This is a genomic window from Actinocorallia aurea (assembly GCF_054783995.1).
Genome location: NZ_BAAGPQ010000015.1, coordinates 277,107 through 333,303 on the forward strand (window position 1 = coordinate 277,107; position 56,197 = coordinate 333,303).

Annotated in this window: 55 protein-coding genes (1 of these 55 running past the window's edge); 13 read left to right on the top strand and 42 right to left on the bottom strand. The window is 70.7% G+C overall.

From position 1 onward, the window contains the following. Positions 1–167: 167 nt before the first annotated feature. The 3 genes from ACYVOM_RS21005 to ACYVOM_RS21015 form a co-directional block, all read right to left on the bottom strand. Positions 168–617 (bottom strand): alpha/beta fold hydrolase, encoded by a 450-nt coding sequence (locus tag ACYVOM_RS21005; RefSeq protein WP_460305132.1) that lies wholly within the window; start codon positions 615–617, stop codon positions 168–170. Positions 618–824: 207 nt separating this feature from the next. Then, positions 825–2,174, bottom strand: a complete 1,350-nt coding sequence (locus ACYVOM_RS21010) for a DUF2252 domain-containing protein (protein WP_460305133.1) — start codon at positions 2,172–2,174, stop codon at positions 825–827. A gap of 74 nt (positions 2,175–2,248) precedes the next feature. Then, complete coding sequence (locus tag ACYVOM_RS21015) at positions 2,249–2,566, bottom strand: MazG-like family protein (protein ID WP_460305134.1); 318 nt, start codon at positions 2,564–2,566, stop codon at positions 2,249–2,251. 95 nt (positions 2,567–2,661) lie between these two features. On the opposite strand from ACYVOM_RS21015, the gene ACYVOM_RS21020 reads away from it, so the two are divergent. Continuing rightward, positions 2,662–3,864, top strand: a complete 1,203-nt coding sequence (locus tag ACYVOM_RS21020) for an acyl-CoA dehydrogenase family protein (RefSeq protein ID WP_460305135.1) — start codon at positions 2,662–2,664, stop codon at positions 3,862–3,864. 55 nt (positions 3,865–3,919) lie between these two features. Continuing rightward, complete coding sequence (locus ACYVOM_RS21025) at positions 3,920–4,465, top strand: FHA domain-containing protein (RefSeq protein ID WP_460305136.1); 546 nt, start codon at positions 3,920–3,922, stop codon at positions 4,463–4,465. Between the two features lie 126 nt (positions 4,466–4,591). Here the strand turns inward: ACYVOM_RS21025 and ACYVOM_RS21030 are convergent, their stop codons facing one another. Further along, positions 4,592–5,449 (bottom strand): SPFH domain-containing protein, encoded by an 858-nt coding sequence (locus ACYVOM_RS21030; protein WP_460305137.1) that lies wholly within the window; start codon positions 5,447–5,449, stop codon positions 4,592–4,594. Positions 5,450–5,675: 226 nt separating this feature from the next. Here ACYVOM_RS21030 and ACYVOM_RS21035 point away from each other — a divergent pair, with 226 nt between their 5' ends. Next, on the top strand, positions 5,676–5,960 hold the full coding sequence (locus tag ACYVOM_RS21035; protein WP_460305138.1) for a hypothetical protein: 285 nt from the start codon (positions 5,676–5,678) through the stop codon (positions 5,958–5,960). Positions 5,961–6,016: 56 nt separating this feature from the next. Here the strand turns inward: ACYVOM_RS21035 and ACYVOM_RS21040 are convergent, their stop codons facing one another. After that, positions 6,017–6,829 carry an ABC transporter permease gene (locus ACYVOM_RS21040; protein WP_460305139.1) on the bottom strand — a complete coding sequence of 271 codons (813 nt, stop codon included), beginning with the start codon at positions 6,827–6,829 and terminating at the stop codon, positions 6,017–6,019. Beyond that, positions 6,826–7,794: an ATP-binding cassette domain-containing protein gene (locus tag ACYVOM_RS21045; RefSeq protein ID WP_460305140.1), complete on the bottom strand. Its 969-nt coding sequence runs from the start codon at positions 7,792–7,794 to the stop codon at positions 6,826–6,828. The genes ACYVOM_RS21040 and ACYVOM_RS21045 overlap by 4 nt, the downstream gene beginning before the upstream one ends. Positions 7,795–7,897: 103 nt before the next feature. On the opposite strand from ACYVOM_RS21045, the gene ACYVOM_RS21050 reads away from it, so the two are divergent. Further along, complete coding sequence (locus ACYVOM_RS21050) at positions 7,898–8,653, top strand: TetR/AcrR family transcriptional regulator (RefSeq protein ID WP_460305141.1); 756 nt, start codon at positions 7,898–7,900, stop codon at positions 8,651–8,653. Positions 8,654–8,669: 16 nt separating this feature from the next. Here the strand turns inward: ACYVOM_RS21050 and ACYVOM_RS21055 are convergent, their stop codons facing one another. Both ACYVOM_RS21055 and ACYVOM_RS21060 read right to left on the bottom strand, forming a co-directional pair. Continuing rightward, on the bottom strand, positions 8,670–8,855 hold the full coding sequence (locus ACYVOM_RS21055) for a DUF397 domain-containing protein (protein WP_460305142.1): 186 nt from the start codon (positions 8,853–8,855) through the stop codon (positions 8,670–8,672). After that, positions 8,852–9,673: a helix-turn-helix domain-containing protein gene (locus ACYVOM_RS21060; RefSeq protein ID WP_460305143.1), complete on the bottom strand. Its 822-nt coding sequence runs from the start codon at positions 9,671–9,673 to the stop codon at positions 8,852–8,854. Before ACYVOM_RS21060 ends, ACYVOM_RS21055 begins: the two co-directional genes overlap by 4 nt. Positions 9,674–9,776: 103 nt before the next feature. Between ACYVOM_RS21060 and ACYVOM_RS21065 the strand changes: the two genes are divergently transcribed. After that, positions 9,777–10,208, top strand: coding sequence for an ATP-binding protein (locus tag ACYVOM_RS21065; protein WP_460305144.1), 432 nt, complete (start codon positions 9,777–9,779; stop codon positions 10,206–10,208). Positions 10,209–10,286: 78 nt separating this feature from the next. Here the strand turns inward: ACYVOM_RS21065 and ACYVOM_RS21070 are convergent, their stop codons facing one another. Genes ACYVOM_RS21070 through ACYVOM_RS21080 form a run of 3 tightly spaced genes read right to left on the bottom strand, consistent with a single transcriptional unit; the run spans position 10,287 to position 11,935 of the window. Then, complete coding sequence (locus ACYVOM_RS21070; protein WP_460305145.1) at positions 10,287–10,427, bottom strand: hypothetical protein; 141 nt, start codon at positions 10,425–10,427, stop codon at positions 10,287–10,289. A 25-nt stretch (positions 10,428–10,452) separates the two neighbouring features. Continuing rightward, the gene (locus tag ACYVOM_RS21075; protein ID WP_460305146.1) at positions 10,453–10,893 is read right to left on the bottom strand and encodes an Lrp/AsnC family transcriptional regulator; all 441 of its coding nucleotides are present in this window, start codon (positions 10,891–10,893) and stop codon (positions 10,453–10,455) included. 10 nt (positions 10,894–10,903) lie between these two features. Beyond that, the gene (locus ACYVOM_RS21080; protein ID WP_460305147.1) at positions 10,904–11,935 is read right to left on the bottom strand and encodes a LacI family DNA-binding transcriptional regulator; all 1,032 of its coding nucleotides are present in this window, start codon (positions 11,933–11,935) and stop codon (positions 10,904–10,906) included. Between the two features lie 200 nt (positions 11,936–12,135). Between ACYVOM_RS21080 and ACYVOM_RS21085 the strand changes: the two genes are divergently transcribed. Then, positions 12,136–13,404 (top strand): ABC transporter ATP-binding protein, encoded by a 1,269-nt coding sequence (locus ACYVOM_RS21085; protein ID WP_460305148.1) that lies wholly within the window; start codon positions 12,136–12,138, stop codon positions 13,402–13,404. Positions 13,405–13,486: 82 nt separating this feature from the next. On the opposite strand, the gene ACYVOM_RS21090 is transcribed toward ACYVOM_RS21085, so the two are convergent. Continuing rightward, positions 13,487–14,620 carry a M24 family metallopeptidase gene (locus ACYVOM_RS21090; protein ID WP_460305149.1) on the bottom strand — a complete coding sequence of 378 codons (1,134 nt, stop codon included), beginning with the start codon at positions 14,618–14,620 and terminating at the stop codon, positions 13,487–13,489. Positions 14,621–14,682: 62 nt separating this feature from the next. Between ACYVOM_RS21090 and ACYVOM_RS21095 the strand changes: the two genes are divergently transcribed. From ACYVOM_RS21095 to ACYVOM_RS21105, 3 genes are all read left to right on the top strand, one after another. Beyond that, positions 14,683–15,591, top strand: coding sequence for a 5'-3' exonuclease (locus tag ACYVOM_RS21095; RefSeq protein WP_460305150.1), 909 nt, complete (start codon positions 14,683–14,685; stop codon positions 15,589–15,591). Positions 15,592–15,720: 129 nt separating this feature from the next. Next, complete coding sequence (locus ACYVOM_RS21100) at positions 15,721–16,134, top strand: hypothetical protein (protein ID WP_460305151.1); 414 nt, start codon at positions 15,721–15,723, stop codon at positions 16,132–16,134. A 131-nt stretch (positions 16,135–16,265) separates the two neighbouring features. Beyond that, complete coding sequence (locus ACYVOM_RS21105; RefSeq protein WP_460305152.1) at positions 16,266–16,952, top strand: Crp/Fnr family transcriptional regulator; 687 nt, start codon at positions 16,266–16,268, stop codon at positions 16,950–16,952. Between the two features lie 143 nt (positions 16,953–17,095). Here the strand turns inward: ACYVOM_RS21105 and ACYVOM_RS21110 are convergent, their stop codons facing one another. The 6 genes from ACYVOM_RS21110 to ACYVOM_RS21135 all read right to left on the bottom strand — a co-directional run bounded on the left by ACYVOM_RS21110 (position 17,096) and on the right by ACYVOM_RS21135 (position 23,484). Beyond that, positions 17,096–19,825, bottom strand: a complete 2,730-nt coding sequence (locus ACYVOM_RS21110; protein WP_460305153.1) for a DEAD/DEAH box helicase — start codon at positions 19,823–19,825, stop codon at positions 17,096–17,098. 65 nt (positions 19,826–19,890) lie between these two features. Beyond that, a complete protein-coding gene (gene tatC / locus ACYVOM_RS21115) occupies positions 19,891–20,745 on the bottom strand; it encodes a twin-arginine translocase subunit TatC (protein WP_460305154.1) in 855 nt (284 codons plus the stop codon). A gap of 44 nt (positions 20,746–20,789) precedes the next feature. Further along, positions 20,790–21,086 carry a Sec-independent protein translocase subunit TatA gene (tatA, locus tag ACYVOM_RS21120; protein WP_460305155.1) on the bottom strand — a complete coding sequence of 99 codons (297 nt, stop codon included), beginning with the start codon at positions 21,084–21,086 and terminating at the stop codon, positions 20,790–20,792. A 197-nt stretch (positions 21,087–21,283) separates the two neighbouring features. Continuing rightward, positions 21,284–21,478 (bottom strand): hypothetical protein, encoded by a 195-nt coding sequence (locus tag ACYVOM_RS21125; RefSeq protein WP_460305156.1) that lies wholly within the window; start codon positions 21,476–21,478, stop codon positions 21,284–21,286. Positions 21,479–21,592: 114 nt separating this feature from the next. Beyond that, on the bottom strand, positions 21,593–22,543 hold the full coding sequence (locus ACYVOM_RS21130) for a helix-turn-helix transcriptional regulator (protein WP_460305157.1): 951 nt from the start codon (positions 22,541–22,543) through the stop codon (positions 21,593–21,595). Further along, positions 22,540–23,484: a helix-turn-helix transcriptional regulator gene (locus tag ACYVOM_RS21135; RefSeq protein ID WP_460305158.1), complete on the bottom strand. Its 945-nt coding sequence runs from the start codon at positions 23,482–23,484 to the stop codon at positions 22,540–22,542. The genes ACYVOM_RS21130 and ACYVOM_RS21135 overlap by 4 nt, the downstream gene beginning before the upstream one ends. Positions 23,485–23,528: 44 nt before the next feature. Between ACYVOM_RS21135 and ACYVOM_RS21140 the strand changes: the two genes are divergently transcribed. Continuing rightward, the gene (locus ACYVOM_RS21140; protein ID WP_460305159.1) at positions 23,529–24,605 is read left to right on the top strand and encodes a DUF3866 family protein; all 1,077 of its coding nucleotides are present in this window, start codon (positions 23,529–23,531) and stop codon (positions 24,603–24,605) included. Between the two features lie 63 nt (positions 24,606–24,668). On the opposite strand, the gene ACYVOM_RS21145 is transcribed toward ACYVOM_RS21140, so the two are convergent. From ACYVOM_RS21145 to ACYVOM_RS21190, 10 genes are all read right to left on the bottom strand, one after another. Further along, a complete protein-coding gene (locus ACYVOM_RS21145) occupies positions 24,669–25,520 on the bottom strand; it encodes an FKBP-type peptidyl-prolyl cis-trans isomerase (protein WP_460305160.1) in 852 nt (283 codons plus the stop codon). 215 nt (positions 25,521–25,735) lie between these two features. Next, positions 25,736–27,094 (bottom strand): Pup--protein ligase, encoded by a 1,359-nt coding sequence (gene pafA, locus ACYVOM_RS21150; protein WP_460305161.1) that lies wholly within the window; start codon positions 27,092–27,094, stop codon positions 25,736–25,738. Between the two features lie 153 nt (positions 27,095–27,247). Then, complete coding sequence (gene prcA, locus ACYVOM_RS21155) at positions 27,248–27,964, bottom strand: proteasome subunit alpha (RefSeq protein WP_460305322.1); 717 nt, start codon at positions 27,962–27,964, stop codon at positions 27,248–27,250. A 42-nt stretch (positions 27,965–28,006) separates the two neighbouring features. Beyond that, positions 28,007–28,849 carry a proteasome subunit beta gene (prcB, locus tag ACYVOM_RS21160; protein WP_460305162.1) on the bottom strand — a complete coding sequence of 281 codons (843 nt, stop codon included), beginning with the start codon at positions 28,847–28,849 and terminating at the stop codon, positions 28,007–28,009. Between the two features lie 360 nt (positions 28,850–29,209). Further along, positions 29,210–30,190 carry an endonuclease domain-containing protein gene (locus tag ACYVOM_RS21165; protein ID WP_460305163.1) on the bottom strand — a complete coding sequence of 327 codons (981 nt, stop codon included), beginning with the start codon at positions 30,188–30,190 and terminating at the stop codon, positions 29,210–29,212. A gap of 111 nt (positions 30,191–30,301) precedes the next feature. Further along, the gene (locus tag ACYVOM_RS21170) at positions 30,302–30,511 is read right to left on the bottom strand and encodes a ubiquitin-like protein Pup (protein ID WP_460305164.1); all 210 of its coding nucleotides are present in this window, start codon (positions 30,509–30,511) and stop codon (positions 30,302–30,304) included. 449 nt (positions 30,512–30,960) lie between these two features. Beyond that, on the bottom strand, positions 30,961–32,478 hold the full coding sequence (gene dop, locus ACYVOM_RS21175; protein ID WP_460305165.1) for a depupylase/deamidase Dop: 1,518 nt from the start codon (positions 32,476–32,478) through the stop codon (positions 30,961–30,963). A 177-nt stretch (positions 32,479–32,655) separates the two neighbouring features. Then, positions 32,656–34,422: a proteasome ATPase gene (gene arc, locus ACYVOM_RS21180; RefSeq protein ID WP_460305166.1), complete on the bottom strand. Its 1,767-nt coding sequence runs from the start codon at positions 34,420–34,422 to the stop codon at positions 32,656–32,658. Between the two features lie 202 nt (positions 34,423–34,624). Next, a complete protein-coding gene (locus tag ACYVOM_RS21185) occupies positions 34,625–35,593 on the bottom strand; it encodes a tRNA (adenine-N1)-methyltransferase (RefSeq protein ID WP_460305167.1) in 969 nt (322 codons plus the stop codon). A gap of 64 nt (positions 35,594–35,657) precedes the next feature. After that, on the bottom strand, positions 35,658–36,827 hold the full coding sequence (locus tag ACYVOM_RS21190; RefSeq protein WP_460305168.1) for a M50 family metallopeptidase: 1,170 nt from the start codon (positions 36,825–36,827) through the stop codon (positions 35,658–35,660). Positions 36,828–36,889: 62 nt separating this feature from the next. Between ACYVOM_RS21190 and ACYVOM_RS21195 the strand changes: the two genes are divergently transcribed. Together ACYVOM_RS21195 and ACYVOM_RS21200 are read left to right on the top strand one after the other, a co-directional pair. Beyond that, positions 36,890–37,759 (top strand): RecB family exonuclease, encoded by an 870-nt coding sequence (locus tag ACYVOM_RS21195; protein ID WP_460305169.1) that lies wholly within the window; start codon positions 36,890–36,892, stop codon positions 37,757–37,759. Positions 37,760–37,877: 118 nt separating this feature from the next. Beyond that, entirely contained in the window at positions 37,878–38,468 is a 591-nt protein-coding gene (locus ACYVOM_RS21200) for a 3'-5' exonuclease family protein (RefSeq protein ID WP_460305170.1), read from the top strand. Between the two features lie 37 nt (positions 38,469–38,505). On the opposite strand, the gene ACYVOM_RS21205 is transcribed toward ACYVOM_RS21200, so the two are convergent. Then, positions 38,506–39,513: a hypothetical protein gene (locus ACYVOM_RS21205; RefSeq protein WP_460305171.1), complete on the bottom strand. Its 1,008-nt coding sequence runs from the start codon at positions 39,511–39,513 to the stop codon at positions 38,506–38,508. 218 nt (positions 39,514–39,731) lie between these two features. Here ACYVOM_RS21205 and ACYVOM_RS21210 point away from each other — a divergent pair, with 218 nt between their 5' ends. Next, the gene (locus ACYVOM_RS21210; protein ID WP_460305172.1) at positions 39,732–40,172 is read left to right on the top strand and encodes a MarR family winged helix-turn-helix transcriptional regulator; all 441 of its coding nucleotides are present in this window, start codon (positions 39,732–39,734) and stop codon (positions 40,170–40,172) included. A gap of 17 nt (positions 40,173–40,189) precedes the next feature. Here ACYVOM_RS21210 and ACYVOM_RS21215 read toward each other — a convergent pair whose 3' ends face one another. The 13 genes from ACYVOM_RS21215 to ACYVOM_RS21275 form a co-directional block, all read right to left on the bottom strand. Beyond that, on the bottom strand, positions 40,190–41,314 hold the full coding sequence (locus tag ACYVOM_RS21215; protein ID WP_460305173.1) for a phosphatase domain-containing protein: 1,125 nt from the start codon (positions 41,312–41,314) through the stop codon (positions 40,190–40,192). Positions 41,315–41,406: 92 nt separating this feature from the next. Then, positions 41,407–41,979, bottom strand: a complete 573-nt coding sequence (locus ACYVOM_RS21220) for an HdeD family acid-resistance protein (RefSeq protein ID WP_460305174.1) — start codon at positions 41,977–41,979, stop codon at positions 41,407–41,409. A gap of 200 nt (positions 41,980–42,179) precedes the next feature. Beyond that, positions 42,180–44,705: an ABC transporter permease gene (locus ACYVOM_RS21225; RefSeq protein ID WP_460305175.1), complete on the bottom strand. Its 2,526-nt coding sequence runs from the start codon at positions 44,703–44,705 to the stop codon at positions 42,180–42,182. Next, positions 44,702–45,481 (bottom strand): ABC transporter ATP-binding protein, encoded by a 780-nt coding sequence (locus tag ACYVOM_RS21230; RefSeq protein WP_460305176.1) that lies wholly within the window; start codon positions 45,479–45,481, stop codon positions 44,702–44,704. Before ACYVOM_RS21230 ends, ACYVOM_RS21225 begins: the two co-directional genes overlap by 4 nt. A 196-nt stretch (positions 45,482–45,677) precedes the next feature. Beyond that, on the bottom strand, positions 45,678–46,364 hold the full coding sequence (locus ACYVOM_RS21235; RefSeq protein WP_460305177.1) for a response regulator: 687 nt from the start codon (positions 46,362–46,364) through the stop codon (positions 45,678–45,680). Position 46,365: 1 nt separating this feature from the next. After that, the gene (locus tag ACYVOM_RS21240) at positions 46,366–47,556 is read right to left on the bottom strand and encodes a sensor histidine kinase (RefSeq protein ID WP_460305178.1); all 1,191 of its coding nucleotides are present in this window, start codon (positions 47,554–47,556) and stop codon (positions 46,366–46,368) included. A gap of 321 nt (positions 47,557–47,877) precedes the next feature. Then, positions 47,878–48,957, bottom strand: coding sequence for an ABC transporter ATP-binding protein (locus tag ACYVOM_RS21245; RefSeq protein WP_460305179.1), 1,080 nt, complete (start codon positions 48,955–48,957; stop codon positions 47,878–47,880). 8 nt (positions 48,958–48,965) lie between these two features. Continuing rightward, the gene (locus tag ACYVOM_RS21250) at positions 48,966–49,991 is read right to left on the bottom strand and encodes an ABC transporter ATP-binding protein (protein ID WP_460305180.1); all 1,026 of its coding nucleotides are present in this window, start codon (positions 49,989–49,991) and stop codon (positions 48,966–48,968) included. Further along, positions 49,988–50,998 carry an ABC transporter permease gene (locus tag ACYVOM_RS21255; RefSeq protein ID WP_460305181.1) on the bottom strand — a complete coding sequence of 337 codons (1,011 nt, stop codon included), beginning with the start codon at positions 50,996–50,998 and terminating at the stop codon, positions 49,988–49,990. Before ACYVOM_RS21255 ends, ACYVOM_RS21250 begins: the two co-directional genes overlap by 4 nt. 89 nt (positions 50,999–51,087) lie before the next feature. Further along, on the bottom strand, positions 51,088–52,833 hold the full coding sequence (locus ACYVOM_RS21260) for an ABC transporter substrate-binding protein (protein ID WP_460305182.1): 1,746 nt from the start codon (positions 52,831–52,833) through the stop codon (positions 51,088–51,090). Positions 52,834–52,900: 67 nt separating this feature from the next. Next, positions 52,901–53,887 (bottom strand): ABC transporter permease, encoded by a 987-nt coding sequence (locus ACYVOM_RS21265; RefSeq protein ID WP_460305183.1) that lies wholly within the window; start codon positions 53,885–53,887, stop codon positions 52,901–52,903. 375 nt (positions 53,888–54,262) lie between these two features. Beyond that, positions 54,263–55,243 carry an ABC transporter ATP-binding protein gene (locus ACYVOM_RS21270; protein WP_460305184.1) on the bottom strand — a complete coding sequence of 327 codons (981 nt, stop codon included), beginning with the start codon at positions 55,241–55,243 and terminating at the stop codon, positions 54,263–54,265. Between the two features lie 14 nt (positions 55,244–55,257). Continuing rightward, on the bottom strand, positions 55,258–56,197 hold the 3' portion of the coding sequence (locus ACYVOM_RS21275) for an ABC transporter ATP-binding protein (RefSeq protein WP_460305185.1). It continues 131 nt past the right edge of the window; the window shows 940 of its 1,071 coding nt (coding positions 132–1,071); its start codon lies beyond the right edge, outside the window; its stop codon occupies positions 55,258–55,260.

Genomic DNA, 56,197 nt, shown 5'->3' on the forward strand with positions numbered 1-56,197 from the left:
GATCGGCGCCGGCGTCGTCCCGCATGCGGGCGCGTCCGGTGACGGCGACGCGGGCGCCTTCGGCGAGGGCGCGTGCGGTCCCGGGTCCTCTGCCCCCTGTGGCCCCGGTGATGAGGAGGGTCTTTCCGGTGGCGCGGATCGTCAGGGGGCTTCGGTGAGGGCCCGGGTCATCCAGTCGGCGAGGTGGGGCAGCCAGTCGGGGCGGGCGTTGCCGAGGAGGTGGTCGCCGTGCGGGACGGACAGGTATCGCCGCGGGGGGCCGCCTCGGCGAGGGGCGCCCCGTTCGTCACGCCGAAGATGACGTCTTCGCCGCCGTCGACGACGAGCAGCGGCACGGTGATGCGGGGGGCGAGTTCCGTGAGGTCGGCCTTTTCGGCGAACCCCCGTGCCGCCTCGGGCCCGCCCGGTGGGCCAGGATCGACCACGACGGTCGCGGGCGCGTCGGCGGGGCCGCGCAGCCAGCCGGTGAAGTCCGCGCCCTCGATCCGCCGCGCCGCCGGCTCCAGCAGCGCGAGGCCCGCCGCCAGCGCCGCGTCCGCCTCGGCCGCCGCCCTCGCGACGTCCTGGGCGGCGGCGGGGTCGAAAGGGCCCTCGGCCTTGGCGGCGCCGTGCGCCACCCGCGCCGCGCCGAGTTCCCGGAGCCGGGCGCCGCGCTCGGGCGTGGCCGACGCCGCCGGAGGCTCCGGTGAGCAGGACCCGCAGTCCGGTCAGGGGGCCCGCCGCGCGCAGCAGCCGCAGGGCGGTGATGTCCCCGTCTCCGTCTGCGTTCTTGTCTGCGTCCTCGCCCTCGGCCGGGACGGGGCGTCCCGGCCGGTCGGGGCGGGTCAGGCCTGCGCGGAGGGCTGGAGGCCCGGGATGAGGCCTTCGCGGAAGGCGTCGACGAACAGGGCGTGGTCGCGGCGGACGGTCTCGGCGTAGCCGTGGCCGAAGGCGACCATGGCGGCGACGAACGCGGACTCGTCCTCGCCGATGGCGGCGTCGATCGCGTCCTCGACCTGGAAGGGCACGAGGGTGTGGTCGGAGTCGCTGTCGGACACGCAGTGGATCTTCGCGGTGGCGCGGCCCAGGTCGTCGAGGAGGGCGGTCATCTCGTCGGGCTCGGTGAGGGAGCCCCAGTCGAGGTCCGCCTCGTACGGCGAGAACTCCTGGACGACGAAGCCCACCCCGCCGATCTCGGTGTAGCCGAGCCACGGGTCGGCGTTGGCCTGCAGCGCCCGGCGCGACAGCGCGGTGCGGTGGCCGTGGTGCTCGAAGTAGGCGGCGATCCGCTCGTCGTGCACGACCCGCGACGGGGCCGCGACGTTGCCCTGCTTCACCGAGAGGATGACGTCGTTCTCCAGGGCCTGGCTCGCGCCCTCGACGAGGATGTTGTAGGCGGCGAGCCCTGCGGAGCCGATGCCGAAGCCGGACGCCCCGACCACGTCCTTGATCCGGTAGGTGAGGCCGCCGAAGCGCTTGTCCTGCGGGATCGTGTCGAGGTAGTGGGCGTAGGCCTCCTCCACCCTTGCGCGCTCGGCGTCGTCGAGGCGGCGGATGTGGGAGCCGTCGCGCATGCGGCGCACGTGCCCGTCGACGACGGTGTGCCGGTTCAGCAGGTCGACGCGGTTGGAGGAGACCGCCTCGACGAGCACGTCGTACACGTGCCCGGTGGCGGTGTCGAGGGTGAGCGCCCACTTCTCGTCGGGGTCGTGCCGGGCGTAGAAGCGGACCTGGTCGACGTAGGCGCGGACGTAGGTCTCGATGAGCCGGGTGATGTCGGCGTCGGAGATGGCCTTGCTCCAGGCCAGGAGGGCGAGGCTCGCGACGAACCGCTTGACGTCCCAGGTGAAGGCGCCGATGTAGGCCTCGTCGAAGTCGTTGACGTCGAAGGTGAAGACGCCGTCGTCGCTCATGTACGTGCCGAAGTTCTGGGCGTGCAGGTCGCCCTGGATCCACACGCGCGAGGTGCGCTCGTCGGCCCACGGGTCGTCGTCGCCGACGATGTCCGCGTAGAAGATCGGGGCGCTGCCCCGGTAGAACGCGAACGGGTCGGAGGCCATCTTGCGGAAGCGGCGGCGGAACTCGGCGGGGCTGCGTTCCATCAGCGGGGCGAACGCCTCGACGAGGACGTCGACGAGCCGCGTGCGGCGCTCCTTGGGCTCGGTCGCGCCGAGCGCGGCCACGAGGTCGGTCATGTTTCGGGGGTTTCCTTTCGCGGGTTCGACCTGATCATCCCGCTATCGCGCGCCCCGTGCCGTGCGATTCGCCCTCAGGCCTCCATGTACCGCGCGTCCACTTTCTCGATCTTGTCCTGGAGGGCCCGGGCGGGGTCGTCGGCGAAGGAGCACAGCGCGACCATCGCGGTGATCACCACGTCGCACAGCTCGGCGGCGACGTCCTCGCGGGTGTGCGTGACGCCTTTGCGGGGGTTCTGGCCAACAAATCCGATATACGCCTGCGAAACCTCGCCGATCTCCTCCGTCAGCTTCACCAGCCGCATCGCCCGTTCGTGGTCGCCGGTGCCGTTCACCTCGTCCAGATGGGCGGCGAAGCGGCGGACGCTCGGCCAGGGGTCGTAGACGCTCATGCCACGACCCTAATGTGAAAGGATGTCAGTAAGCGCTAACTTGCACGCTGTGCGGCGTGAGCTGGCACGACGTGACGCCGGAGGAAGGCACAGACATGATCGAGTGGTCCGCGGACGAACTGATGATCCGCGACGCGGTGCGCGACTGGGTGGCCAAGGAGGTCCGACCCCACCAGGACGGACTGGACTCCGGCGACGTCTCCCCGTACCCCATCATCCGAAGCCTCTACCGGACCTTCGGCATGGCCGACATGGCCGCCTCGTCCTTCGACAAGCGCATCGCCAAGGAGAAGGCCGGAGAGCCCGCCCCCGAGAAGAAGGAGGGCCCCGACGCGGGCGCGTCCTTCACCATGCTGCCCATCATCGAGCTGTGCAAGGTCGCCCCCGGCCTCGTCACCGCCATGGGCGTCTCCCTCGGCCTCGCCGCCGGGACGATCATGAAGCGCGGCACCGTCGAGCAGAAGGAGCGCTGGGGCCGCGACCTGCTCACCTTCGACAAGGTCGGCGCCTGGGCCATCACCGAGCCCGACTCCGGCTCCGACGCGTTCGGCGGCATGAAGGCCTCCGCCCGGGTCGACGGCGACGGCTGGATCCTCAACGGCAACAAGACGTTCATCACCAACGGCCCCGACGCCGACACGATCGTCTTCTACGCCAAGCTCGACGACGGCCGCCCCCTGCGCGACCGCGAGATCCTGTGCTTCGTGCTCGACAAGGGCATGGAAGGCCTCGTCCAGTCCAAGCCGCTGCGCAAGATGGGCTGCCACTCCTCCCCCACGGGCGAGCTGTTCCTCCAGGACGTCAAGGTCGGCCGCGACCGGCTCCTGTCGGGCGGCGGCAGCGGCAAGGAGTCGGCCAAGCAGAACTTCACGACCGAGCGCGCGGGCGTCGCGGCGATGTCCCTCGGCGTCATCGAGGAGTGCCTGCGGCTGTCCATCGACTACGCCAAGTCGCGCGTCGCGTGGGGCAAGCCGATCGGCGACTACCAGCTCATCCAGCTCAAGCTGGCCAAGATGGAGGTCGCCCGCATCAACGTGCAGAACATGGTCTTCCGGCACATCGAGCTGGCCAAGGCGGGGCGCAACCCCACCCTCGCCGAGGCGAGCGCGATGAAGCTGTACTCCGCGCAGGCCGCCTCGGAGGTGGCGATGGAGGCCGTCCAGCTGTTCGGCGGCAACGGCTACATCGCCGAGTACCGGGTCGAGCAGCTCGCCCGCGACGCGAAGGTCTTCCAGATCTACGCGGGCACCGACGAACTCCAGATCACCCACATCGCGCGGGACCTGCTGAGCCGGTGAACCAGGAGCGGGCGGTCGCTGGACATCGCGGGAATTGATCTGGATACTCGCGTTCATGGACGGACCGCCCGCATTCCCGGTACGGGCCTCCGACACCCGCCGGGACAGGGTGATCGAGGAGCTGCGCGACAGGCTCGTCGAAGGGCGCATGTCGCAGGGGACCTACGAGCAGCGGATCGAGCGCGCCCTGCGGGCCCGCAACGAGGCCGAACTCGAGGAGCTGCTGCACGACCTGCCCCCGCGCAGCGGCGTCATCGCCCGCCTGACGGGCCTCGTGTCGTCGCTGTCCTCGGCGACCGCCCGCGTGGAGTCGGCCTGGCGCGCGCCCAGACTGCCCAGATTCATCCTCCCGACCTCCCAGCAGCCCCGGGTCCTCATCGGCCGCGCCCCGGGCTGCCACTTCATCCTCAGCGATCTGACGGTCTCCCGCTTCCACGCCGAGATCCGGGCGAGCGACGGCGGCTGGATTGTCAGCGACCTCGGCTCCATGAACGGCACCCGCCTCAACGGCTGGCGCCTCACCGGCCCCGTCCCCGTCCGCCCCGGCGACCAGCTCGGCTTCGGCGACCTCACCTTCGTCGTCGCCTCCACCGTCGCCTGACGCGATGGGGCGCTCCCGCCGGGCTCCGGCGCGTGTGCGTCGCCCTTCCCGTCCCCGAGGAGCGCTCCGCCGAAGGCACGGCCCCTGGCCGCCCGGCCGGGAAGCGGGGCGGCCAGGGGCCGTGGGTCACTTCGGGGTGATGTTGAGGCTGCCGCCCTGGGGGACGGGGACGACGCTGATGCGGCCGTCCTTGATGGCCTGGTAGAGGACGGCGCCGTTCGGGCCGAGGACCTTCACGAGTTCCTTGAGCGCCTGGATCTCGGTCTTGATCTGCTTGTTGCGGTTCTCCTGGGTGTTGTTGTCCTCGATGGCCTGCTGGGCGGCGGCGAGGGCGTTGCGCACGTTGTCCGGCGGGACGGGCTGCTGGAGGGTGAGCAGGAAGGCGCCGCAGTCGCCGGAGCCGGTGTAGGTGGGGGCGCAGAAGAAGTTGTCGCCGGCCGTCGCGTTGACCTGGGCGGCCACGGCGGTGCCGACCTCGGTCTCCCACTTGCGCTTGGTCTCCGGGTCGGAGTACAGGTCCTGCCACGCGTACTTCTTCGACACCTCGTCCAGGGCGCGGTCGAGGGGCGCGCCGATGTAGGTGCGCAGCATCTCCGACCAGCCCTCCTCCTCGTAGGCCTCGTACTTCAGGCCGATCTCCTCGTGGAACTTGCGCAGCGTGTCGCAGGCGTCGTTGAGGGAGAACGTGGCGACGCCCTCGACGGTCAGTTCCAGATCGTCGCGGGAGACGACCTTCAGGGCGTCGGACTCTCCGTTGCCGCCGAACTTGTAGGTGCGCTGGCCGACGGGGTAGGCGTAGACCTTGTCGGCGGGCCCGTGCCAGATCCGTCCGTTGCCGCAGTTGTCGAACTCGGTCGAGGAGAAGGGCCCGGCGTTGTACTCCAGGCCCTTCTGGTCGGGAGCGATACTGGCCGAGCATCCGCTCAGCACCAGGGCCCCGACGACGAGCGCGACGACCGCGCCGAGCGCCTTCAGATATCTCACTGCCGCTCCATTCTCGGGTGGCGGCGGCCAAGGGGGCAGACCGCCGCGGGGGGTGTGCACCGCACGCTTTTAGACGCGCCGGATCGTCCGCGCGCCCACCCGGCTACCCGACTGTGACCTTGGTGGGCCGCCTCGCGCACCGAGGCGGGTTCACTCGGCCCGCAACCGGAATGTCAGACCCGGCGCGCATCATGAAGTCCCGGGCTCCCTCACCTCTGGAGCAGCCATGGACGACACCCGCGCCGCCCTCGCCCACATCGCCGCCGCCGCCCGCGACTCCTACCGCCCGGGGGACCACATCCGGGTCCGCTCCTCCGGGGTGGTCCACGCCCTCACCCTCACCCGCTGGCTCGCCGGCGAGCTCCTGCCGGGCCCCGCCTGCATGGTCGGCGTCTCCGGCTGGGACCCGTACGCCGCCCACCCCGCCGCCTCCCCCGTCACCTGCCTGCGCTGCCTCCGCCTCACCGACCCCCCACCCCCCGGCGTCACGCAGCTCCCGCTCTTCGAGTGACCGGCGGGGGCCCGCGCGGACGGCGCCGTCCGCGCGGGCCCCGCGATCGGGGCGGGTCAGCGGGAGGCGGCGCGCCAGCGGGCGGCCGCGAGCGGGGCGAACAGCGCCGTCAGCGCCACCGGGCCGGCGACGGCGAGGACCGCGGCGTGCTCGGCGAACCAGGACGTGCCGCCCGCCGCGGACGCGCCGAGCAGGTCGCGCAGGGCCGCCGCGGTCGCCGACAGCGGGTTGGCGTCGGCCACGGCCGCGAGCCAGCCCGGCATGGTCGCGGTGTCGATGAACACTCCGGAGAGGAACAGCACGGGCCATACCGCTACCTGCACCGCCTGGACGGTCTGCGGGTCGCCGGCGCGCAGCCCGAGCCACACGCCGGTGCTGAGCATCGCGATCCGCAGCAGGAGCAGCAGCCCCGCCGCGGCGGCGAGGCCGCCCGCCGAGGCGTCGGGCCGCCACCCGAACGCCAGGCCCGTCGCGGCGACGACGGCGACGGCGATCGCCGAGTCGAGCAGGTCCGCCGCGCAGCGTCCGGCGACGACGGCGAGTCCGCTCACCGGAAGCGACCTCAGCCGGTCGCCGACGCCGCGGGCCGCGTCGGTGCAGACGCCCAGCATCGTGCCCTCCAGGCCGAAGAACACGGTCATCGTGAGCACGCCGGGCATCACGAACTCCAGGTAGGAGCCGCCCGTCGCGCCGCCGACCGCGCCGCCGAGCAGGGCGGTGAACATGCCCATGAGCAGAACGGGGAACAGCCAGCCGAACACCTTGACGCCGGGCCGGTTCCGCCAGTGCAGGAGCTGTCGTCCGGCCAGGGTGCGGCTGTCGGAGAGCAGGGCGCGGGCCTCCACGGCCATGCCGGTCATGACGGTCATCGGACGGCTCCTTCGGCGTCGGCGTCGGCGTCGGCGTCGGCGTCGGCCACGATCCGCAGGAACGCCTCGTCGAGGGTGGGCGTGCGGACGTCGAGGTCGGCCAGGGCGACGTCCGCGGCGTGCAGGGCCGCGGCGATCGCGAGGAGGGCGGGCGCCCGGTCGGCGACGGGGACGCGGACGGCCTCCCCGGAGGCCTCGACCCGCCCTGCGGCGAAGGGCCGCACCACGTCGGCGACGCGGGCGGCGTCGGCCGGGTCGCGGGGCACGAGGCGCACGACGTCGGCGCCGAGCCCCGCCTTGAGCTCGGCGGGCGTGCCCTCGGCGACGATCCGGCCCCGGGCGAGCACCGAGACGCGGTCGGCGAGCGCGTCGGCCTCTTCCAGGTACTGGGTGGTGAGCAGGACCGTCGTGCCGCCTTCGGCGAGCGCGCGCACGGTGTCCCAGACCTCGCGGCGCGCGGCAGGGTCTAGGCCGGTCGTGGGCTCGTCGACGAACAGCACCTCGGGGGCGACGAGGAGGGCAGCGGCCAGGTCGAGCCTGCGCCGCATGCCGCCGGAGTACCCGGCGACGCCGCGGTCGGCCGCCTCGCCGAGGCCGAGCCGCGCCAGCAGTTCGGCGGCCCGGCGCCCGGCCTCACCGCGTCCGAGCCTGGACAGGCGGCCGAACATGGCGAGGTTCTGGCGTCCGGTGAGCTCCTCGTCGACCGCCGCGTCCTGGCCGACGAGCCCGATCCTGGCGCGGACGGCGCGGCCCTCGCGGACGGGGTCGTGCCCGGCGACGCGGACGGTGCCGGAGTCGGGCCGCAGGAGCGTGGCCATGATCCTGACGGCGGTGGTCTTGCCGGCGCCGTTCGGGCCGAGCAGCCCGTGGACGGTGCCCCGGGGCACCGTGAGGTCGAGTCCGGCCAGCGCCGGACCTGACGGGTAGGACTTGCGCACGTTCGCGAGATCTATCGCGGTTTCCATCCACCCCTCCTTGCGTACGCCGTCGGGTACGGCGTACGCAAGGAGGCTAGGGTACGGTGTACGCAAGACGCAAACCGCGAACCGCTCGAAGGGGATCCGCCCGGTGCCCGCACGACCGCCGGTCCAGGACCTGGCCCGCAGCGTCTACCTGCTGTGGGGCCACCACCCCGCGCCCGGACGCTCAGGCCTCAGCGTGCCGAAGATCGTCGCGGCGGCGCTGGAGCTGGCCGACACCGAGGGCCTCGACGCCGTCTCGATGCGCCGGGTCGCCGAGCAGCTGGGCGTCGGCGCGATGTCGCTGTACCGGCACGTCCCCGGCAAGGACGACCTCACCGCCCTCATGGTCGACGCGGTCCACGCCGAGGCCTACGGCGACGACGTCGAGGCCGCCTCCCGCCGGGACGGCTGGCGCGAGGCGCTCCGCCATGTCGCCGCCCGCAACTGGGACCTCTACCTGCGCCACCCGTGGCTGCTCGACGTGCACGCGCCCCGCCCGAACCTCGGCCCCCACACGGCCCGCAAGTACGAGGCCGAACTCCGCGCCCTCGACGGCATCGGCCTGTCCGACGTCGAGATGGACACCGCCCTCACCCTGGTCCTCACCCATGTCGCGGGCTCGGCCCGCGCCCACCGCGCCGCCACCCGCACCGAGGCCGACTCCGGCATGTCCGACGCCGAATGGTGGCAGGCCGTCACCCCGGCCCTCACCCAGGTCATGACCGACCCCGACCTCATCGTCTCCGCCCGCGTCGGCTCCACCGTAGGCGCCGAGTTCAACGCCGCCTCCTCCCCGGAGCACACCTACACCTGGGGCCTGGAAACCCTCCTGGACGGCCTGGCCGCCCGCCTGCCCGGCTGACCGGCCGGGTGCTCCGTCACCCGCGCGGTCCGGCCGCCCGGCGGCACAGCGACGCGAACTGCGCGGGGGCGAGCGTCAGATGCCCGGCGGCGGGGTTCTTCGAGTCCCGGACCGCGATCCCGCCGCCGAGTCCGGCCACCTCGACGCACGCCTCGTCCTGAACGCCTCCGCTGTGCGAGCTCTTCCGCCATTCGACGGTCATGACAGGGCCTCCATCTTCTGCCGGATCAGCTTCCGGGTGTCCTCGTCGGACAAAGCCTTCTGGCTGATGAAGTCCCAATCTAGGGCCACTTCCCGGACTTCGGCAGGGGACTCGATCATGCGTCCCCCGCGCCAGGCGCCCACATAGGCGACGTCCCGCTCGTCCAGGCTGAGGAAGCGGACGGGGCCGTCGGCGCCGATGTGCGATCCGACGGTCTTGGGGATGACGCGCACCCCGATCGTGTTCCGCAGGCTGAGCTCGTGCAGGTGGGCGAGCTGCGCCCGGAGCGCGGCCGGACCGCCCGTCTGCTGCTCCAGGACCGCCTCTTCGAGCAGGGCCCAGATGTAGAGAGGGTCCGCCCGGTCGAGCATCGCCGCCTGCCGCGCCATCCGCGCCGTCACCGCGGCGTCGACGTCGCTCACCGTCCGGGCCGACGACAGCAGCGCCCGGACGGTCTCCTCGGTCTGGAACGGGATCGGGATGAGCTGCCCGTGGTAGATCTTCACGACCCGGGCGCGCAGTTCGTAGTCGGCGACGGCCCGCGCCCAGTCCGGGTCGTGGGCGGTGCAGGCGTAGAAGTGCAGCGTCCGGAACAGCAGCCCGGTGCCGAAGCGCTCGTCGAGCTGGGCCGCGTAGTCGGTGCCGAGCTTGCGCCGACCCGACTCGAAGTTGGAAACAGTGGACCGCGCGACGTCGAGGATCTGCCCGAGCTGTGTCAGCGACAGCCCTTCCCTCTCCCTGAAGTGGCGGATCATGTAAGCGAGGAAGTGCCAGTGAGAGGCCTCGGGGTCCAGCGGATCACGCACGATCACGGGCATGCGAATCTCCTGTTTTCACCTTTACGGGCAACAACAGATCGTAGTCGTCCGATGCGATTCTCGTGAGCGAATCCGGAAAGACCGACTACTGCCGGGAGGCACGGTGCCCGCGAAGACCTCCGACGACCTGCACCTCACGATGCTCGCCGCCCGCCCCTCGGCGGGCCTGGCCCGCACCCTCATCGCCCAGCGCCTCACGAAGTGGGGCCTGGCCCATCGGACCGACGACGCCCTGCTCGTCGCGACCGAACTCATCACGAACGCCGTCGCCGCCGCCCCGGGCGGCCGCCTGCTGGTCCGCGTCTCCCGCGACGCCCGCGGCCTCCTCATCGCCGTCTGGGACCCGAGCCCCGAACTCCCCCGCCCGTCCCCCCGCATGCCCGCCACCCTCGAAGCCCTCGACGCCGCCCCCGACACGTTCGACGAAGGCGGCGGCTGGGGCCTCCCCCTCATCCGCGCCCTCTCCACCTCCACCGGCACCCACCTCGACCGCGCCCGCGGCGGCAAATGGACTTGGTCCCTCCTGTCCCCCTGACCACCGTCCCGTCGGGCGCGCCACCCGGGCGCGTGCCCCGGGCCATGAACCGGCGCCCGCCTCGGACGGGCCGCCGACTCAGTCCGGAGCGGGCAGTTCGCGAAGCCGTCCCAGCGCGTCCCGGTACCAGCGGATCCCCGAGGCGTCACGAAAGGCCACCGCGACGACCCAGGAGTTCACGTCGGCCGTTCCGGCGTCGGCGGCCAGTTCCGGCGGCATCGGCACCTGCCTGCGCCCGCCGCGCTCAGAGCTGGGGTGGGCGGCCTTCGAAGGGGGTGCTGAGGACGATGGTGGTGCGGGTGTTGACGTTGGCGGCGGAGCGGATCTTCTGGAGGAGGTCCTCCAGGTCGCGGGGGGTGCCCACGCGGACCTTCAGGATGTAGTTCTCGTCGCCGGCGACGGAGTGGCAGGCCTCGATCTCGGTGAGGTGGGCCAGGCGTTCGGGGGCGTCGTCGGGGGCCGCGGGGTCGATGGGCTTGATGGAGATGAAGGCCGTGAGGGGCAGGCCGATCTGGTCGGGGTCCAGGCGGGCGGTGAAGCCCTGGATGGCGCCGCGTTTCTCCAGGCGGCGCACGCGCTGGTGGACGGCGGAGACGGACAGGCCGGTCTCCTTGGCCAGGTCGGTGAAGCTCATGCGGCCGTCTCGGGCGAGCAGGAGCAGGATCTGCCGGTCGGTGTCCTCCACGGGGAGAAATCTACCGTGATCGCCCGGGGCGGGCGGAAGGAGTGACCGGACCGCAACTCGCCCTGACCATGAGCTCCGTCGGAAGCACGACGGGGCGGGCCGCGCGGCGTCCGGGCGCGCGCAGCACGAGCTCGCAGGCCCGCTCCCCCATGGCGCGGGCGGGCCGGGCCACGACGGTCAGCGGCGGGTCGCACAGCTCCGCCCACGGCACGTCGTCCACGACGATGATCGACACATCGGCGGGGATGCGGAGGTTCAGCTCGCGGGCGGCGAGGATCGCCGCCTCGCCGAGCCGGTGGCCGCCCGCGACGATCGCGGTGAGGTCGGGCCGGCTCTGGAAGAGGCCCGCGGCGCTGGCGTAGGCGGCGTCGGCGGAGGCGCGGGCGCGCACCAGGAGGCCCTCGTCGGGGGTGATGCGGTGCTCTTCGAGGGTGGCCCGGAACGCCTCGCGGCGTTCGCGGGCGCCGCCGAGCGTCGCGTCGCCGTCCAGGTGGGCGATGCGGCGATGGCCGAGCCCGGTGAGGTAGTCGATCGCGGTGCGGACGCCTTCGGCCTCGTCGGCGAGGACGGCGGGCAGCCCGGTGATCCCGGACGGGACGCGCCCGGCGAAGACGACGGACACGCCGAGCCGGGCGAGGCCCTCCCAGACGGCGGCCTCGCCGAGGACGGGCATCGCGATGATCCCGTCGACGCGCTGCTGGGCGAGCCTGTCGACGATCTCGGCTTCGAGGGCGGGGTCCTCGCCCGCGGCGTCGAGGAGGACGTGGCAGTTCTCGGCGCGGGCGGTCTCCAGGACTCCGGCGATGAAGTCGGCGCAGAACGGGTCGGCGGCGTCGGGGACGATGAGGCCTATCCCGCCGGTCCGCTGGGTCTTCAGGCTGCGTCCGAGCGCGCTGGGGCGGTAGCCGATCGCGTCGGCCGCGGCCTGGACGCGCTCGCGGGTGGCGGCGCTGACCGATCCGGTGCCCGACAGGACGCGGGAGACCGTGGCGACGCCGACGCCCGCGCGCGCCGCCACGTCCTTGATCGTCACTCCGGCCACCGGCCACCTCCTCGGCTCATCCTCCCACGCAACCCTCTTCCCAGAAATTGGAAACGTTTCCAAACGCCGAGAATCCGGACGATGACTTGCATAACCACCTCGTCTGCACGTAGACATAGGGCGACACACCGCCGAAACACCCTTTGGAAACGTTTCCATTCAGGGCCGGCGACCAGGCAGACGGAAAGAAGGGCCGCACGATGGCGCGGATCGTCCTTGACGGCATCGACAAGATCTACTCCGGCGGGGTCAAGGCCGTCGACGGGCTCTCCCTGGACATCGAGGACGGCGAGTTCATGGTGCTCGTCGGCCCGTCCGGATGCGGCAAGTCCACCGCGCTGCGGATGATCGCGGGCCTGGAGGACATCTCCGGCGGCACCCTGAACATCGGCGGCAAGGTCGTCAACGACCTCGCCCCCAAGGACCGCGACATCGCGATGGTCTTCCAGAACTACGCCCTCTACCCGCACATGACGGTCGAGCAGAACATGGCGTTCGGCCTCCAGCTGCGCAAGACCCCGAAGGCGGAGATCAAGAAGCGCGTCGGCGAGGCCGCCAAGATGCTCGGCCTGGAGCCCTACCTGTCCCGCAAGCCCGCCGCCCTGTCCGGCGGCCAGCGCCAGCGCGTCGCGATGGGCCGCGCGATCGTCCGCGAGCCGCAGGCGTTCCTCATGGACGAGCCGCTGTCGAACCTCGACGCCAAGCTCCGCGTCTCGATGCGCGCCTCGCTGTCGCAGCTGCACAAGCGCCTCGGCGTCACCACGATCTACGTCACGCACGACCAGATCGAGGCGATGACCCTCGGCGACCGCGTCGCGGTGCTGCGCGACGGCAAGCTCCAGCAGGTCAACACCCCGCAGTACCTGTTCGAGAACCCGGTGAACCTGTTCGTCGCCGGCTTCATCGGCTCCCCGTCGATGAACTTCGCGACCGCCCGCCTGACCCGCAAGGACGACGGCACCGGCTCGGTGGACTTCGCCGGCTTCTCCCTGCCGGTCCCGGCCGAGGCGTTCGCGGCCCGCCCGGACCTCGCCTCCTACGCCGGCGGCGACATCATCCTCGGCATCCGCCCCTCGGACTTCGAGGACACCTCGCACGCCAAGCCCGAGTGGCCGCGCGTCCAGGTCACCGCGAGCGTCACCGAGGAGCTCGGCTCGGAGATCAACGTGATCTTCCCGATCGACTGCCCGCCCGTCCAGCACAAGGACACCGCCGACCTCGCCAGCGACGCCACCGACGGCGAGGAGGGCGACGGCACGCTGCCGCTGCTGGAGAACAAGACGCTGTGGACCGCCCGCGTCAACGCCCGCTCGCACGCCCGTCCGGGCGACGTCCTGGAGCTGGGCATCGACTGCGAGCGCCTGCACTTCTTCGACCCGGCCACCGGCCTGGCGATCGGGCACCCCGACTCCGCCGCCGCCGCGTCCCGCCTCGGCGTCGCCGCCGCGGGCGCGGTCTCGAAGGGCTGACGCCTCGGCCGACGCCTTCGGCGCACGGCCCGGTCGCCTCGGGGGGCGGCCGGGCCGTTCCGCGTCCAGGGGTCGGCGACGGCTAGGCGTCGACGACGACGAGGTCGCGCGTGGTGAGGTTCATCCGGTCCGCGCCGGTCGCGGTGCACACCACGATGTCCTCGATGCGGGCGCCGTGCGCGCCCGGGTAGATGCCCGGCTCGATGGAGAACGCCATGCCCTCGGCGAGCGGTTCGGTGTTGCCCTCGACGATGTAGGGATGCTCGTGGGTCTCCAGGCCGATCCCGTGCCCGGTGCGGTGCACGAAGTACTCCCCGTACCCGGCCGCGGCGATGACGTCGCGGGCGGCGGCGTCGACGGCCTCGGGCGTGACCCCGGGCCGGACGGCCTCGACCGCGGCCTTCTGGGCGGCGCGCAGGACCGCGTAGTAGTCGAGGAACTCGCGCGGCGGCTCCCCCACGCTGTACACGCGGGTGGAGTCCGAGCAGTAGCCCGAGGGCATGGTGCCGCCGATGTCGACGACGACGGGCTCGCCCGGCCCGATGACCCGGTCCGACAGCTCGTGGTGGGGGCTCGCCCCGTTCGGCCCTGAGGCGACGATGGTGAAGTCGACGCTCACGTGCCCTTCGGCGAGGATCGCCTCGGCGAGGTCCCTGCCGACCTCGGCCTCGGTCCGCCCGGCCCTCAGCACCTGCGGCACCAGCCTGTGCACCCTGTCGATCGCGGCGCCCGCCTCGCGCAGCGCCTCGATCTCGGCGGCGGACTTGCGCATCCGCAGGGTCCGCAGCACCGCTCCGGCGGCACTCAGCGCCGTGCCGGGCAGGGCGTCGCGCAGCCGGAACGCCATCGCGGCCCACATCTGGTCGGCGACCGCCACGCTCGGGATCGGCCCGAGCCGGGAGGCGACCAGCGCGAACGGGTCGTCGGTCTCCTCCCACCCGACGATCTCCACGCCGAGGGAGCCCGCGGGCGACACCCGCACGATCGGCACCTCCAGGCGCGGCGCCACGATGAAGGCCTCGCCCTCGGCGGGCACGACGAGGCACATGAGCCGTTCGGAGAGGTGGCCGGGGTAGCCGGTGACGTACCGCAGATCGAAGCCCGGCGTGAGGACGACCGCGCCGAGCCCCGCCTCCCCCACCGCCTCGCGCAGCCTGGAGATCCGCTCTGGCGGGTACAGCGCCGTCGTCACGACGGCCGCGTCGTCGTTGTCCATCTCCCCACGTTAGCCGAGACGATCAAGCCGCCGGGCCGCCGCGGCCCCGCTACGCTGGGCCCATGTCCCGTCTGATGCTGCTCGACACCCCCTCGCTGTACTTCCGCGCGTTCTACGGGGTGCCCGAGTCGGTGAAGGCCCCCGACGGGACCCCCGTGAACGCCGTCCGCGGTCTGATCGACATGATCGCCCGGCTGGTCACCGACCGGCGGCCCGAGCGGCTGGTGTGCTGCTTCGACGCCGACTGGCGGCCCGCGTTCCGGGTCGCGGCGATCCCCTCGTATAAGGCGCACCGGGTCGCCGAGGAGCGTCCGGCGGGCGACGTCGAGGAGACCCCGGACACGCTGCTGCCCCAGCTCCCGGTGATCGACGCGGTCCTGGACGCGCTCGGCATCGCCCGCGCGTCCGCCGAGGGCTACGAGGCCGACGACGTGATCGGCACGCTGGCACACCGCGACCCGGGCCCGGTCGACATCGTCACCGGCGACCGCGACCTGTTCCAGCTCATCGACGACGCCCGCGAGGTCAAGGTCCTCTACACCGCGCGCGGGATCCGCAACCTCCAGGTGTTCGGCGAGGCCGAGGTGTCGGAGAAGTACGGCATTCCGGGCCGGGGGTACGCGGACTTCGCGACGCTGCGCGGCGACCCGAGCGACGGCCTGCCGGGCGTCCCTGGCATCGGCGAGAAGTCCGCGGCGGCCCTGGTGTCGCGGTTCGGCTCCCTGGCGGGCATCCTGGAGGCGCTGGACGCCGGGACGACCGAGGGGTTCCCCGCGGGCGCCCGCAAGCGGATCGAGGCGGCCCGCGCGTACCTGGGCCCCGCCGAACTGGTGTGCCGGGTCGTCACCGATCTGCCCCTCGACGTCGCCGACGCGGCTCCCAAGGAACCGAAGGATCCCGAGGCCCTCCTGGCACTCAGCGACCGCTGGAACCTCGCGTCACCGGTGAACAGGCTGCTGGCCGCTTTGTGAGGGGACTCGCGGGCGGTCCTGTGTCAACGGGCACACGGCGCGCGCGCGGACAGGCGCACTCTGAGGGCGTGGACCGGAACTCCCCCAGGGGAGCCCCGCCGCCGACCCCTCACCGGAAGGTCCTGCCCCATGGCCCTCATCGACAGCCGCCGCCCGAAAGCCCTGCCCGACCGCTCTTATTCAGACGACGAACTCATGGCCGCGGTTCGCGCCTCCAACCACGACACCTCCTTGGCGTCGTGGACGGTCGCGACGATGGCGGTCGGCGTCCTCATCCAGGTCGGCATGCTGGCCTCGGCCGATCCGTCGTTCGCCCAGCTCGCGCTGACCGTGCTGCTGCTGCCCCTGCTCGCCGCGAGCACCCGGATCGTGCTGCTGCTCGACAGGGCCGCGGGCGCGCTCGGGGCACCGGCGAACGCGAGTCAGATCCTGGCCGGGCTGGAGACCCGCGGAATGTGGACCTTCCAGGCGCGCCTGTGGAGTTACGGCACCGCCGCGCTGTTCTGCTGCTGGACGCTCGCCGTCCAGTTCCTCACCCGGTAGGGCTCCGGCGTCCCGCGGTCCGGCTCCTCCCGGCCCCTCCCCCGCCGCGGGACGCCGGTCCTCGCCCTACCGGCACCTTTCGGTTTCTCCTGGAGGACCGGGAATCTCAAGGCCCCCTCGCAGGAGGCAGCATGCCGCTCGACGCCCCTCGCCGCACGTTCTGGACGAGCCTCGACGACGCGTCCCGCCTGACGCTCCAGCGCTTCGGCCGCCACCGCCGCTTCAAGGCCGGCGAGCACCTGTGCAGGCAGGGCGAGGCGTCCGACCACGTCCTGGTCATCACCGAGGGCTGGGCCAAGGTGTGCGTCGCCGCCGAGGACGGGCACGAGTCCGTCGTCGCGGTGCGCGGGCCCGGCGACCTCATCGGCGAGTCCGGCCTGATCATGGGCGAGCCCCGCGGCGCCACCGTCACCGCCCTGCACGCCCTCCAGGCCCTCACCGTGACGCGGGCGCGCTTCACCGCGTTCCTCGACGACGCCCCGCAAGCGTGGCTGAAGCTCTCCGGGACCGTCGCGCGGCGCCTCGCCCAGTCCGACGGCCGCACCGGCGGCGGCCCCCACCTGGCCGGCCGACTCGCCGCGTTCCTGCTCCAGCAGGCCGCCGACAACGGCCACGCCCTGCCCGGCGGCGGCATCCTCATCCCGCCGCTGTCCCAGACCGAACTGGGCAGCTGCATCGACGCCTCGCGCGAGACCGTCGCCCGCGCGCTGCGCGACTGGCGCGCGCTCGGCCTCGTCGAGACCGGCCGCCGCCGCACCGTCATCCAGAACCCGTCGGCCCTGCGCGCCTACGTGGACGCCCTGCGCGACGCCTTCTGACGCCCGCCCTTCAGGCCGCAGAGGCGGACTCCCGCTCGGCGGCCTCCGCGGGCGCCGAATGTCGCGGCCGAGCCGGCGGAGCGCGGCCGGATCCCGGACGCAGGCCGACGGCCCGTCCGCGGACGGGCCGTCCCGCGCTGCGGCTAGGCGACCGAGGAGTAGGCGACGACGCCGCGGCGCATGGCCTCGGCGGCCTTGCGGGCCGTCGCGCGGACCTCGCCGTCGCCCGCCGCGTCGGCGATCTGGCCGAGGAGGTCCATGAGCTGCTTGACCGAGCGCACGAAGTCGCCCGCGGTCATGCCGGCCTCGCTCAGGACCTCGTCGAGGTCCTCGCCGCCCGCCCAGCGGTAGGCGGCGAACGCGAAACCGAGATCGGGCTCGCGCTGGAACGCCACCTCGTTGTCCTTCTCCACGCCCTCCAGCTCGCGCCACAGCCGGACCATCGCCGTCAGGGCGTCGCGGCTGCCCGGCGGGATCCGCGGCGGCGCGGCGTCCTCCGGCTGGCGCGACTCGTACACCAGGGCCGACACGCACGCCGCGAGCTCCGCAGGCGACAGGCCCTCCCACAGGCCGTCGCGCAGCGACTCGGCGGTCAGCAGGTCGAGTTCGGAGTAGATCCGGCCGAGCCTGCGCCCGGCGTCGGTGACCTTGCCGTCCTTCAGGTACCCGAGCTGCTCCAGCACCCCGCACACCCGGTCGAAGGTCCGCGCGATCACCTGGGAGCGGGACTCGACGCGGCGGCGCAGCCCGGACGTCTCCCGCTCCAGCCGGAAGTACCGCTCGGCCCAGCGGGCGTGGTCCTCGCGCTCGTCGCACCCGTGGCAGGGGTGGGCGCGCAGCGCCGCGCGGATCCGCTGGATCTCGGCGTCGTCGCCGTCGGCGGCGCCGCCCCGGCCGCCGAACCGCTTGACGTCGGCGTGCGGGACCTTGTTGCGCAGCGTCGCCGCCATGTCCTTGCGGTGCTGGGGGTTGCGCGGCGAGAACCACTTGGGGATCTTCACCCGCTCGACCGGCTCGACCGGCGTCAGGAAGTCGGCGAGGGTGAGGCGCTTGACCTGGCGGCTGTCCAGCAGGACGAGCGGCGCGGGACCGTCGGAGCGCTTGGCGAGGCCGGTGTCGAGGATCAGCGCGACGCCGTGGGTCCGCCCCGACGGCACGATCACCACGTCGCCGGGCCGCAGCCGCTCCAGCGACCGGGCGACCTCGAGCCTGCGCGCGCCCGCCCGGCTGCGCGACAGCTGCCCCTCGGCGTCCGACAGGGACCGGCGCAGCTCCGCGTACTCCATGAAGTCGCCCAGGTGGCAGGAGGCCGCCTCGGCGTACCCCTCCATCGCCTCCTCGGACTTGCGCAGCTGCCGGGCCAGCCCGACGACCGCCCGGTCGGCCTGGAACTGCGCGAACGACTCCTCCAGGAGCGTTCCCGCCCGCTCCCGGCCGACCGCGCCGACGAGGTTCACCGCCATGTTGTAGGACGGGCGGAAGGAGGAGTTCAGCGGGTACGTGCGCGTGCCGGCGAGCCCCGCGACCGCGCCCGGGTCGACGCCCGGCTGGTACAGCACGACCGCGTGGCCCTCGACGTCGATGCCGCGCCGCCCCGCCCGGCCGATCAGCTGGGTGTACTCGCCGGGCGTGAGGTCGGCGTGCGTCTCGCCGTTCCACTTGTCGAGCTTCTCGATGACGACCGTGCGGGCCGGCATGTTCACGCCCAGGGCGAGGGTCTCGGTGGCGAAGACCGCGCGGATCAGGTTCTTGGCGAACAGCTCCTCCACGACCTCCTTGAACACCGGCAGCATGCCCGCGTGGTGGGCGGCGATGCCGCGCTCCAGGCCGTTCAGCCAGTCGTGGTAGTTCAGGACCGCCTTGTCGGACTCGGGGATGTCGGCGGTGCGCTCCTCGGCGATCCTGCGGATCAGCTGGGCGTCCTCCCGGGACGTCAGGCGCAGCCCCGAGTACAGGCACTGGGAGACCGCGGCCTCGCAGCCGTTGCGGGAGAAGATGAAGGTGATCGCCGGGAGCAGGCCGGCGCGGTCGAGCCGCTCGATCACGTCGGGCCGCGACGGGGGCCTGAAGCGCACGGGACGGTGGTCGCGGCGCCGCCCGGACCGCCTCCCGTTGTTGATCTTTGCTTTGCGGACGTCGTCCAGGGAGATCCGGCGCAGCTCCGGGTTGACCTTCGCGCGGCCCTCGCGGGAGTCCTCCACGAACAGGTCGTACAGGCGGGTGCCGACCAGCATGTGCTGCCACAGCGGGACCGGCCGATGCTCGTCGACGATCACCGTGGTGTCGCCGCGCACCGCCTTCAGCCAATCGCCGAACTCCTCGGCGTTCGACACCGTCGCCGACAGCGCCACCACCCGCACCGACTCGGCGAGGTGGATGATCACCTCTTCCCAGACGGCGCCGCGGAAGCGGTCGGCCAGGTAGTGGACCTCGTCCATGACGACGTAGCCGAGCCGGTCCAGGGTCTGCGAGCCCGCGTACAGCATGTTGCGCAGGACCTCGGTGGTCATCACCACGATCGGCGCCTCGCCGTTGACGGAGTTGTCGCCCGTCAGCAGGCCGACGTTCTTGGCGCCGTACCGCTTCTGGAGATCACCGTACTTCTGGTTCGACAGCGCCTTGATGGGGGTGGTGTAGAAGCATTTACGGCCCTCCCGCAGCGCGAGGTGGACCGCGAACTCCCCCACGACGGTCTTGCCGGAGCCGGTGGGGGCCGCGACCAGGACGCCGTCTCCGGACTCCAGGGCCCGGCACGCCTCCAACTGGAATCCGTCCAGGTCGAAGTCGTACAGGCCGCGGAACTCCCGCAGCGCGGGCCCGTTCTCCGTGACGTTCTGCTTGTGGGCCGCGTAACGCTCGGCGGGACTGCTCATGCGTCCAGCCTATGGTTTCGCGGGAGCCGATTCCCACCCGGTTTTCACACCCGCCCCGGGAGCGGCTAGCGCAGCGGCTCGGGCTCGCCGATGTCGGACGGCTCGTCCTCGATCACCGAGGCCTCGTCATCTGACAGGCCGTCGTAGAGTTCCTTGCCCGCACCGCGCCGCTTGTCGACCAGATAGGCGATCCCGTCCGACACCCCGAACAGGATGACCACGGGCGCGGCCAGCGACAGCATCGTGAACGGGTCGGCGCTCGGCGTGGCGACGGCCGCGAACAGGAAGATCCCGAAGATGATGCCGCGCCGCCAGCGCTTGATCGTGGCGTGCGGCAGGGCCCCGGCGAAGTTGAGCACCGACACGAACAGCGGCAGCTCGAACGCCAGCCCGAACACCAGGAGCATCGTGATGAGGAAGCTCAGGTACTCGTCGACCGTGATCAGCGGCGCGACGTCGTCGGGGGTGAACCCGAGGAAGAGCGCCAGACCCCGCTCGATGGTGAAGTACGCGAGGGTCATGCCGACCATGAACAGCGGCAGCGCCAGGGCGATGAAGAGCATCGTCCAGCGCTTCTCCTTGCGGTGCAGCCCCGGCGCGACGAACGCCCAGAGCTGGTAGAGCCACACCGGCGAGGACAGGATGGCGCCGACGATGAACGCGATCTTCACGTTCAGGAAGAACGACGAGAAGATCCCGTTGACCACCAGCGAGCACGAGTCGTCGCCGCGCAGGGCGTTCGACTGCGGGACATCACAGAACGGCTCCCGCAGGAAGTCCCAGACCTCTTCCTTGACCAGCCAGCCGACGATCATGCCGATCAGCAGGGCAAGCAGCGCCTTGACCACCCGGTTGCGCAGCTCGCGCAGGTGGTCCAGGAGCGGCATGCGGCCTTCGGGGTTCTCCGAGCGCCCGCTCATGTGCTCATCCTCGGGGTGTTGTCAGGGACGGGGCAAAACGGGGCTCAGGAGGCGCGGTTCACCTGGTCGGGCGCGATCGGGACGCCGCTGACCGTGGTGCCGTCGTTCTGGGGCGCGGCGATCGGCTGCGCGGGAGCGGCCTGCGGCTGCGGCTGCGGCTGCGCAGGCGCGGCGGGGGCGCTCTTGTCGGAGTCGTCGCCGACCAGGCCCTTGGTCTCGGACTTGAAGATCCGCAGCGAACGGCCCAGCGAGCGCGCCGCGTCGGGCATCTTCTTCGTCCCGAACAGGACCATGATCACGACGGCGATGAGCAGGAGCTCGGGCCAACCCAGACCAGCCATGGGCACTTCCTCACTTCAAGTCGGTCACTTGCCCCCAGATCGTACGCCCCACACAGAGCGGAACGTAAGCATCACCGAGGCGGATCCCTAAGGTTTCTTACCTATTCACCGGTGGTGAACCCGGAACTCACCTTACTCTCCCCGACCCACCCACGTCCCCCGACAACGAACACGAAACAGGCACTTAACGGACATTCTTAGCGGTCTTTGATCCGCTCCCAGAGCCTGTCGATCTTCTTCTGGAGGCGCGAACGCTTCGGATCCATCCGCCGCCGCGTCCGCTCCACCGCCCACGCCAGCTCCCGCACTGCCAGGAACAACCGGAACGCCGCGAACGCCACCACGCACATGCCGACCGTCGTCAGCACCACCCACGTCATCGCCCACTCCACGCCCGCCAACCTACACCGGACGGCCGACACCGGCCGAAATCACGGGCACCGAGCCCACCGGTCGCGAGATCACCCGTAGCGAGATCACCAGCACCGAGATCACCAGCACCGAGATCACGTGTACAGCGCGAGCGCCCGCTCGGCGTCGCCCCGCACCTCCTCGGCCAGCTCCCGCGGAGCCACCAGCCGCGCCTGATCGCCCAACCGCAGCGCCAGCGACCGCACCCACCGCGGATCCGACGCGCGCAGCACGATCCGCATCCTGCCCTCGCCGATCTCCTCGGCGCTCTCGCACGGATAGTGGTCGGCCACCCAGCGGCCCTGCGCCGCGAGCTCGAAGACGGCCCGCACATCCTGCGCCGACCCCTGGTACAGGCCGCCGTCCAGATCGCGGCCCCGCACCCCGTCCGGCACCGACGCCGCCGCCTCCAGCACCCGCACCACGGTGATCTGGTCCATCCGGAACAGCCGCACCGCCTCGGCCCGCCGGCAGAAGCCCTCCAGATACGTGCGGCCGTCCACCACCAGCACCCGCATCGGATCGACCTCGCGCTCGGTGTGCTCGTCGCGGCCCGCCACGTAGTAGCTCAGGAACAGGCGGCGGCCCGTGTGCAGCGCCTCCTGCACCTGGCCGAACGCGCCGGCCCTGCCGTCGACCTCCACCGACACCTGCCGGGCCGCCTCCGCCGCGCTGCCCGCCGCGTCCTCCAGCTTCGCCACCACCCGGCTCAGCGCGTCCCGCTCCGCCGCGCCCGGCAGCTCCGCCAGCATCCGCAGCGCCACCAGCAGCGCAGCCGCCTCGTCCGCGCCCAGCCGCAGCGGCCGGCTGATCGACTCCGCCTCCGCCACCGTGATGTCGCCGCCCTCATAGCTGAGGTCGATCGGGCAGTACGGATCGGGAGAGCGCAGCTCCAGGCACCACAGCAGGTTCAGGTCATCGCGCAGCTCCCGCTCCGACACCCCGAACGCCTCCGCCGCCTCCGCCATGCTCACGGTGTCGCGCGACACCACGTAAGGCACCAGCGCCAACAGCCTCGACAACCTGTCCGACGACGTCGTCGTCACGACAGCACCCCCTTCAGATGCCGGATCACCGCATCACGCAGATCCGGCGGATCCAGCACCACGAGATCATCGGCGAACCGGGCCAGGCTCGCGGCCGTCCACTCCGCGTCCCAGACGCTCAAGTCGGCCTCCTCCCAGCCCTCGTCCACCGGCACCACGTCCGACGCCCACCGGCGCACCCCCTGCGCGCCGCCCTTGCGCAGCCGCACACGGGCCGTCCGCCGCTCCGCCGGACGCTCCCCGAAATCGAACGCCAGCGCCCGGATGTCCGTCCCCTCCGGGACCTTCACCGAGCCGTCCGGCCCCGCCGAAACCACCTCGCCGACCACCCGCGACAGCCGGAACACCCGCTGCGCGCCCCGCATCCGATCGAATCCGACCAGGTACCAGCGGCCCCGCCGCGAGGTCAGCCCCCACGGCTCCACCAGCCGCCGCTGCGGCTCCGACCTGCCCATCTTCACATAGTCGAACGCCACCGGACGCCCGTCGCGCACCGCCTCGTACAGCGCCGGGAACGCGGGATCATCGGCCGCGAGCCGCGACTCCAGCACCGGCGAGCCCGCCGGATCGGCGTCGATCCCCGCCGCGCGCAGCTTGAACAGCGCGCCCGAGGCCGCCTCGGCCATCGACGTCTGCTGCCACACCCGCGCCGCCAGACCCAGCACCGCCACCTCGTCCGGCGTCAGATGGATGTCCGGCAGCTCATAGGCGTGCGGCGGGATCCGGTAGCCGATCTCGTCGCCCTCGTCCGCGCCCAGCTCCAGCGGAATGCCCAGCTCGCGCAGCTCGTCCTTGTCCCGCTCGAACATGCGTTTGAACGCATCCGGCGACTCCGGATAGCCCGGAACCGCCTGCCTGATCTGCTCCGCCGACAGATACCTCCTGGTCGCCAGCAGGCAGACCACCAGATGCAGCAGCCGGTCGGTCTTACGCCGCGACATCTCCAGCGCCACCTCCCTCGCAGTGAAACGCTACCGTCTTCCCCGTGATCCGATGGCGTAAAGGAACAGTCCAGGGCGTCCGCCGCGAATGGCCGGGCGCGGTCGAACTCGACGTGACCGTCGACGGGCAGGGCGCGCGCGCCCTCGCCTACCCCGCCCTCGTCGGCAGACCCGAGCCCGGCGACACCGTCCTGCTCAACACCAACGCGCTCGCCCTCGGCCTCGGCACCGGCGGCTACGCGATGGTCGTCGCCGTCCCCGACCGGCTCCCGCCCGACCCGACCGGGCCCGGCCACCTCGTCAAGGCCCGCTACACCCCGCTCCAGGCCACCGTCCTCGGCGCCGACGAGCAGGACTCCCCCCACCACGAGACCCTCGCCGAAGCCGACGACCTCGACGGCATGCCCGTCCTGATCGCCGACCTCCACTCCGCCCTGCCCGCCCTGCTGTCCGGGCTCCTCCTCGACCGGCCCGGCACCCGCGCCGTCTACGTCATGCCCGACGGCGGCGCCCTCCCCGCCTGGTTCTCCCTGTCCATCGCCCAGCTCAAGGCAGCCGGAGTCCTCGCCGGGACCATCACCACCGGGCAGTCCTTCGGCGGCGACCTGGAGACCGTCACCGTCCACACCGGACTGCTGGCCGCCCGCCACGTCCTCGACGCCGACGTCGCCATCGTCGCCCAAGGCCCCGGCAACCTCGGCACCGGCACCCGCTGGGGCTTCTCCGGCGTCACCGCGGGCGAGGCCGTCAACGCCGCCGCCGCCCTGAACGGCAGGCCCGTCGCCTCCCTGCGCGTCAGCTCGGGCGATGCCCGGCCGCGCCACCAGGGGATCTCCCACCACAGCCTCACCGCCTACGGCCGCGTCGCCCTCGCCCCCGCCGACATCCCCGTCCCCACCCTGCCCGGCCCCTTCGGCGCCCGCGTCGCCGAGCAGGCCGCCTCCCTGCCCGACCGGCACCGGCGCGTCCCCATCGCCCTCGACGGCCTGGAAGAGGCCCTCAGAGCCGACGAGCGGTCCTGGGGCGTCCGCATGTCCACCATGGGCCGCCGCATCGACGGCGACCTCGAATACTTCCTCACCTGCGCCGCCGCAGGCCGCCACACCGCCGCCCTGCTCTGACGGCGCCCTGACCGCCCTTTTCGACCAACGCCGCGCGGGTCCCCACCGGGCCCCGCGCGGCGGTCAGTAGGCGCCGAGGATGTCGATCACGTACACGAGGGTGTCCGAGGCCTTGATGCCGTACTTCGGCAGGCCCTTCACCTCCATGTCCTTCGCCCCGTAAGCCATCTCCGGAGGGGCCACCACCAGAAGGCGGCTGCCCACCTTCCGGCCCACCAGCGCCTCGTCCCAGCCCTTGATCACCTGCTGCTGGCCGATCACCGCCGCGTAGACCTTCCCGTCCGACCACGACGAGGAGAACACCTTCCCGTCCCGCCACAACGCGCCCACATACTGGATCGCCAGCAGATCGCCCGCCTTCACCACGTCCCCGGGACCCGTCTTCACCGTCTCGACCGTCAGCTTCGCCGGAGCCGCCGCCTTCGGCACCTTGATCCCCGGCACGGCCCCCGCCGTCACCTCCGGAAGACCCCCGCCCTTGGCGAAGGCCGGCGCGTCCTGCACCGAAGCGCCCTTCGGGAACGCCGCCTTCACATCGAGCACGTAAACCAGCGAATCGTCCGCCGAGATCCCCAGCCGGTCCGAACCCTTCTGGCCGTAGCCGTCCCCCGGCGGGATCACCGCCACCACCCTGCTGCCCGCCTTCGCCCCCACCAGCGCCCGCTTCAGCCCCGGCACCAGATTCCACGACGGGAACGCCGCCGGAACACCGCCCTGGAAACTGTTCCCGATCAGCTTCGACGACCCGCCCGACGCCCACGTGTACCCCACGTAATCCGCCACCACGAGATCCCCGTCGGCCACCGCCCTGCCCTCACCGTCGACCAGGGTCTCCGAAGCGAACTCCTCCCCCGGCGCCTCCCCCTTCGGGAACTCCACCGACGGCACCGAGCCGAAATCCCCCGACACCTCCACCTTCGGCTCCTCCGGCCCATCCCCTCCGCACCCCGCGAGGGACGAGGCCAGCAGCACAGAAGCGGAGACAACCGCGAGAAGACGACGCATCAAAACAACCTTCTGGCGACGAACGAAAAGGACGGGCGCCCACCTTACCGATCAGTAAGACCCCGCAAAAGGGGCTACCAACCGATAAGGGACACCCGCCCTTCCCTCACCTCACATCCCGGAAGTCACATCCCCGCGATGAGCTTGTCGACCCGCTCGTCCACCGAACGGAACGGATCCTTGCACAGCACCGTCCGCTGCGCCTGGTCGTTCAACTTCAGATGCACCCAGTCCACCGTGAAATCACGGCGCTTCTCCTGCGCCTTCTTGATGAACTCACCCCGCAGCCGCGCCCGCGTCGTCTGCGGCGGCACCGACTTCGCCTCGAAGATCGCCAGATCCTGCGCGACCCGCTCCACCGCCCCCTTCTTCTCCAGGAGGTAGTACAGGCCCCGGTTGCGGTGCACATCGTGGTACGCCAGATCCAACTGCGCCACCCGCGGCGACGACAGCGGCAGATCGTACTTGTGCCGGTAGCGCTCGATCAGCTGGTACTTCGTCACCCAGTCGATCTCCCGCGCCACCATGTCCAGATCCCCGGTCTCGACCGCCGTCAGCGTCCGATCCCACAGATCCAGCACCCGCTGCACCAGCGGATCGGCACCACGCCGATCCATGAAGTCCTTCGCCTTCGAGAAGTACTCCCGCTGGATCTCCAGCGACGACGCCTCACGGCCGTTCGCCAGCCGCACCTTCCTGCGGCCCGTCATGTCATGCGACACCTCGCGGATCGCCCGGATCGGGTTCTCCAACGTCAGGTCCCGCATCACCACCCCGGCCTCGATCATGCGCAGCACGAGATCGGTCGCCCCGACCTTCAGCAGCATCGTCGTCTCCGACATGTTGCTGTCGCCCACGATCACATGCAGCCGCCGGAACCGCTCGGCATCGGCATGCGGCTCATCACGCGTGTTGATGATCGGACGCGAACGCGTCGTCGCCGACGACACACCCTCCCAGATGTGCTCCGCCCGCTGCGACACGCAGTACACCGCACCACGCGGCGTCTGCAGCACCTTGCCCGCACCGCAGATGATCTGCCGCGTCACCAGATACGGGATCAGCACATCGGCCAGCCGGCCGAACTCCCCATGCCGCCCCACGAGATAGTTCTCATGGCACCCGTAGGAGTTCCCCGCCGAATCCGTGTTGTTCTTGAACAGATAGATGTCACCGGCGATCCCCTCCTCCCGCAGCCGCCGCTCGGCGTCCACGAGAAGACCCTCCAGGATCCGTTCCCCCGCCTTGTCGTGCGTGACCAGATCGACCACGCTGTCGCACTCAGGCGTCGCATACTCAGGATGACTGCCGACGTCCAGGTAGAGCCGTGCCCCGTTACGCAAGAACACGTTGCTGCTCCGGCCCCACGACACCACTCGGCGGAACAGATAACGCGCCACCTCATCAGGTGACAACCGCCGCTGTCCGCGGAAGGTGCAGGTGACCCCGTACTCGTTCTCGAGCCCGAAAATGCGCCTGTCCACACCTCGACCCTATGCGGGAAAGACCCAGATCAACAGTGTCCGCACCCCACGATTCTCACGATTCGTGGGCGACCCATCGCACAAATCACATAACACGCACAACAGGGCCACTCCAGGCGCTTTCCGCCTGAAGTGACCCTGCTACGGCCCGCGTCAGCCCTCCGAAGAAGCCTCCGACGACGCCGAAGGCGACTCCCCCAGCAGCTCATCGATCCGCGTGGGCGTCAACCGCCTGAACAACCGCCGATCACGGTTGCGATCCAGCACCGCCACCTCCAGCTTCTCCGCCTCCAGCACCCTGTCGGCATCCTGCTGCTGCAACGCGTGCACCGCCACCTTCAACGCCTCAGAAAGGCTCTCGCCATCGCGGTAGCCCTCCTTCAACGCCGTCGCCACCGCGTCCGCCGCACCGCCCATCGCCACGAAACCGTGCTCATCGGCGACCGACCCGTCGAACGTCAACCGGTAGATCTGGTCGCTCGACGAGTCATCACCGACCTCCGCCACGACCAACTCCACCTCGTAAGGCTTCGTCTGCTCCGTGAAGATCGCACCCAGGCTCTGCGCGTACGCGTTCGCCAGACCCCGCGCCGTCACATCCGACCGGTCGTACATGAACCCGTTCACATCCGCGTACCGGACACCCGCCAGCCGCAGCTGCTCGAACTCGTTGTACTTCCCGACCGCCGCGAACGCGATCCGGTCATAGATCTCCGAGATCTTGTGCAGCGCCCGCGACGGGTTGTCCGCCACGAACAGGATCCCGTCGTCATACTGCAGCACCACCACCGAGCGACCCCGGGCGATGCCCTTGCGCGCGTAATCCGCGCGGTCCTTCATCTGCTGTTCGGGAGCCACATAGAACGGCATCGACATCGCTTCTGACCCTTCTCCAGCCTGACCGGGGGACGATTACCGCAAGGGGGCGTTCGGACCGCCCGGCGAGGAGTAACGCGCCTCCACCACGGCCCGCGCCACCTCACCGACCTCCTCGTCCGGCACCCGCCGGAACCCGTCGTCGGTGATCGCCGCCACCACCGGGAAGATCCCGCGCGTCAGATCCGGCCCACCCGTCGCCGAGTCGTCGTCGGCCGCGTCGTACAGCGCCTGCACGCACACCACGCGCGCGTCGGCCTCCGACAGGTCCGGACGCCACAACTTCTTCAGCGCGCCCCGCGCGAACACCGACCCCGACCCGATCGAGTGGTAGTCGTGCTCCTCGTAGCGGCCACCCGCCGCGTCATAGGAGAAGATCCGGCCGATCCCCTTCTCCAGGTCGTAGCCCGCGAACAGCGGCACGACCACCAGGCCCTGCATCGCCATCCCCAGGTTCCCGCGGATCAGCGTCGCCAGCCGGTTCGCCTTCCCCTCCAGGGACAGCAGCCGGCCTTCCATCTTCTCGTAGTGCTCGAGCTCCAACTGGAACAGCCGCGTCATCTCCAGGCCGATCCCCGCGGTACCGGCGATCGCCACCGCCGAGTACTCGTCCGCCGGGAACACCTTCTCGATGTCGCGCTGCGCGATCACATTGCCCGCGGTCGCCCGGCGGTCGCCCGCCATGATCACACCACCCGGGAACGTCACCGCCACGATCGTCGTCGCGTGCGGGATGTTCAGATGCTCCGCACTGCCCGACACCATCCGGCTCCCCGGAAGCAGCTCGGGCCGGTAGGCCCCCAGAAAGTCCACGAACGACGACGTCCCCGAGTTCATGAAGACCCCCGGAAGACCCCCGCCCATCGGCACAGACGCCATGTGACTCCTTCCCCAGCACGCCGGTAGAACTGTCTCGACCCTACTGACATTCGACCGTGTTCCGCATGCCGCGAGATCTTCCCTCGCTCCGCCCTCGGCGAACCCCCGCATGCCCCCCACTTCCCCTGAACCCCAAATCGTGACCAAGAACCCCCCACCAAACCGGCCCCAACCACCGCACCAGCCCCATCGGCTCCCTGCTCTGGACCACCCTCGACCACCAGCACCCCGCGCCCACACCAACCCACGCCCAAGCCCGAAACCACCCGCACCGCCCGAACGAAGCCACCTTGTCTCCGCCGCCATCGGCGGCTTCCGTCTCCACTACGGCTTCACTTCGGTCCGTTGCGCCAGGCCGTCCTAACCGGTGATCTCGCACCACATGCCGCGCTCGTCCAAGCTCGCCCACGGCCGCGGGAACTCCGCCGTGGCGTAGTGCGCCGCCGACCTCAGAACCGCGGGGTCGTCACCGAGCATCCCCATGCCGGAGTTACAGCCGGTGCACAGCAGGCCCCGGAACTCCCCCGTCGCGTGGTCGTGGTCCACGTGCGTGATAGGGGCGTCGAGGCAGATGGCGCACCGGCCGTGCTGCAGCTTCGCCAGCCCGTCGACCCAGGGCTCGCTCACGCCGTACTTCAGCCGGAGCTTGTACTCACGGGCGCTCTTGCCGCCCTGGCCGTGCGCGTTGCGCGGGAGCAGGCGCGGAACTCCGGACTCCTGCAGCTCCCTGGCCGCCTGGTGGATCCACTCCACCTTCCCCTCGAGGTACAGGGCCGCCTGGGCGAGGCGCCACGGGTCGTCGTCGAACTGCCCGAGCGCGCCGTTACAGGTGAAGCACAGGACGCCCCGGACCATGGACGTCCAGTGGCAGTGGTCGACGTGGTCGGGGTCGGGGCGCCGACAGATCGCACAGACGCCGCCCTGCTGGGCGACGATCGAGCGCACGCCCGCCGACGTCACGCCGTAGCGGCGCTTGAGGTGGTAGTCGCGGGTGCTGCCGTGGTTCTTGACCCTGTTCTCCTTCATGATCCGGTTGTGGCAGGGCAGACAGTAGGTCGTCAGTCCCGACTTCGCTGAGCGGTTCTTTCCGAAGTTGGCCGTCGGCTGGATCTCCTGGCACGCGGAGCAGTACTTCTGCCCTTCCTGCGCCACCGGCCGACGGCGGAAAGGCTTGGCCTCCTTCCCGTCCTCGGCTCGGCGCTTGCGATATCGAGCGGCGTTCCGGACGCTCATGCAGTCCTTGCAGTAGAGGTGAACACCGTCCGGGGACTGCCGGTACCTGCCGAACGCGGTCGTGGATTTCGTCTCGCCGCAGTCGCGGCAGCGCTTCACACTTTCCATGAAGCGCAACTTAACGGCACAGAAAAGGGTTCGCACGGACTATTCGAAAACCCGTGCGAACCCTCCACTGTTGTCCGATTCGTGAAGCCTCAAATCGGACATATCATACTATTACTCCCCGCCTTTTTGTACGTAAGAACGGACAAATTCCTCAGAATTCTCTTCTAGGACATTGTCGATTTCGTCCAAGATTGCGTCGACATCGTCCGAAAGCTTTTCGTTGCGCTCCTGGACGTCGGAGGAGGCTTCGGTGGTGGTCTCCTCGACCTCTTCGGTCTGGCGGGTGGTCTGCTTCTGTCCGCCGGTGTCCTTGGTGGCCATTAGGGGCTCCTCCCGTATGTGCCGCGTGTACGGCGACCTTACCCGGGGCTGCTACGGGCTGGCGTAGGTGGCGTTCCGCCCTGAGCAGAGCGACCGGAGGGGTCCCTACGGTTATCGCCCTTACGGGGGTTGCCGAAACGGGGTAAAGGGCACATCGCCGTGCGGCGTGCCTGGTGGCGGGGGTGGCCTCGGAGCCCGTAGAAGGGGTTCAGGTGGAGATCAGGACTCGCGACCCCGGGCAGCGGGGCCGCGGAGCCGAAAAGCCGAGGGCCCCGTACACGTCCGTGTACGGGGCCCTCGGCGATGGTGCGTCGCCCGGGTGGCCGGTCCTGAGCTGGGATCTGGGCAGGCGGTACGGAGGCCTCAGAGGCCGTCAGGGGGCTCGCCGGGCCCCCTGACGGGCGAAGCGGCACGAGCCCCCGGCGGCCGGGTGGTCGCCGGGGCGCTGGTCAGCTCTGGCCGCCCAGGACGGCGAGGAGGTCGGCGGCGGTGCGGCAGCGGTCCAGGAGGGCGCCCACGTGGGTCTTGGTGCCTCGCAGGGGCTCCAGGGTGGGGACGCGCTGGAGGGACTCGCGGCCGGGGACGTCGAAGATGACGCTGTCCCAGCTCGCGGCGGCGACGTTGTCGGCGTACTGGGCGAGGCAGCGGCCGCGGAAGTAGGCGCGGGTGTCTTCCGGCGGGGCCTCGATGGCGCGGGTGACGTCGTCCTCGGTGAGGAGGCGGTCGATGCGGCCGAGCGCGACGAGTTTGTTGTAGAGGCCGCGGTCGGGGCGGATGTCGGAGTACTGGAGGTCGACGAGTTCGAGGCGGCTGTGGCCCCAGTCGAGGTTGTCGCGGGTGCGGTAGCCCTCGAGGAGTTCGAGTTTGGCGACCCAGTCGAGTTCGCGGGACAGTTGCATGGGGTCGTCGCCGAGTCGGGTGAGGACCGATTCCCAGCGGGCGAGGATGTCGACGGTCATCTCGTCGGTGTCGGTGCCGTATTTGTCTTCGACGTATTTGCGGGCCTGCTCCAGGTATTCCATCTGGAGTTGGACGGCCGTCATCTTGCGTCCGTCCTTGAGGGTGATGAGGTGTTTGCAGGTGGGGTCGTGGGAAATGGCGCGCAGGGAGGCGACGGGGGATTCGATGCCGCGGTCGGCGGTGAGGAATCCGTCTTCGATCATGGCGAGGACGAGTGCGGTGGTGCCGGTCTTGAGGTAGGTGGAGATCTCGCTCATGTTGGCGTCGCCGATGATGACGTGCAGGCGCCGGTATTTCTCGGGGTCGGCGTGGGGTTCGTCGCGGGTGTTGATGATGGGTCGCTTGAGGGTGGTCTCGAGGCCCACTTCGACTTCGAAGAAGTCGGCGCGCTGGCTGATCTGGAAGCCGTCGCCGCGGCCGTCGACGCCGATGCCGACGCGGCCGGCGCCGCAGAAGACCTGGCGGGTGACGAAGAAGGGGGTGAGGTGCCGGACGATGTCGGAGAACGGGGTCTCGCGCTTCATCAGGTAGTTCTCGTGGCAGCCGTAGCTGGCGCCCTTGTTGTCGGTGTTGTTCTTGTACAGCTGGATGGGGTGGGTGCCGGGGACGAGTGCGGCGCGTTTGGCGGCGTCGGCCATGACGCGTTCGCCCGCCTTGTCCCACAGGACGAGGTCGAGGGGGTTGGTGACCTCGGGGGTGGAGTACTCGGGGTGGGCGTGGTCGACGTAGAGCCGGGCGCCGTTGGTGAGGATGACGTTGGCGAGGCCGAGGTCCTCGTCGGTGAGCTGGGTGGGGTCGGCGACTTCGCGGGCGAGGTCGAAGCCGCGCGCGTCGCGCAGGGGGTTCTCCTCTTCGAAGTCCCAGCGGGCTTTGCGGGCCCGTGCCGCTGATGCCGCGAGGTACGCGTTGACGACCTGGCTGGAGGTCACCATCGCGTTGGCCCCGGGTTGTCCCGGTACGGAGATGCCGTATTCGGTTTCTGTTCCCATGACCCGCCGAACGCTCATGTGTCCGAGCCTAGTGTGCTTCTCGCGGATCTCGGTGGGCGGAGGGCGGTTCGGCGCGTTTTTGCTTTGCGGGTGTGTGAACCGGGGTTGCGGGTGTGTGAACATGCGAAACGGCGGGCACACTGTGTGCCCGCCGTTTCGTGTTCCTGCCCTTGCGGGTGCCGTGTGGCGCTGGTCTTACAGGTATTGGCCGGTGTTGGCGACGGTGTCGATGCTGCGGCCGGATTCTGCGCCCTTGGTGCCGGAGACGAGGGTGCGGATGTAGACGATCCGTTCGCCCTTCTTTCCGGAGATGCGGGCCCAGTCGTCGGGGTTGGTGGTGTTGGGCAGGTCCTCGTTCTCGGAGAACTCGTCGACGCAGGCGTCGAGGAGGTGCTGGACCCGGAGGCCCTTCTGGCCGGTGTCGAGGAACTGCTTGATGGCCATCTTCTTGGCGCGGTCGACGATGTTCTGGATCATCGCGCCGCTGTTGAAGTCCTTGAAGTAGAGGACTTCCTTGTCACCGTTGGCGTAGGTGACCTCCAGGAAGCGGTTCTCCTCGGTCTCGGTGTACATGCGCTCGACGGTCGCCTGGATCATGGCGTCGACGGTGTGCTGGTTCTCGCCGCCGTGTTCCTTGAGGTCGTCGGGGTGCAGGGGCAGTTCCGGGATGAGGTACTTGGAGAAGATGTCCTTGGCGGCTTCTGCGTCCGGGCGCTCGATCTTGATCTTGACGTCGAGGCGTCCGGGCCGCAGGATCGCGGGGTCGATCATGTCCTCGCGGTTGGAGGCGCCGATGACGATGACGTTCTCCAGTCCCTCGACGCCGTCGATCTCCGACAGGAGCTGGGGCACGATCGTGTTCTCGACGTCTGAGGAGACGCCGGATCCGCGGGTGCGGAAGATCGAGTCCATCTCGTCGAAGAAGACGATGACGGGGGTGCCGGCGGAGGCCTTCTCGCGGGCTCGTTGGAAGACGAGGCGGATGTGGCGCTCGGTTTCGCCGACGTACTTGTTGAGGAGTTCGGGGCCCTTGATGTTGAGGAAGAAGGACTTGCCTTCCTGGCCTGTCTTCTCGGCGACCTGCTTGGCGAGGCTGTTGGCGACGGCCTTGGCGATGAGGGTCTTGCCGCAGCCTGGTGGGCCGTACAGCAGGACGCCCTTCGGGGGCCGGAGCTTGTGCTCGCGGAACAGTTCGGCGTGCAGGTAGGGAAGTTCGACGGCGTCGCGGATCATCTCGATCTGCGGGCCGAGGCCGCCGATCTCCTCGTACGCGATGTCGGGGACTTCCTCCAGGACGAGTTCTTCGACCTCGGCCTTGTGGATCTTCTCGTAGACGTACCCGGAGCGGGTGTCGAGCATCAGCGAGTCTCCGGCGCGCAGAACGATGCCTTCGGCGCGCAGGGGTTCGGCGAGCTTGACGATCCGTTCCTCGTCGGCGTGCGCGACCACCAGGGCGCGTTCGCCGTCGGCGAACACCTCCTTGAGAGCGACGACTTCGCCTTGCTGCTCGAATTCGAGGGCCTCGACGACGTTGAGTGCCTCGTTGAGCATGACCTCTTGACCGACTTGGAGGTCTTCGACCTCCACCGCCGGAGAGACGTTCACCCGGAGCTTGCGGCCCCCGGTGAAGATGTCGACGGTGCCGTCCTCACGTGCGTTGAGGAAGATGCCGTATCCGGAGGGCGGCTGCGCCAACCGGTCGACTTCCTCCTTGAGAGCGATGATCTGCTCTCGCGCCTCTCTGAGTGTGGACACCAGTCGCTCGTTCTGGCCGGTCATTGCGGCCAGATTCGCCTGTGCCTCGTGCAGGCGCTCCTCGAGCACCCGCGTCTGGCGGGGGGATTCCGCGAGCTTCCGACGCAGAACGGAGATCTCTTCCTCCAGGAAAGAGAGCTGCGTCTGGAGGTCACGAACCTCCCTGTCGTGCGCCTTTCGCCCTGCGGCGTCATCACGAGCGGCCACGCCCCGTCACCTCCTACCGAAGAGCCGACGACCTACTCTGACCCTACCTATCTGGCGGGGATCCGTAACCTGACTATTGCATTTCCTTACCGTGGCGGTCCAGTTACGGCGCGCGGTTCGGCCAGGTCGGAGCGGCCTCGACCGCTAAAGAAACGTCGGTGAAACAGAAAAATCACGGCGTGTCGGGGCAGGCGGGGGTCGATTACGCCTGAGGCGAACCGATTTCTGTTTCTCCGTCCGTAACGTTCACGCGATCGGCGGGGAAGGTATTCCCGTTACCGCGGGTGAGTTCGTTTTCGGCCGGTTCGGGGTAGGCGCCCTTGGCGGGGCGGCGGCGCCGGAGCGGCGGGGTGACGCCGTCGGCGAGGCGGCGGGCGGTGATGAGGAAGCCGGTGTGGCCGATCATGCGGTGGTCGGGGCGGACGGCGAGGCCCTCGACGTGCCAGGAGCGGACCATGGTCTCGAAGGCGTAGGGCTCGGCGAAGGAGCCGTGTTCGCGCAGGCCTTCGACGACGCGGGACATCTGCGTGGTCGTGGCGACGTAGGCGCAGACGAGTCCGCCGGGGACGAGGGCCTTGCCCACGGCGTCGAGGCATTCCCAGGGGGCGAGCATGTCGAGGACGACGCGGTCGACGTCGGTCTCGGTGATGGCGTCTTCCAGGGAGCCGACGGTGAGCTTCCAGGAGGGGTGGGGGCCGCCGAAGAACTTCTCGACGTTCTTGCGGGCGACCTCGGCGAAGTCCTCGCGGCGCTCGTAGGACGACAGGGTGCCGTGTTCGCCGACGGCCCGCAGGAGGAAGCAGGACAGGGCGCCCGATCCGGCGCCCGCCTCGACGACGCGGGCGCCGGGGAAGATGTCGGCCATGGCGATGATCTGGCCGGCGTCCTTGGGGTAGACGACGGCCGCGCCGCGCGGCATGCGGACGGCGAAGTCCTGGAGGAGGGGGCGGAAGACGAGGTAGTCGACGCCGCCGGTGGAGCGCACCACGATGCCTTCGGGGCGGCCGATGATCTCGTCGAACTGGAGGTAGCCCTTGTGGCCGTGCCACTGCTTTCCGGCGGCGAGGGTGACGGTGTTGATGCGGCCCTTGGGGTCGGTGAGCTGCACCTGGTCCCCGTCGCGGAGAATGCCGTGGGGTGTGCGGGGGCCGGGTTCGTGGGTGGCGCTCATCAGTTCAGATTATCGGTCCCCGAGGGGTCTTCGAGCCGGTCAGGCCGGGGGTCCGGGGGCGCGGTCAGGTGGTGGTGAGGGTGCGGTGGAGGTCGGCGGTGGACAGGACGCCGAAGATGTCGCCCGCGGGGTCGAGGAGGAGGTGTTCGGTGGCGCCGGAGAGCTGGACGGCTTGGAGGAGGTCCTGGCCGGTGAGGTCGGCGGCGAGGGTGGTGGAGGCGTCGAGGCCTCGGGAGACTTCTCCGGCGGTGGTCCAGGGGCGGCGCTGGAGGGGGACGGCTTCGACGGCGTGTTCGCTGACGAGTCCGGTGGGGCGGCCGTGGCCGTCGACGATGACGAGGGCTCCGGCGCCGTGGCTGCGGGCGTGGTCGAGGGCGAGGGCGAGGGGGGTGTCGGCGGTGACGGTGGCGGCGCGGCGGGCGAGGCGGCGGGCGGTGAGGAGGGGGAGGCGGTCGCGGAGGCGTTCGGCGCGCAGGGACTGGGTGGCGGCGATCCACATGAAGGAGGCGAGGAAGGCCGACCACAGGACGGTGATCCAGTCGGTGCCGCCGGCGGGAGTGCGGGTGGCGAGCCAGGTGCCGCCGAGGAGGACGAGGACGGCGAGGCCGCGGCCGGTGTGGGCGGCGACGACGGTGCCGGTGCGGTCGCGGCCGGTGATCTTCCAGACCGTGGCGCGGACGAGGAATCCGCCGTCGAGGGGGAGGCCGGGCAGGAGGTTGAAGACGCCGACGATGAGGTTGGTGAGGGTGAGGGCCTGGAGCAGGAGCGCGGGGACGGGTCCGGGGTCGGTGAGGGTGAGGAGGGCGGCTCCGGCGCCGCCGAGGGCGAGGGAGAGGACGGGTCCTGCGGCGGCGATGAGGAAGGAGGCGCCGGGCCGGGTGGCTTCGCGTTCCAGTTGGGTGACGCCGCCGAGGAGGTGGAGGACGATGGCGCGGACGGGGAGGCCGAAGGCGCGGGCGGTGGCGGCGTGGCCGAGTTCGTGGAGGAAGACCGAGAGGTAGAGCAGGACGGCGAAGGAGGCGGCGAGCGCGGTGGCGGCGGGTTGGGCGGTGACGCGTTCGGCGGCGGGCAGGAAGCCGAGGGTGATCAGGACGGCGATGGGGAACCAGCTGAGGGAGACGTACACGGGGACGCCCATGATGGTCCCGAGGGACATGCCGGGCGGTCGTTCGCCGCGGGTCCGGGCGTCGCCGTGGTCCTTCCGGGCGTCGCCGTGGTCCTGGTCTCTGCGCACGTTGTCGATGCTAGCCAGCGGGTGGGGCGGTTCCGTCATACCTGTCCCCTAGTCTCTTCGGCATGACCTCCACGACCGGTTCTGGGCCCTTGGTGATCGGTTCGCTGTCGCCGTCGCGGGCGGGTGATTTCATGACCTGTCCGCTGCTGTACCGGTTCCGGGTGATCGATCGGATCGAGGAGCGGCCGTCGCCGGCGGCGGTGCGGGGCACGCTGGTGCACGCGGTGCTGGAGCGGTTGTTCGATCTTCCGGCGGCGGAGCGGACGGCGGCGGCGGCGCGGGCGATGCTGGAGCCGCAGTGGGCGGATCTCGTGGCGCGGGAGCCGGAGTTGGAGTCGCTGTTCGAGGGTGCGGCCGAGGGTGAGCACGAGGAGTGGCTGGCGCGGGCGCATGAGCTGGTGGAGAGCTATTTCCGGTTGGAGGATCCGCGCCGTCTGGAGCCCGCTGATCGTGAGCTGTTCGTGGAGACGGTGCTGGAGTCGGGGTTGAAGCTGCGGGGGTACATCGATCGGGTGGATGTGGCGCCGTCGGGTGAGGTGCGGATCGTCGACTACAAGACGGGGTCGGCGCCGCGGGCGGATTTCGAGGCGCGGGCGCTGTTCCAGATGCGGTTCTACGCGCTGGTGCTGTGGCGGTTGCAGGGGCGGGTTCCGGCGTTGCTGCAGTTGATGTATCTGGGGAACGGCGAGGTGCTGCGGTATGCGCCGGATGAGGCGGATCTGCGGGCGACGGAGCGGAAGCTCGAGGCGTTGTGGCGGGCGATCGCGCGGGCGTCGGAGACGGGTGAGTGGCGGCCTCGGCCGGGGCGGTTGTGCGATTGGTGTGATCACAAGGAGCGGTGTCCGGAGTTCGGGGGTGTGCTGCCTCCGCTGCCGGAGGGCGCGGGTCCTGCGGTGGTGCCGCGGCAGCGGGATTTCTCCGACGATCTGTGAGGTGGGGCGGGGCGCCCGCCCGCCCGGCAGGGTGTTTCGCCGGGGTCGTCCGTTTTTGTAGGTGTCTGGTCGCCGATTGTGGGCGCATGGGTGCCGTGTGCCGCCTACGCTGCGGGGTATGGGTGCGCCGGATCTCTATTTCTCGTGCGATGTCGAGGCCGACGGTCCGGTGCCGGGCCCGTACTCGATGTCGAGTTTCGGGCTGTCAGTGGCCGGGGTGTTCGACGGGCGGTCGTTCACCGCGTATCCGCCGACGAAGCACACGTTCTACGCGGAGCTGAAGCCGATCAGCGCGGATTTCGTGCCGGAGGCGGCGGCGGTGAGCGGGTTGGACCGTGCCCGGCTGGCGGCCGAGGGGCAGGATCCGCGGGCGGCGATGACGGCGGCGGGCGCGTGGGTGCGGGCGCGGGCCAGGGAGGCCAAGGCGGTGCCGGTGTTCGCGGCTTATCCGCTGGGTTTCGACTGGTTGTTCATGTACTGGTACTTCATGCAGTTCGCCGAGGCGGGGTCGCCGTTCGGGCATTCGCGGGCGCTGGACATCAAGACGCTGTACGCGGCGCGGGCCGGGGCGCAGATCCGGGATTCGGTGAAGAGCTCGATGCCGCGGCGGCTGCTGTCGGACCGGCCGCACACCCATCACGCGCTGGACGACGCGATCGAGCAGGCGGAGCTGCTGCAGAACCTGATGGTGTGGGACGGCTCCCGCTGACCGGGCGGCCGGGCGGGGTGGTGCCCGGCCGGGGGGTTCAGGCGGCGACGGTCTCGATCTCCTCTTCGGTGACGGGATCGGGTTCGGGCGCGGGGGCGGGGCGGCGGCGCCGCTCGGCCAGCGCGGCGAGGCCGCACAGGAGGGCGCCCGCGGCGAGCCAGGCGAAGAGGGTGAGGATGTGCCCGGCGCGGCCTGCCTCGGGGAAGTAGAGGGTGGAGCGGACGGTTTCCAGGAGGGCGGCGCCGTTCCAGAAGGTGTGCAGGGCGCCGAAGAAGCCGTTCTGGAGGTCGGGCGTGAAGATGCCGCCTGAGCTGGTGAAGTTCAGCATGACGAACAGGACGGTGACGGCGAGGGTGGTCCAGCGCTTGAGGAACGGGAAGAGGCCGACGCCGATGAGGATGATCCCGCCGGAGTAGAGCCAGGCCAGGGGCCAGAACGTCCAGAGGTCGTGGGTGAGGACGTGGAAGACGGGGGCGCCGAGGACGGTTCCCGCGGTGGCGACGACGGCGGACATGGCGGCGGCGAACAGGAGGCGGATCCGCATGGGCAGGGCGCCGGCGGTGGCGCCGATGAGCCCGGCGGAGGCGTAGGAGCCGATGCTGAGGGCGACGAGGAGGAAGAACAGGCCCTGGCCGGTGGGGTCGTCGTCGACGGTGGGGGCGAGGTCGGTGACGGACAGGGGCGCGCCCTGCTGCGCGGCGACCTTGGTGAAGGCCTTCTCGGCGGCGCTCGCGGCGGTCTCGGAGGCCGCCTTGGCGACGATCAGTTCGTGGGTGGCGGGGACGTAGGCGGCGGTGATGTCGCGGTCGGCGACGAGGTCGGCGGCGGCGGCCCGGTTGGGGACCGTGGTCACGTCGAGGGCGTCGCCCGCGGTGTCCTTGAGGGTCTGGGCGAAGGCCTTGGTCTTGGCGTTGTCGGCGACGACGGAGACGGCCATGTGGTGGGGGGCGGGTGAGGCGAGGGCGCTCATGTAGGCGAGGCCCATGCCGAGGCAGAGCACGAGAGGGGTGATCAGGTGGGCGAGCAGGTGGAGCGCCGTGCTCATGGTCGCGGGCTCCGCCCGCTCCGGGATCGGGCGCTTGTGGACCTCATGCCGCCCCGCCCGCGCTAGGGCGCGGTCGGGGCGGCATGAGGGCGCCCGATCCGTTTCGTGGATCTCCACGTCCTGGGCCGAGCCCTGCGGCTGAGGTGGAAGCATCCCGTTCTTCACCCTTCCAATTGGTTGCAGAATACAACTGACAGAACTGGTTGTACTCTACAACCATGACCGGACCTGAAACGACCGAGGACGAGGCCGTGGAGACCATCGAGCGCGAGATGACCGCGTTCGCGCGGCGCGCGCGGGCCTCGGCCGCCTGGCTGCACCCCGAGCTGTCGCTGGTGTCCTTCACGCTGCTGGCCCGCCTGGAGGACGAGGAGGGGTGCAGGGTGGTGGACCTCGCCGCGCACTACCGGCTGGACAAGTCCACGGTGAGCCGCCAGGTCGCGGGCCTGGAGCGCGAAGGGCTGCTGGAGCGGCGCCCCGACCCCGCCGATCACCGGGCGCAGGTGCTGCATCTCACCGACGAGGGCCGCCGGATGCTGGCCGGGGCCTCCGCGCGGCGGCACGCGCTGATCGCCGAGCGGCTGGAGGGCTGGCCGCGGGAGGACCTGGTGAGGTTCGCGGCCTACATCACCGCGTTCAACGCCAGGTCGCGGGTTTAGGCGCGGAGGACGCGGGGCTAGAAGTCTCCGTCGGCGGCCTGCAGGACGGTCAGGCCGAGGCCGCGCCACATGGCGACGACCTTGTTCCGGTCGTCGATGACGCCCGCGGCGGGCCCGTGGGCGGGCAGGACGTGCCGGTGGTAGAGCTCGTGCTTGACGGCCTCGTCGGGCCGGTGGTCGCCATCGGCGCGCATGAGGAGGTCCTCGCCCGGGACGCCGATGTGGTGGGCGATCCAGGCGGAGGTGGCGGCGCGGGCGCGCTCGCTCCGGCCGGACAGGTAGACGACGGGGTGGCCGGCGGCGGCGAGGGCGCGGACGACGGCGATGACGGGCAGGTGGGGCAGGTCGGTGCCGACGAGGGTCATGTCGTAGGGCGAGCGGGGCCGCTCCATGGCGGGGTCGCGCAGCGCGACGGTGCCGTCGAGGTCGACGAGCCAGGGGGCCGCTCCGGCGGCGGGCGGCCGGTGGTAGTGGGCGGCGCGGACGCCGTGCAGCCAGGCTTCGACGGCCGCGGTGTCGGGGGCGTCGGGCAGGGGCGTGCGGGCGGTGGCGAAGGCCTCCTCGGTGGCGGCGATGAGGGCGCGGGCCTCGGTGGCGTCGCCTGCGGCGAACCGCTCGCCGAACGCCCGGATGCCTTCGGGATCGGCGAGGGCGACGGTGAGGCGGCCGGTCCGGTACAGGTCGAGGCCCTGGTGCAGGAGGCGGGCGAGGTGGCGGGCGGCTTTGGGGGTGCGCGCGTCCGCCCGGGTCTCGGCGCGGCGCAGCTGCTGTGCGGCGTAGCCGAGGTAGGCGTCGCGGACGCGGCCGGCCGACAGGAACGAGCCGCGCAGGGCGAGGAGTTCGTCGCCGAGGGGGGTGCGGGTCTCGTAGAGGTGGTCGGGCAGCCACAGCAGTTCGGTGGCCGTGGGGTTGGCGTCGAGGGCGAGCGCGGCGTACTTGGCGGCCTCGTGGAGGGTGATGTCGTCGTTCCCGGGGCCTCCGGTGACGCGGGAGGCGTGCCGTCCGGCGGGCGGGGTGAGGCCGTGGAAGGCCGCGGTGGGGGCGGCGTAGACGCCGAGCCGGTCGGTGTCGGAGGCCGTGGTGGCCAGGCCGTAGGCGGTGGAGCCGACGATGCCGGACAGCAGGGTCGTGCCGGGGTTCAACGGGCTGCTCCAGCGCGCTCGGGGACGGGGTCCCGTCACCCTGCCAGAGCGTCACTTTCCCCGGCAAATCGTTTCCGTCGCAGGTCGGCGCGTCAGAAGGCGGCGGCGGGCGGCGGGCCGGAGGGCAGGTCGGGACCGCGCAGGCCGCGCAGCCGGAACGAGGTGACGATCAGGGCGATGCCGAAGAGGATCGAGAACAGGCCGATGATCCAGATGAGGGCGAGGCCGCCCGCGCCGGGCCAGATGAGCAGCAGCAGCCCGAACAGGACGGAGATGATCCCGCCGACGATGAACCACCATTCGCCTTCGATCTGGCGGCGCAGCCAGATCCCGGTGATGATCTCGAAGACGCCGGTGATGATGGCCCAGCAGGCGATGACGAGCAGCAGGACGAACACGGTGATGCCGGGCCAGAACAGGGCGATCAGGCCGGCGGCGACGCTGAGGACGCCGGTGAAGGCGAGCCAGCCGCGTGACTGGCCGGGCAGGCCCCTGATGGCGTGGTAGAGGGCCGCGATGCCGTCGACGAGGGCATAGGCGCCGAACAGGATGGCCAGGGCGAGCACGGTGATGCCGGGCCACACCCAGGCGATGATGCCGAACAGGACGGCGAGGATGCCGCGCAGGAGTACGAGCCACCAGTGGCGGGCCACTTCCTCGATCATCGCGGGCCTCCCGATCTTGGGCGTTTCTCCTGGGATGCCCGCGCCCGCCCCCAAGACAACCGGACAGGACGGGCAAGCCACGGCAAACAGCCCGCGAAACGGCCCGGGGGACGGCCCGGAAAGCAGGGCGGGCCCCCGGCGCCGTCGCCGGGGGCCCGCTGTCCGAGCGGCCGTATCAAGCGGCCGTCAGTGGTCGGCCGTCACTGGGTGGCGATGGCCTTGAGGACGTCCATCCGCCCGGCCCGCCAGGCGGGCACGAGGGAGGCGAGGATGCCGATGAGCGCCGAGAACAGCGCGCAGACGACCAGGAACCAGATCGGGATCGACAGCACCGTCATGAAGTCGGGGGTGCTGCGCTGGATGGCGATGCCGAACACCAGGCCGAGGGCGATGCCGAGGAATCCGCCGAAGACCGCGATGGCGACGGATTCGAGGCGGATCATCCGGCGGGTCTGGCGGCGGCTGAGGCCGACGGCCCGCAGGAGGCCGATCTCGCGGGTCCGTTCGGTGACCGACAGGGTGATGGTGTTGACGACGCCGAACACCGCGATGATCACCGAGAGGGCGAGCATGAGCGTGAAGATGCCGAGGACGACGTTGAGGGACTCCACCTGCATCTTCTTCAGGTCGGCCTGGTCCATCACCATGATCCCCGGGTAGGGATCGGTGGCCTTGTCGAGGGCGTCGTGCAGGGCCTTGCCGGGGCTGGCGGCCTCAAGCGCGAGGAGGTCGGGGATCGGCTTGGCGACGTGGGCGCGCCAGGCGGTGGGCGACAGGATCAGCGATCCGACCATCTCGTTGTCGGTGTAGACGCCCGCGACCCGCACCGTGAGCTTCTCGCCGTCGGGGAAGGTGGCGGTGAGGGTGTCGCCGACGGCCAGGCCGTCGTCCTTGGCGCGGGTCTCGCCCACGAGGATCCCGTCGGCGCCGGTGTCGGCGGTGCCGGACAGGACGTCGGCGTTGGAGGCGGCGAGGAGCGCCGCGGCGTCGCCGCTGGCGTAGCCGGTGCGCTCGCCGTCGAGGGCGAAGGCGCCGGTGCCGACCTCGGCGACCCCGGTCACGCCGGGCACGGCCCGCACCGCGGCGATGGCGGCGGGCTCCAGCCCGCCGGGGCTCACCGTCTGGACGATGTAGTCGGCGCCGAACTGCTGGTCGACGAGGTCGGTCAGGGACGCCTTGGCGGAGGCGGCGATGACGTTGACGGTGGTGACGAGCGACAGCCCGATCATGAGGGCGACCGCGGTGACGGCGGTGCGGCGCGGGTTGCGGTGCGGGTTCTCGCGCGCCATCCGCCCTGCGGTGCCGAACACCCGCGGGTACCAGCCGGCGAGGACCCTGACGACGGGGCCGCCGATGACGGCGGCGAGGACCGCGGCCGACAGCCACACGATGAGGACGCCGACGCCGATGAGCGACAGGGTCGTCTCGGTGCCGCCGGTCCCGGCGAGGCCCGCGGCGAGGGCGCCCGCGCCGAGGGCGGCCAGGACGGTGCCGATGATCGCGCGGGCCCGCAGGCTGCGCTGCGGGAGGGACACGTCGTCGCGCATGGCGGCGACCGGCGGGATCTTGGCGGCGCGGCGGGCCGGGAAGTAGGCGGCGGCGCAGGTGACGAGCACGCCGACGGCGTAGGACCAGGCGACGGCGGCGGGGGTGACCGACAGGGCGCCGCCGAGTTCCAGGCCCATGCTGGAGAACAGGGTCTTCAGCACGACCGCGAGCCCGATGCCGAGGAACAGGCCGAGGGTGGAGCCGACGATGCCGACGACGAGCGCCTCGCCGAGGACGGCGCGGGTGACCTGGCGGCGGGAGGCGCCGACGGCGCGCAGCAGCGCGAGTTCGCGGGTGCGCTGGCCGATGAGCATGGAGAAGGTGTTGAAGATGTTGAACGAGCCGACGACGATCGAGACGATCGCGAAGGCGAGCAGGAAATTGCGCAGGAACCCGAGGAACTGGTCGATGTCGCTGCGGTTCTCCTCCTGCATCTGCGTGGCGGTGACCGCTTCGAGTTCGGCGGGCAGCAGTGGCGCGATCTTGGCGGCGAGGGCGGTCTGGGTGATGCCGTCCTCGGCCTTGACCGAGACGCTGGAGTACCGGCCGGGCTCCAGCAGGAGCTTCTGGGCGGTGGCCTCGTCGAAGAACACGAAGGTGACGCCGAGGTCGTCGCCGGAGGCCAGGCCCGAGACCGTGGCCTCCTGCTGGCCGCCCTGGTAGGCGAAGCGGACCTTGCTTCCGACCTTCGCCTTCGCGAGTTCGGCGGTGCGCTCGCCGAGCACGACCTGGCCGGGCCCGGTGGGTGCGGTGCCCTCGATCAGCGGGGTGGACGGGTCGCTGTTCCACGCCATGCCGAGCTGCGGGGGTCCGCCGCCGCCGATGAGGTCGCCCTCGGCGTCGATGAGGGCGGCGAAGCCGGAGACCTCGCCGCGGGCCTCCGCGACGCCCGGGACCTTCGCGATCTCGTCCTTGAGCGTGGCGGGGATGGAGATGGCGGTGCGGGCGGACTCGTCCTCGGCGGTGCCCTCGATCGCGGGCTTGGCCCGGACGCCGACGCTCGTGTTCGCGTACAGGTCGGTGAACAGCGAGTCGAAGGACTTGTTGGCGGTGTCGGTGAAGATCAGGGTGCCGGAGACGAACGCGACGCCGAGGATCACCGACAGGGCGGTGAGGACGGCGCGGACCTTGTGCGCGGCGAGGTTGCGCAGGGAGACGCGGGTGACGGCGGAGCTCATCGGGCCGCGACCTCCGGCAGGTCGAAGCCCTTCATGCGCTCCAGGACGGCGTCGGCGGTCGGGTCGGGCATCGTCCCGACGATCCGGCCGTCCTGCAGGAAGAGGACCTCGTCGGCGTACGCGGCGGCGGCGGGGTCGTGGGTGACCATGACGATGGTCTGTCCCATCTCGCGGACCGAGGAGCGCAGGAACGACAGGACCTCGGCGCCGGAGCGGGAGTCGAGGTTGCCGGTCGGCTCGTCGGCGAAGATGATCTCGGGCCGGGAGGCGAGGGCGCGGGCGCAGGCGACGCGCTGCTGCTGGCCGCCCGACAGCTCCGACGGGCGGTGCTTGAGGCGCGGGCGCAGCCCGACGGTGTCGATGACGGTGTCGAGCCACGCCTGGTCGGGCTTGCGGCCGGCGATGTCGAGGGGGAGGGTGATGTTCTCCAGCGCGGTCAGGGTCGGCACCAGGTTGAACGCCTGGAACACGAAGCCGACCTTGTCGCGGCGCAGCCGGGTGAGGGCCTTGTCGTTCATGCCGGTGAGGTCGGCGGCGCCGATGAACACCTGGCCGGAGGTGACGGAGTCGAGGCCGGCCATACAGTGCATCAGCGTGGACTTGCCCGAGCCGGACGGGCCCATGACGGCGGTGAACCTGCCGCGCGCGATGCCCGTGGTGACGTCGTCGAGCGCCCGGACCTCGGCGTCTCCGGTGCCGTAGGACTTGGTGACGTGCAGGACGCGCGCGGCCAGGTCGCCGGAGGGCGCGGGCGGCTCGGCGGGGGTGTGCGACACGGGGCTCTCTCCCAGGCGGTGCGGTTTGTTTGACGCACCCAACGCTAGGGAAGGCCGGGCCCGCGCGGATCGGCCCTGGGAACCTATTTGCCGCTCCCCCGGCCGCAGGAGGACCGCTCCCCCGTTCCTCCCCCTGGAGGAGGGGGTCCCCCGAGACGTCGCCCTTTCGGTCTCAGGGTGATCCTCCGATCGGGGTTCAGCTCCCGCCCGGCCGGATCATCCCGGTCTCGTAGGCGTAGACGACGGCCTGGACGCGGTCGCGCAGGCCCAGTTTCGCCAGGACGTTGCCGACGTGGGTCTTGATGGTGGTCTCCGAGACGACGAGTTCCCGGGCGATCTCGGCGTTGGACAGGCCGCGCGCGACCTGGCCGAGCACTTCGCGTTCGCGTTCGGTGAGGTGGTCGAGGCCGGGCGGCGGCGCCTCCTCGCGGACGGCGGGCAGCCGGGCGGCGTACCGGTCCATGAGGCGGCGGGTGACGCTCGGCGCGATGAGCGCGTCGCCGTCGGCGACGATCCGGATGGCCGCGACGAGGTCCTCGGGCGGCGCGTCCTTCAGCAGGAAGCCGCTCGCCCCGGCCCGGACGGCCTCGATGACGTACTCGTCCAGGTCGAAGGTGGTGAGGATGAGGACGCGGGGGTCGTGGGCCGCCGCCCTGTCGCGGATGATCCGGCGGGTCGCCTCGATCCCGTCGACGCCCGGCATGCGGATGTCCATGAGGACCACGTCGGGCAGGAGGGTGCGGGTCGCCTCGACCGCGGCGGCGCCGTCGGCGGCTTCGCCGACGATGGTGAAATCGGGTTCTGCCTGGAGGATCAGCCGGAAACCGGCCCGCAGCAGCGGCTGGTCGTCCACCAGCAGGATCCGGGTCGCGGCCGTGCTCAAGTCATGCCTCCAAGGGGAAGGTCGCGCGGACCTGGAAGCCGCCGCCGGTGCGGGGGCCTATCCGCAGTTCGCCACCATAGAGGGCGACGCGTTCTCTCATGCCGACGAGTCCGTGGCCGGATCCGCCCGCGGCCGAGTCGATGACGCCGCGGCCGTCGTCGCTGATCTCCACGAGGAGGTCGCGGTCGCGGTATCTGAGGTTCACCCAGGCGCGGGCGTGGGGCCCCGCGTGCTTGAGGCTGTTGGTGAGGGCCTCCTGGATGAGCCGGTAGGCGGCGAGGTCGACGCCCGCCGACAGGCGGCGGGCGTCGCCGGTGACGTCGAGGTCGACGTTCAGGCCGGTTTCGCGGACCTGCTCGATGAGGCCCGACAGGTCCTCCACGCCGGGCTGCGGCGACAGTTCGGAGCCCGGTGGGGCCGCGTCGCGTTCGGTGCGCAGCACTCCGACGATCCTGCGCATCTCCGACAGGGCGGTCCGGCCGACCTGCTCGATCGTGGCGATGGACTCGCGGGCGAGGTCGGGGTCGCGGTCGATGATGCGGCGGGCCGCGCCCGCCTGCACCGTCATGACGCTGACGTGGTGGGCGACGACGTCGTGGAGTTCCCGCGCGATGCGCGAGCGCTCCTCGACGCGGGCGGCGCGGGCGTCGGCGAAGCGGGCCTTCTCCAGGCGGGCCGCCCGGTCCTCCAGTTCGGCGAGGTAGGAGCGGCGCAGCCGGGTGCTGCGGCCCGCCCACCACACGGCCGAGAGGAGGGCGAGGAACAGGGCGAGGGAGATCGCGTTGGGGCTCGGGTCGGCGGTCACCGTCAGCACGGCCGAGATGGCGAGCGCGGCGCCTCCGGCGAGGGCGCTGCGGGCCAGGGGCCGGTGCGCGGCGACGGTGTAGACGGCCAGGAGCAGCGCCACGATGTCGCCGGACGGCTTCTGGTCGGCGGTGTGCAGCAGGATGCCGCCGGCGAGGGTCACGGCGAGGACGCCGATGGGGAACCGCTGCCGGAACGCCACGGCGCCGGTGAGCGTCACGAACACCGCGTAGGCGAAGATGCCGGGTTCGGCGTAGACGACGTTGTGGAAGGTGCCGCCCGACACGTCGATGAGGGTGAGCGCCGTCAGCGAGAGCGCGACGAGCCCGTCGAGGGCTTCGGGGTAGCGGGCGGCCCAGGCTCTGAGATCGCTGATCGGGGAGGTCACCCACTCAAAGTAGGGGTCATTACAGAGTGCCCGCCCCCTCCGGTATGCCGATCCGCACCCCCTCCTTCCGGAGGAGGGCCCTCACCTGCCCCGGTTTCCAGGAAGCACCGCCAGGCGCGGTCTCTCACGTGATCGGGCGCCCCTGGGCTGCCCCGTAGGCCCCCAGGGCCGGAGGGGCAGCCCAGGGCGCGAAAGCGCCCGATCACAGCCGTCACGCAGGCCCCCAGGGCCGGAGGGACGGCCAAGGACACAGCCCGATCACAGCCGTCCCGCAGGCCCCCAGGGCCGGAGGGACGGCCAAGGACACAGCCCGGTCACCGCCTACCGCAGGCCCCCAGGGCCGGAGGTCGGGTCGGCAACAGGGAAGTGGCAGGCGACGGCGTGGCCGGGGACGGTGTCGGCGAGGGGTGGGACCTCGGTGCGGCAGATGTCCTGGGCCTTCCAGCAGCGGGGGTGGAAGGGGCAGCCGGGGGGCGGGTCGAGCGGCGAGGGGACGTCGCCGGTGAGGCGGATCCGCTCGCGGCCTTCGCGGGCCGACGGGTCGGGCACGGGCACGGCCGACAGGAGCGCCGTCGTGTACGGGTGCTTGGGCCTGGTGTAGAGGTCGGCCTGGTCGGCGACCTCGACGATCCGGCCCAGGTACATGACGGCGACCCGGTCGGAGATGTGCCGGACGACCGACAGGTCGTGCGCGATCACCACGTAGGTGAGGCCGAGTTCGTTCTGCAGGTCCTCCAGCAGGTTCACGACCTGCGCCTGGATCGACACGTCCAGGGCGGAGACGGGCTCGTCAGCCACGATCAGCTTCGGTTTCAGCGCGAGCGTGCGGGCGATGCCGATGCGCTGGCGCTGGCCGCCGGAGAACTCGTGCGGGTAGCGGTTGTAGTGCTCGGGGTTCAGCCCGACCAGTTCCAGCAGCTCCTGCACGGCCCGCTTCACGCCCTGCGGGGTCTCGACGTTCTGAAGGTGGAACGGTGCTCCGACGATTGAACCGACGGTCTTCCGTGGATTCAGCGACGAATACGGGTCCTGGAAGATCATCTGGATGTCACGCCGGAGCGGGCGCATCCGGCTCTGCGAGAGCCGTGAGATCTCCCGCCCCTCGAACCTGATCGAGCCGGAGGTCGGATCCTCCAGGCGCATGATCATCCGGCCGGTGGTCGTCTTGCCGCAGCCCGACTCCCCCACCAGGCCGAGCGTCTCACCCTTGTTGACGGAGAACGACACCCCGTCCACGGCCTTGACCGTCGCGACCTGGCGGCGCAGCAGGCCCGCGTTCACCGGGAAGTGCTTGCGCAGGTCGCTCACCTCCAGCAGCGGGCTCTCGCCTCGCGGGGCGGGCACGGCGGCGTCCGCCCCGGCGGTGTCGGCAGCGCCGGTGTCGGCAGCGTCGGTGGACATGCTCTCCCTCACAGCTTCGGACCGATCTCGGCGTCCCAGATCCGGCGGCGCTCGACGGCGTCCAGGTGGCAGGCCGCCCGGTGCGTCTCCTCCAGCTCGACCCGCAGCTCGGGCACCTCGCTCTGGCTGAGCCCGCCCGTCCGGTCGGCGTAGGCGCAGCGCGGATGGAACGCGCAGCCCGACGGCAGGTTGATCAGCGACGGCGGCGCGCCCTTCACCGGCATGAGCCGGTCGGTCCGCGCCCGGTCCAGCCGCGGCATCGACCCGAGCAGACCCCACGTGTAGGGGTGCAGCGGCCGGTGGAACATGTCGTCCACGCCCCCCTGCTCCACGCATCTGCCGCCGTACATGACCAGGACGTCGTCGGCGATCTCGGCGACCACGCCGAGATCGTGGGTGATCATGATGATCGCGGAGTTGAACTCCTGCTGGAGGTCGCGCAGCAGGTCGAGGATCTGCGCCTGCACGGTGACGTCCAGGGCCGTCGTCGGCTCGTCGGCGATCAGCAGTTCCGGGTCGCACGAGAGCGCCATCGCGATCATCGCGCGCTGGCGCATGCCGCCGGAGAACTGGTGCGGGTAGTCGTCCACGCGCTTCTCCGGCGTCGGGATGCCCACCCTGCCGAGCATGTCGATCGCGTGCTTGCGCGCCGCCTTCTTCGACACGTCGTTGTGGATCCGGTACGCCTCGATGATCTGGGCGCCGACGGTGAAGAACGGGTGCATCGACGACAGCGGATCCTGGAAGATCATCGCCATGTCGCGGCCGCGCAGCTTGCGGACGTCGTCGGGATCGGCGCCGACCAGCTCGCGGCCGTTCAGCCAGATCTCGCCCGACACCCGCGCGTTCTTGCGGTTGTGCAGGCCGAGGATGCCGAGGCTCGTCACCGACTTGCCCGACCCCGACTCCCCCACGATCCCGAGCGTGCTGCCCCGCTCGACCGAGAACGACAGCCCGTCGACGGACTTCACCAGTCCGTCGTCGGTCGGGAAGTGGATGCGCAGGTCCCGCACATCGAGGAACGGACCGCTCACGAGAGCCTCACCCTCGGGTCGACGACCGCGTACAGGACGTCCACCAGGAAGTTCAGGAACACCACGAAGAACGTGGAGACGAGGACGACGCCGATCACCATCGGCAGGTCCCCGGTGAAGATCGACTGAATGGACAGAGCGCCGAGCCCGGGGAACCCGAAGGTGCTCTCGGTGAGCACCGCGCCGCCCAGCAGCAGCCCCAGGTCGAGGCCGAAGACGGTGAGGACGGGCGTGAGCGAGGCGCGCAGCGCGTGCTTGCCGATGACGGTCTGCTCTTTCAGGCCCTTGGCGCGCGCGGTGCGGATGTAGTCCTCGCCGAACGTCTCCAGCATGCCCGCCCTGGTCAGCCGCGCGTACGTGGCCGCGTACAGGAAGGACAGGGTGACCCACGGCAGGATCAGGTTGGACGCCCATTCGACGGGGCTCTCGGTGAGCGGGACGTACCGGACCTCCTCCCAGAACTCGAACCCGTAGACGAAGATCGCCTTGGCGAGCATGCCGGTGAAGTAGATCGGCAGGGACACCCCCGCCAACGCGATGATCATCGCGACCCGGTCGAAGACGCTGCCGCGCCGCAGCGCCGACAGGATCCCGATGCCGACGCCGGAGACCATCCACAGGATCGCCGCGCCGAACGACAGCGAGAGGGTGACGGGCGCCCGGTCGATGATGGTCGGCAGCACGGGCTGGGAGGTGCGGAAGGAGTAGCCGAGGCAGGGCGGCGGGCACCAGATCTCACTCGGCCCGTTGTCGAAGTTCTGCCCGGCGACGATGCCCTGGGCGAACCGCGCGTACTGGACGATGATCGGGTCGTCGAGGTGCAGGCGGGCCTTGACGTCGGCGATGACCTTGTCGTTCGGGGCGCGGCCCGCGTAGGTGACGGCGATCTGGTCCGTGGTCTGCCCGGCGAGCTTCGGCAGGACGAAGAAGATCCCGAAGGTGACCATGCTGCTGACGACCAGCATGGCGATCGCCCCGAAGAGGCGGCGGATGAGGAATGAGAACACGGGCGGCGGCCGGACCGGGCCCGTCCTCGCGGACGGGCCCGGGTGCGAGGCCTTTCACCTACCTTCTGATGCGGCGTGCGGCAGGCGGACTAGCGGACGCCGATGTTCAGGTAGTCGTACATGCCGCCGTAGCCCTCGCTGACCGTCAGGTTGGTGACGTTCGGGGGCCGGTAGAGCAGGATCTTGGCGTAGACCAGCGGGAGGATCGTCGCGTCCTCCATCACCAGCTCGTCGATCTGGGTGTAGATCGCCTCGCGCGCGGTGATGTCGGTGTTCTTCGCGGCGTCGTCCAGGAGCTTGTCGACCTCGGGGAGCTTGGTCTCCTGGATGTTGGTGTTGCCGGACTCGCGGATGATGCGGCTGTCGACGATCTGGGAGAGGAAGCCGTAGCCGGAGGGCCAGTCGGGCGCCCACGCCATGGACAGCAGGCCGACGTTGTTGTCGCGGATCCACTTCTGGGCGCCGGCGTACTTGCCGAAGTAGTCGCCCGCCGGGACGCTCTGGATCTCGGCCTCGACGCCGATGCGGGCCAGCGCCTCCTGGACCGCGGTGCCGGCGGCCACTTCCTTGTCACGGTCGGAGCGGACCGAGAGGCTGGTCTTGAAGCCGTTCGGCTGGCCGCACTCGGCGAGCTCGGCCTTGGCCTTGGCGACGTCGCCGTGGTTGTCGGCGCCGGACGGGTAGACGTTGGCCTCCTTGTAGCCGGAGACGCTCGGCGGAAGGACGGTGGAGGCGATGGCGCCGCCGCCCTCGGGACCGCCGTGCGCGGTCTGCGTGGCGACCTTGTCGACCGCGTACTGGACGGCGCGGCGGCAGTGGATGTTGTCGAACGGCTTCACGTTCGGGTTGACGCCGAGGTAGCGCAGGTAGCCCGCGACGGGGTTGTCGGAGTTGCCGCGGTTCTCGTCGTCGCCGAGGATCTTCGGCTGGGCGGCCTGCTGGACGCCGACGCCGGCGAGGTCGACGCCGAGCGTGCCGGCGAGGAGCTGGTTGTCCAGGTCGTCGGCCTCGATCTTGAGGGTGACCTCGATCTTCTCGGGCAGCGCGTGGGTGGCGCGGACCGGGTCGGTCGCGGGGTCCCAGTTGGGGTTGCGCGACAGCTTCATGACCTTGCCGCGCTCATAGGTGTCGACCTTGTACGGGCCGGTGGCCAGCATCGCGTTCTGGTAGGTCAGACCGGTGTCCTTGGCCTGCGGGACCGGCTGCGTCTGCATGGAGACGAGGTAGTCGAACTCCGCGAACGGCTGGTTCAGGTGGAAGACGATCGTGGTGTCGTCGGGGGTCTCGATGGACTCCAGGCCCTTCTCGGACTTGTCCTCGTAGGGGCCCTTGTAGGGCTCCTTGTTGTCCTTGAGGTAGGTCTGGAAGTAGTGCGGGCCCTGGTTGAGCTCTTCGGTGTAGTTCGAGCGCTCGACCGCGTACTTGACGTCCTTGGACGTGACGGGGGTGCCGTCGTCGTACTTGATGCCCGGGCGGAGCTTGTACGTCCAGGTCAGGCCGTCTTCGCTGACCTCGCCGAGGTTCTCGGCCAGGTCGGGGACCAGGTCGCCGGTCTTGCCCGGCTCGGAGCTGAACGTCGTGAGGGACCGGCTGTAGAGGCGGCCGAAGTTCATCGAGTAGGCGTAATACGTATTGCCCATGTCCGGCGAGTCCCAGTCGTCGGAGTGGCCGAACTTCAGGGTTCCGCCCTTCGCGTCCGAAGGGTTGGCCATGCCGGTGAGGGCGGTGTCAGCCGGGGAGGTGTCGAACTCTGGCTCGTCGCTTCCGCCGCACGCGGAAAGCCCCGCGGACAGCATCAGCGCCGCCGCGGCGACCGCTGTGAACCTGGTCTTCAACCGGGTTACCTCTTCCTGATCTGGATGGTGGGGGGGCGGGGGGTAGGGGTGCCTCCGGCCGGGGCCGTCAGCGTGAGCGGGGGTCGAGCGCGTCGCGCAGGCCGTCGCCGAGGAGGTTGAAGGCGAGCACCGCGAGGAAGATCGTGAGGCCGGGGAACACCATGAACAGCGGGGTGTTCTCGTATCCCTTGGCGGCCTCGCTGAGCATCCCGCCGAGCGACGGCAGCGGCGGCTTGACCCCGACGCCGAGGAACGACAGCGACGCCTCGAACAGGATGTTCGTCGGGATCAGCAGCGTCGCGTAGACGATGATCGGCGCGAAGAGGTTCGGCAGGATCTCCTTGAAGTACACGTGCGTGTGGCTGGCGCCGAGCGCGCGGGCGGCGTCGACGAACTCGCGCTCGCGCAGCGACAGGACCTGGCCGCGAACGATCCGGCCGATGTAGGGGCAGTAGAACAGGCCGATGATGACGATCAGCAGGCCGATCTTGAGCCCGTTGCCCTCGATGCCGAACATGCTGCGCGGCAGGATGCCGACGAGGGCGATCGCGAACAGCAGCAGCGGGAACGCAAGGAGCGCGTCCATGGCCCGGCTGACGACGGTGTCGACCCAGCCGCCGAAGTAGCCCGCGATGCCGCCGATCACGACGCCGACCACCACCGACAGCAGCGTGGAGATGATCGCGACGAGCAGGGACACGCGGGTGCCGATGAGGATGCGGGCGAGGACGTCGCGGCCGGTGGTCGGCTCGACGCCGAGCAGGTGCTCCCAGCTCATCCCCGAGTGCAGGAAGCCTTCCTTGGGCCGCAGCATCGAGGTGTCGATGAGGTCCTGGTTGGAGACGTTCGGGTTCGGCAGGAACCACGGCCCGAAGATCGCCGCGAGGGTTAGCAGGACGATCGCCACGGCACCGGCGATGGCCACCTTGTCGCGTTTCAGCCGCGACCAGGCGATCTGCCACGGGGATCTGCCGTGGATCACCCGGCCCACGCCTTCGGCCTCTTGCGGACGTGCCTGGGGGTCAGACCCCGACACCTCGATCGGCGCGGTCACGCTCCACAACCTCCACGCAGCACGGATGCCTCGAACACTGTCGTGAAGCACAGTCGCCGTGCGGCGGACGGGACGCCAGACCCCGTGTCCGGATCGTGATCCCGCTGAGATCGAAAACGCATGGGGCCATGACAAAGAACGGACATAAGGGGTGTTCAACCCCTTATGTCCGTTCTCTCGTTGCGGCACCTCGAAGGTGCGCGCCGTAACAGTTGTTTTACAGACGAGATCTTGACGCAGCCCGTCCGGCCCCGACGGTAATGATCGGGACATTCTCCTGTAACGGCAACCCGTTCTCGGGAGATGTCATGGGGCGGCCACCCGCCCCGACCGACCCCCGTGCGGCCCCGGTCGGCGCTCCGGCCGGCTCCCCGGTCAGCTCTCCGGGAAGTGGCAGGCCACGCTGCGGCCCTCGCCCCGGTCGGTCAGCTGCGGCACCTCGGTGGCGCACTTCGGCTGGGCCTTCCAGCACCGCGGGTGGAACGGGCAGCCGGACGGCGGGTTGAGCGGCGACGGCACGTCGCCGGTCAGCCGGATCCGCTCCCGGTCCTTGCGGGCCGCCGGGTCGGGCACCGGCACCGCCGACAGCAGCGCCTTGGTGTAGGGGTGCTGCGGCCGGGTGTACAGGTCGGCCTGGTCGGCGATCTCGACCATCCGGCCCAGGTACATGACGCCGACGCGGTCGGAGATGTGCCGGACCACCGACAGGTCGTGCGCGATCACCACATAGGTGAGGCCGAGCTCGTTCTGCAGGTCCTCCAGCAGGTTCACCACCTGCGCCTGGATCGACACGTCGAGCGCGGAGACCGGCTCGTCGGCGATGATCAGCTTCGGCTTGAGCGCGAGGGTCCTGGCGATGCCGATGCGCTGGCGCTGGCCGCCGGAGAACTCGTGCGGGTAGCGGTTGTAGTGCTCGGGGCTGAGACCGACCAGCTCCAGCAGCTCCTGCACTGCCTTCTTCACGCCCTGCGGCGTGTCGATGTTCTGGAGCCGGAACGGCGCGCCGACGATCGACCCGACGGTCTTGCGCGGATTCAGCGACGAGTACGGGTCCTGGAAGATCATCTGGATGTCGCGGCGCAGCGGGCGCATCTTGCCCGGCGCGAGATCCGCGATCTCCCGGCCCTCGAACTTGATGCTCCCGGCCGTCGGGTCGAGCAGCCGCATGATCATCCGGCCGGTCGTCGTCTTGCCGCAGCCCGACTCGCCCACCAGGCCGAGCGTCTCACCCTTGTTGACGGAGAAGGACACCCCGTCCACGGCCTTGACGGCCGCGACCTGGCGGCGCAGCAGGCCTGCGTGCACCGGGAAGTGCTTCTGGAGACCGGTGACCTCCAGCAGGGGCGTGGAACCCAAAGCGCTCACCTTCTTCAGAGGTTCGGCCGGATCTGGTTCTCCCAGATGTCCAGTCGCTGGTCGGGGGTCAGATGGCAGGCGACCCGGTGGCTCGCGTGCGCGGCGGTCGTCACCAGCTCGGGGCGGACCGTGGTGCAGGGGCTGCCGTCGCCCAGCATGTGCGCGCAGCGCGGGTTGAACGCGCAGCCCGACGGCAGGTTGATCAGCGACGGCGGTGAGCCCTTCACCGGCATGAGCCGGTCGGTCCGCGCCCGGTCCAGCCGCGGCATCGACCCGAGCAGTCCCCACGTGTAGGGGTGCTGCGGGGCGTGGAAGAGCTCCTCGACGGTGCCCTGCTCGATCGAGCGGCCGCCGTACATCACCATGATCCGGTCCGACAGCTCGGCGACGACGCCGAGGTCGTGGGTGATCATGACGATGGCCGAGTTGAACTCCTGCTGGAGGTCGCGCAGCAGGTCGAGGATCTGCGCCTGGACGGTCACGTCGAGGGCCGTGGTGGGCTCGTCGGCGATGAGCAGCTCGGGGTCGCAGGCCAGCGCCATGGCGATCATCGCGCGCTGGCGCATGCCGCCGGAGAACTGGTGCGGGTAGTCGTCCACGCGCTTGTCGGGCGTGGGGATGCCGACCCTGCCGAGCATGTCGATGGCGTGCTTGCGGGCCGCCTTCTTCGACACGTCGTGGTGGATCCGGTACGCCTCGATGATCTGCGCGCCGACCGTGTAGAAGGGGTGCATCGCCGACAGCGGATCCTGGAAGATCATCGCCATCGTCTTGCCGCGCATCCGGCGGACCTCCTGCGGGTCCGCGCCGACGAGCTCCTTGCCGTCCAGCCAGATCTCACCCGACATGCGGGAGTTGCGCCGGTTGTGCAGGCCGAGGATGCCGAGGCTCGTCACCGACTTGCCCGAGCCGGATTCGCCCACGATGCCGAGGGTCTGCCCCCGCTCCAGGGTG

Excerpts from the sequence above, each read along its gene's own strand:
- ACYVOM_RS21010 (WP_460305133.1), bottom strand. The coding sequence starts at position 2,174 with ATGACCGACCTCGTGGCCGCGCTCGGCGCGACCGAGCCCAAGGAGCGC.
- ACYVOM_RS21015 (WP_460305134.1), bottom strand. The coding sequence starts at position 2,566 with ATGAGCGTCTACGACCCCTGGCCGAGCGTCCGCCGCTTCGCCGCCCAT.
- ACYVOM_RS21020 (WP_460305135.1), top strand. The coding sequence starts at position 2,662 with ATGATCGAGTGGTCCGCGGACGAACTGATGATCCGCGACGCGGTGCGC.
- ACYVOM_RS21025 (WP_460305136.1), top strand. The coding sequence starts at position 3,920 with ATGGACGGACCGCCCGCATTCCCGGTACGGGCCTCCGACACCCGCCGG.
- ACYVOM_RS21035 (WP_460305138.1), top strand. The coding sequence starts at position 5,676 with ATGGACGACACCCGCGCCGCCCTCGCCCACATCGCCGCCGCCGCCCGC.
- ACYVOM_RS21040 (WP_460305139.1), bottom strand. The coding sequence starts at position 6,829 with ATGACCGTCATGACCGGCATGGCCGTGGAGGCCCGCGCCCTGCTCTCC.
- ACYVOM_RS21045 (WP_460305140.1), bottom strand. The coding sequence starts at position 7,794 with ATGGAAACCGCGATAGATCTCGCGAACGTGCGCAAGTCCTACCCGTCA.
- ACYVOM_RS21055 (WP_460305142.1), bottom strand. The coding sequence starts at position 8,855 with ATGACCGTCGAATGGCGGAAGAGCTCGCACAGCGGAGGCGTTCAGGAC.
- ACYVOM_RS21060 (WP_460305143.1), bottom strand. The coding sequence starts at position 9,673 with ATGCCCGTGATCGTGCGTGATCCGCTGGACCCCGAGGCCTCTCACTGG.
- ACYVOM_RS21070 (WP_460305145.1), bottom strand. The coding sequence starts at position 10,427 with ATGCCGCCGGAACTGGCCGCCGACGCCGGAACGGCCGACGTGAACTCC.
- ACYVOM_RS21085 (WP_460305148.1), top strand. The coding sequence starts at position 12,136 with ATGGCGCGGATCGTCCTTGACGGCATCGACAAGATCTACTCCGGCGGG.
- ACYVOM_RS21090 (WP_460305149.1), bottom strand. The coding sequence starts at position 14,620 with ATGGACAACGACGACGCGGCCGTCGTGACGACGGCGCTGTACCCGCCA.
- ACYVOM_RS21095 (WP_460305150.1), top strand. The coding sequence starts at position 14,683 with ATGTCCCGTCTGATGCTGCTCGACACCCCCTCGCTGTACTTCCGCGCG.
- ACYVOM_RS21100 (WP_460305151.1), top strand. The coding sequence starts at position 15,721 with ATGGCCCTCATCGACAGCCGCCGCCCGAAAGCCCTGCCCGACCGCTCT.
- ACYVOM_RS21105 (WP_460305152.1), top strand. The coding sequence starts at position 16,266 with ATGCCGCTCGACGCCCCTCGCCGCACGTTCTGGACGAGCCTCGACGAC.
- ACYVOM_RS21110 (WP_460305153.1), bottom strand. The coding sequence starts at position 19,825 with ATGAGCAGTCCCGCCGAGCGTTACGCGGCCCACAAGCAGAACGTCACG.
- tatC (WP_460305154.1), bottom strand. The coding sequence starts at position 20,745 with ATGAGCGGGCGCTCGGAGAACCCCGAAGGCCGCATGCCGCTCCTGGAC.
- tatA (WP_460305155.1), bottom strand. The coding sequence starts at position 21,086 with ATGGCTGGTCTGGGTTGGCCCGAGCTCCTGCTCATCGCCGTCGTGATC.
- ACYVOM_RS21135 (WP_460305158.1), bottom strand. The coding sequence starts at position 23,484 with ATGTCGCGGCGTAAGACCGACCGGCTGCTGCATCTGGTGGTCTGCCTG.
- prcA (WP_460305322.1), bottom strand. The coding sequence starts at position 27,964 with ATGCCGTTCTATGTGGCTCCCGAACAGCAGATGAAGGACCGCGCGGAT.
- prcB (WP_460305162.1), bottom strand. The coding sequence starts at position 28,849 with ATGGCGTCTGTGCCGATGGGCGGGGGTCTTCCGGGGGTCTTCATGAAC.
- ACYVOM_RS21165 (WP_460305163.1), bottom strand. The coding sequence starts at position 30,190 with ATGGAAAGTGTGAAGCGCTGCCGCGACTGCGGCGAGACGAAATCCACG.
- ACYVOM_RS21170 (WP_460305164.1), bottom strand. The coding sequence starts at position 30,511 with ATGGCCACCAAGGACACCGGCGGACAGAAGCAGACCACCCGCCAGACC.
- dop (WP_460305165.1), bottom strand. The coding sequence starts at position 32,478 with ATGAGCGTTCGGCGGGTCATGGGAACAGAAACCGAATACGGCATCTCC.
- ACYVOM_RS21185 (WP_460305167.1), bottom strand. The coding sequence starts at position 35,593 with ATGAGCGCCACCCACGAACCCGGCCCCCGCACACCCCACGGCATTCTC.
- ACYVOM_RS21195 (WP_460305169.1), top strand. The coding sequence starts at position 36,890 with ATGACCTCCACGACCGGTTCTGGGCCCTTGGTGATCGGTTCGCTGTCG.
- ACYVOM_RS21200 (WP_460305170.1), top strand. The coding sequence starts at position 37,878 with ATGGGTGCGCCGGATCTCTATTTCTCGTGCGATGTCGAGGCCGACGGT.
- ACYVOM_RS21205 (WP_460305171.1), bottom strand. The coding sequence starts at position 39,513 with ATGAGCACGGCGCTCCACCTGCTCGCCCACCTGATCACCCCTCTCGTG.
- ACYVOM_RS21210 (WP_460305172.1), top strand. The coding sequence starts at position 39,732 with ATGACCGGACCTGAAACGACCGAGGACGAGGCCGTGGAGACCATCGAG.
- ACYVOM_RS21220 (WP_460305174.1), bottom strand. The coding sequence starts at position 41,979 with ATGATCGAGGAAGTGGCCCGCCACTGGTGGCTCGTACTCCTGCGCGGC.
- ACYVOM_RS21225 (WP_460305175.1), bottom strand. The coding sequence starts at position 44,705 with ATGAGCTCCGCCGTCACCCGCGTCTCCCTGCGCAACCTCGCCGCGCAC.
- ACYVOM_RS21245 (WP_460305179.1), bottom strand. The coding sequence starts at position 48,957 with ATGTCCACCGACGCTGCCGACACCGGCGCTGCCGACACCGCCGGGGCG.